At 63.5% G+C, this 53,814-nt stretch carries 60 protein-coding genes (2 of these 60 cut by a window edge); 24 read left to right on the top strand and 36 right to left on the bottom strand.

Annotated elements, in window-relative coordinates:
• The 5 genes in view from mrdA to PVA39_RS04865 are tightly spaced (at most 42 nt apart) and all read right to left on the bottom strand, a layout consistent with a single transcriptional unit that may run on beyond the window.
• Positions 1-1,889, bottom strand: the 5' portion of a protein-coding gene (gene mrdA / locus PVA39_RS04885) for a penicillin-binding protein 2 (protein ID WP_093504166.1). The gene continues 16 nt to the left of window position 1, outside the view; only the first 1,889 of its 1,905 coding nucleotides appear in the window; its start codon is at positions 1,887-1,889; the stop codon falls past the left edge of the window.
• 12 nt (positions 1,890-1,901) lie between these two features.
• The gene (gene rlmH, locus PVA39_RS04880) at positions 1,902-2,369 is read right to left on the bottom strand and encodes a 23S rRNA (pseudouridine(1915)-N(3))-methyltransferase RlmH (protein WP_013792712.1); all 468 of its coding nucleotides are present in this window, start codon (positions 2,367-2,369) and stop codon (positions 1,902-1,904) included.
• Positions 2,370-2,378: 9 nt separating this feature from the next.
• Positions 2,379-2,738 carry a ribosome silencing factor gene (rsfS, locus tag PVA39_RS04875; protein ID WP_027903646.1) on the bottom strand — a complete coding sequence of 120 codons (360 nt, stop codon included), beginning with the start codon at positions 2,736-2,738 and terminating at the stop codon, positions 2,379-2,381.
• A gap of 42 nt (positions 2,739-2,780) precedes the next feature.
• On the bottom strand, positions 2,781-3,425 hold the full coding sequence (gene nadD, locus PVA39_RS04870; RefSeq protein ID WP_274123062.1) for a nicotinate-nucleotide adenylyltransferase: 645 nt from the start codon (positions 3,423-3,425) through the stop codon (positions 2,781-2,783).
• Positions 3,425-4,690: a glutamate-5-semialdehyde dehydrogenase gene (locus PVA39_RS04865; protein ID WP_274123061.1), complete on the bottom strand. Its 1,266-nt coding sequence runs from the start codon at positions 4,688-4,690 to the stop codon at positions 3,425-3,427. Before PVA39_RS04865 ends, nadD begins: the two co-directional genes overlap by 1 nt.
• A 244-nt stretch (positions 4,691-4,934) precedes the next feature.
• Here PVA39_RS04865 and PVA39_RS04860 point away from each other — a divergent pair, with 244 nt between their 5' ends.
• Positions 4,935-6,251 (top strand): bifunctional DedA family/phosphatase PAP2 family protein, encoded by a 1,317-nt coding sequence (locus tag PVA39_RS04860; RefSeq protein WP_274123060.1) that lies wholly within the window; start codon positions 4,935-4,937, stop codon positions 6,249-6,251.
• Position 6,252: 1 nt separating this feature from the next.
• Here the strand turns inward: PVA39_RS04860 and PVA39_RS04855 are convergent, their stop codons facing one another.
• From PVA39_RS04855 to PVA39_RS04845, 3 genes are read right to left on the bottom strand one after another with little or no spacing between them, the layout of a single operon-like run.
• A complete protein-coding gene (locus PVA39_RS04855) occupies positions 6,253-6,843 on the bottom strand; it encodes an LON peptidase substrate-binding domain-containing protein (protein ID WP_274123058.1) in 591 nt (196 codons plus the stop codon).
• A gap of 7 nt (positions 6,844-6,850) precedes the next feature.
• The gene (locus tag PVA39_RS04850) at positions 6,851-7,567 is read right to left on the bottom strand and encodes an LrgB family protein (protein WP_093504171.1); all 717 of its coding nucleotides are present in this window, start codon (positions 7,565-7,567) and stop codon (positions 6,851-6,853) included.
• On the bottom strand, positions 7,564-7,926 hold the full coding sequence (locus PVA39_RS04845; protein WP_274123057.1) for a CidA/LrgA family protein: 363 nt from the start codon (positions 7,924-7,926) through the stop codon (positions 7,564-7,566). The genes PVA39_RS04850 and PVA39_RS04845 overlap by 4 nt, the downstream gene beginning before the upstream one ends.
• A gap of 167 nt (positions 7,927-8,093) precedes the next feature.
• Here PVA39_RS04845 and PVA39_RS04840 point away from each other — a divergent pair, with 167 nt between their 5' ends.
• Entirely contained in the window at positions 8,094-9,773 is a 1,680-nt protein-coding gene (locus PVA39_RS04840; RefSeq protein WP_274123056.1) for a C13 family peptidase, read from the top strand.
• A gap of 58 nt (positions 9,774-9,831) precedes the next feature.
• Entirely contained in the window at positions 9,832-10,473 is a 642-nt protein-coding gene (locus tag PVA39_RS04835) for an oxidoreductase (protein WP_147174829.1), read from the top strand.
• A gap of 54 nt (positions 10,474-10,527) precedes the next feature.
• Here the strand turns inward: PVA39_RS04835 and PVA39_RS04830 are convergent, their stop codons facing one another.
• On the bottom strand, positions 10,528-11,841 hold the full coding sequence (locus PVA39_RS04830) for a CitMHS family transporter (protein ID WP_274123055.1): 1,314 nt from the start codon (positions 11,839-11,841) through the stop codon (positions 10,528-10,530).
• 198 nt (positions 11,842-12,039) lie between these two features.
• On the opposite strand from PVA39_RS04830, the gene PVA39_RS04825 reads away from it, so the two are divergent.
• On the top strand, positions 12,040-12,726 hold the full coding sequence (locus PVA39_RS04825) for an SDR family oxidoreductase (RefSeq protein ID WP_274123054.1): 687 nt from the start codon (positions 12,040-12,042) through the stop codon (positions 12,724-12,726).
• Between the two features lie 116 nt (positions 12,727-12,842).
• Here the strand turns inward: PVA39_RS04825 and PVA39_RS04820 are convergent, their stop codons facing one another.
• On the bottom strand, positions 12,843-13,943 hold the full coding sequence (locus PVA39_RS04820) for a calcium:proton antiporter (protein WP_274123053.1): 1,101 nt from the start codon (positions 13,941-13,943) through the stop codon (positions 12,843-12,845).
• A 164-nt stretch (positions 13,944-14,107) separates the two neighbouring features.
• Here PVA39_RS04820 and PVA39_RS04815 point away from each other — a divergent pair, with 164 nt between their 5' ends.
• Positions 14,108-15,055, top strand: coding sequence for an adenosine deaminase (locus PVA39_RS04815; protein WP_274123052.1), 948 nt, complete (start codon positions 14,108-14,110; stop codon positions 15,053-15,055).
• A gap of 97 nt (positions 15,056-15,152) precedes the next feature.
• Here PVA39_RS04815 and PVA39_RS04810 read toward each other — a convergent pair whose 3' ends face one another.
• The 4 genes from PVA39_RS04810 to PVA39_RS04795 all read right to left on the bottom strand — a co-directional run bounded on the left by PVA39_RS04810 (position 15,153) and on the right by PVA39_RS04795 (position 18,494).
• Positions 15,153-15,632, bottom strand: a complete 480-nt coding sequence (locus tag PVA39_RS04810) for a copper chaperone PCu(A)C (RefSeq protein WP_274123051.1) — start codon at positions 15,630-15,632, stop codon at positions 15,153-15,155.
• Positions 15,633-15,686: 54 nt separating this feature from the next.
• Entirely contained in the window at positions 15,687-17,048 is a 1,362-nt protein-coding gene (locus PVA39_RS04805; RefSeq protein WP_274123050.1) for a PepSY-associated TM helix domain-containing protein, read from the bottom strand.
• Between the two features lie 74 nt (positions 17,049-17,122).
• Entirely contained in the window at positions 17,123-17,518 is a 396-nt protein-coding gene (locus PVA39_RS04800; RefSeq protein WP_274123049.1) for a DUF2946 domain-containing protein, read from the bottom strand.
• Positions 17,519-17,576: 58 nt separating this feature from the next.
• Positions 17,577-18,494 (bottom strand): LysR family transcriptional regulator, encoded by a 918-nt coding sequence (locus PVA39_RS04795; protein ID WP_274123048.1) that lies wholly within the window; start codon positions 18,492-18,494, stop codon positions 17,577-17,579.
• A gap of 111 nt (positions 18,495-18,605) precedes the next feature.
• On the opposite strand from PVA39_RS04795, the gene PVA39_RS04790 reads away from it, so the two are divergent.
• Entirely contained in the window at positions 18,606-19,622 is a 1,017-nt protein-coding gene (locus tag PVA39_RS04790) for a zinc-binding alcohol dehydrogenase family protein (RefSeq protein ID WP_274123047.1), read from the top strand.
• A gap of 77 nt (positions 19,623-19,699) precedes the next feature.
• Here PVA39_RS04790 and PVA39_RS04785 read toward each other — a convergent pair whose 3' ends face one another.
• The 5 genes from PVA39_RS04785 to PVA39_RS04765 all read right to left on the bottom strand — a co-directional run bounded on the left by PVA39_RS04785 (position 19,700) and on the right by PVA39_RS04765 (position 24,415).
• A complete protein-coding gene (locus PVA39_RS04785; protein WP_274123046.1) occupies positions 19,700-20,584 on the bottom strand; it encodes a ChaN family lipoprotein in 885 nt (294 codons plus the stop codon).
• A gap of 10 nt (positions 20,585-20,594) precedes the next feature.
• Positions 20,595-21,362 carry a heme ABC transporter ATP-binding protein gene (locus tag PVA39_RS04780; protein WP_274123045.1) on the bottom strand — a complete coding sequence of 256 codons (768 nt, stop codon included), beginning with the start codon at positions 21,360-21,362 and terminating at the stop codon, positions 20,595-20,597.
• Positions 21,362-22,399, bottom strand: a complete 1,038-nt coding sequence (locus PVA39_RS04775) for a FecCD family ABC transporter permease (RefSeq protein WP_274123044.1) — start codon at positions 22,397-22,399, stop codon at positions 21,362-21,364. Before PVA39_RS04775 ends, PVA39_RS04780 begins: the two co-directional genes overlap by 1 nt.
• The gene (locus tag PVA39_RS04770; protein WP_274123043.1) at positions 22,396-23,283 is read right to left on the bottom strand and encodes a heme/hemin ABC transporter substrate-binding protein; all 888 of its coding nucleotides are present in this window, start codon (positions 23,281-23,283) and stop codon (positions 22,396-22,398) included. Before PVA39_RS04770 ends, PVA39_RS04775 begins: the two co-directional genes overlap by 4 nt.
• Before the next feature lie 70 nt (positions 23,284-23,353).
• Positions 23,354-24,415, bottom strand: a complete 1,062-nt coding sequence (locus PVA39_RS04765; RefSeq protein WP_274123041.1) for a hemin-degrading factor — start codon at positions 24,413-24,415, stop codon at positions 23,354-23,356.
• Positions 24,416-24,614: 199 nt separating this feature from the next.
• Here PVA39_RS04765 and PVA39_RS04760 point away from each other — a divergent pair, with 199 nt between their 5' ends.
• Together PVA39_RS04760 and PVA39_RS04755 are read left to right on the top strand one after the other, a co-directional pair.
• Complete coding sequence (locus tag PVA39_RS04760) at positions 24,615-26,933, top strand: TonB-dependent hemoglobin/transferrin/lactoferrin family receptor (RefSeq protein ID WP_274123040.1); 2,319 nt, start codon at positions 24,615-24,617, stop codon at positions 26,931-26,933.
• A gap of 83 nt (positions 26,934-27,016) precedes the next feature.
• Positions 27,017-27,334, top strand: coding sequence for a Rieske (2Fe-2S) protein (locus PVA39_RS04755; protein ID WP_274123039.1), 318 nt, complete (start codon positions 27,017-27,019; stop codon positions 27,332-27,334).
• Between the two features lie 97 nt (positions 27,335-27,431).
• Here the strand turns inward: PVA39_RS04755 and sfsA are convergent, their stop codons facing one another.
• Both sfsA and PVA39_RS04745 read right to left on the bottom strand, forming a co-directional pair.
• The gene (sfsA, locus tag PVA39_RS04750) at positions 27,432-28,142 is read right to left on the bottom strand and encodes a DNA/RNA nuclease SfsA (RefSeq protein ID WP_274123038.1); all 711 of its coding nucleotides are present in this window, start codon (positions 28,140-28,142) and stop codon (positions 27,432-27,434) included.
• Positions 28,132-29,313 (bottom strand): pyridoxal phosphate-dependent aminotransferase, encoded by a 1,182-nt coding sequence (locus PVA39_RS04745; protein WP_274123037.1) that lies wholly within the window; start codon positions 29,311-29,313, stop codon positions 28,132-28,134. The genes sfsA and PVA39_RS04745 overlap by 11 nt, the downstream gene beginning before the upstream one ends.
• Before the next feature lie 316 nt (positions 29,314-29,629).
• Between PVA39_RS04745 and dksA the strand changes: the two genes are divergently transcribed.
• The 3 genes from dksA (at position 29,630) to PVA39_RS04730 (ending at position 31,607) form a co-directional block, all read left to right on the top strand.
• On the top strand, positions 29,630-30,073 hold the full coding sequence (gene dksA, locus PVA39_RS04740; RefSeq protein WP_013792734.1) for an RNA polymerase-binding protein DksA: 444 nt from the start codon (positions 29,630-29,632) through the stop codon (positions 30,071-30,073).
• A gap of 63 nt (positions 30,074-30,136) precedes the next feature.
• Positions 30,137-31,024 (top strand): tRNA glutamyl-Q(34) synthetase GluQRS, encoded by an 888-nt coding sequence (gene gluQRS / locus PVA39_RS04735; protein WP_274123036.1) that lies wholly within the window; start codon positions 30,137-30,139, stop codon positions 31,022-31,024.
• A gap of 52 nt (positions 31,025-31,076) precedes the next feature.
• Complete coding sequence (locus tag PVA39_RS04730; protein ID WP_274123035.1) at positions 31,077-31,607, top strand: hypothetical protein; 531 nt, start codon at positions 31,077-31,079, stop codon at positions 31,605-31,607.
• Positions 31,608-31,657: 50 nt separating this feature from the next.
• Here PVA39_RS04730 and PVA39_RS04725 read toward each other — a convergent pair whose 3' ends face one another.
• Entirely contained in the window at positions 31,658-32,560 is a 903-nt protein-coding gene (locus PVA39_RS04725; protein WP_274123034.1) for a lipase family alpha/beta hydrolase, read from the bottom strand.
• A 144-nt stretch (positions 32,561-32,704) separates the two neighbouring features.
• Between PVA39_RS04725 and PVA39_RS04720 the strand changes: the two genes are divergently transcribed.
• On the top strand, positions 32,705-32,839 hold the full coding sequence (locus tag PVA39_RS04720; protein ID WP_274123033.1) for a hypothetical protein: 135 nt from the start codon (positions 32,705-32,707) through the stop codon (positions 32,837-32,839).
• A gap of 106 nt (positions 32,840-32,945) precedes the next feature.
• Positions 32,946-33,299: an osmotically-inducible lipoprotein OsmE gene (gene osmE, locus PVA39_RS04715; protein ID WP_274123032.1), complete on the top strand. Its 354-nt coding sequence runs from the start codon at positions 32,946-32,948 to the stop codon at positions 33,297-33,299.
• 114 nt (positions 33,300-33,413) lie between these two features.
• On the opposite strand, the gene cysN is transcribed toward osmE, so the two are convergent.
• From cysN to PVA39_RS04700, 3 genes are all read right to left on the bottom strand, one after another.
• A complete protein-coding gene (cysN, locus tag PVA39_RS04710) occupies positions 33,414-35,303 on the bottom strand; it encodes a sulfate adenylyltransferase subunit CysN (protein WP_274123030.1) in 1,890 nt (629 codons plus the stop codon).
• Positions 35,304-35,315: 12 nt separating this feature from the next.
• Complete coding sequence (cysD, locus tag PVA39_RS04705; RefSeq protein WP_074881383.1) at positions 35,316-36,233, bottom strand: sulfate adenylyltransferase subunit CysD; 918 nt, start codon at positions 36,231-36,233, stop codon at positions 35,316-35,318.
• A gap of 144 nt (positions 36,234-36,377) precedes the next feature.
• Positions 36,378-37,136: a Nif3-like dinuclear metal center hexameric protein gene (locus PVA39_RS04700; protein ID WP_274123029.1), complete on the bottom strand. Its 759-nt coding sequence runs from the start codon at positions 37,134-37,136 to the stop codon at positions 36,378-36,380.
• A gap of 109 nt (positions 37,137-37,245) precedes the next feature.
• Here PVA39_RS04700 and algW point away from each other — a divergent pair, with 109 nt between their 5' ends.
• Positions 37,246-38,391, top strand: a complete 1,146-nt coding sequence (gene algW, locus PVA39_RS04695; RefSeq protein ID WP_093504197.1) for a Do family serine endopeptidase AlgW — start codon at positions 37,246-37,248, stop codon at positions 38,389-38,391.
• 69 nt (positions 38,392-38,460) lie between these two features.
• On the opposite strand, the gene hisC is transcribed toward algW, so the two are convergent.
• The 10 genes from hisC to PVA39_RS04645 all read right to left on the bottom strand — a co-directional run bounded on the left by hisC (position 38,461) and on the right by PVA39_RS04645 (position 46,395).
• A complete protein-coding gene (hisC, locus tag PVA39_RS04690) occupies positions 38,461-39,513 on the bottom strand; it encodes a histidinol-phosphate transaminase (RefSeq protein WP_274123028.1) in 1,053 nt (350 codons plus the stop codon).
• Positions 39,514-39,570: 57 nt separating this feature from the next.
• Complete coding sequence (hisD, locus tag PVA39_RS04685; RefSeq protein ID WP_274123027.1) at positions 39,571-40,881, bottom strand: histidinol dehydrogenase; 1,311 nt, start codon at positions 40,879-40,881, stop codon at positions 39,571-39,573.
• A 130-nt stretch (positions 40,882-41,011) separates the two neighbouring features.
• Positions 41,012-41,647 carry an ATP phosphoribosyltransferase gene (gene hisG / locus PVA39_RS04680; RefSeq protein ID WP_013792746.1) on the bottom strand — a complete coding sequence of 212 codons (636 nt, stop codon included), beginning with the start codon at positions 41,645-41,647 and terminating at the stop codon, positions 41,012-41,014.
• A 4-nt stretch (positions 41,648-41,651) separates the two neighbouring features.
• Entirely contained in the window at positions 41,652-42,917 is a 1,266-nt protein-coding gene (gene murA / locus PVA39_RS04675) for a UDP-N-acetylglucosamine 1-carboxyvinyltransferase (protein WP_027903674.1), read from the bottom strand.
• A 15-nt stretch (positions 42,918-42,932) separates the two neighbouring features.
• Complete coding sequence (locus PVA39_RS04670; RefSeq protein WP_013792748.1) at positions 42,933-43,172, bottom strand: BolA family protein; 240 nt, start codon at positions 43,170-43,172, stop codon at positions 42,933-42,935.
• A 194-nt stretch (positions 43,173-43,366) separates the two neighbouring features.
• Positions 43,367-43,675: an STAS domain-containing protein gene (locus tag PVA39_RS04665; RefSeq protein ID WP_274123026.1), complete on the bottom strand. Its 309-nt coding sequence runs from the start codon at positions 43,673-43,675 to the stop codon at positions 43,367-43,369.
• Entirely contained in the window at positions 43,672-44,304 is a 633-nt protein-coding gene (locus PVA39_RS04660) for an MlaC/ttg2D family ABC transporter substrate-binding protein (RefSeq protein ID WP_274123419.1), read from the bottom strand. The genes PVA39_RS04665 and PVA39_RS04660 overlap by 4 nt, the downstream gene beginning before the upstream one ends.
• An 11-nt stretch (positions 44,305-44,315) precedes the next feature.
• Positions 44,316-44,789 carry an outer membrane lipid asymmetry maintenance protein MlaD gene (mlaD, locus tag PVA39_RS04655; RefSeq protein WP_093504203.1) on the bottom strand — a complete coding sequence of 158 codons (474 nt, stop codon included), beginning with the start codon at positions 44,787-44,789 and terminating at the stop codon, positions 44,316-44,318.
• A complete protein-coding gene (mlaE, locus tag PVA39_RS04650; RefSeq protein ID WP_013792752.1) occupies positions 44,789-45,586 on the bottom strand; it encodes a lipid asymmetry maintenance ABC transporter permease subunit MlaE in 798 nt (265 codons plus the stop codon). Before mlaE ends, mlaD begins: the two co-directional genes overlap by 1 nt.
• Complete coding sequence (locus PVA39_RS04645) at positions 45,586-46,395, bottom strand: ATP-binding cassette domain-containing protein (RefSeq protein ID WP_274123025.1); 810 nt, start codon at positions 46,393-46,395, stop codon at positions 45,586-45,588. The genes mlaE and PVA39_RS04645 overlap by 1 nt, the downstream gene beginning before the upstream one ends.
• 240 nt (positions 46,396-46,635) lie before the next feature.
• Here PVA39_RS04645 and PVA39_RS04640 point away from each other — a divergent pair, with 240 nt between their 5' ends.
• From PVA39_RS04640 to PVA39_RS04595, 10 genes are all read left to right on the top strand, one after another.
• Positions 46,636-47,610 (top strand): KpsF/GutQ family sugar-phosphate isomerase, encoded by a 975-nt coding sequence (locus PVA39_RS04640; RefSeq protein ID WP_274123024.1) that lies wholly within the window; start codon positions 46,636-46,638, stop codon positions 47,608-47,610.
• Complete coding sequence (locus PVA39_RS04635) at positions 47,610-48,131, top strand: KdsC family phosphatase (RefSeq protein ID WP_274123023.1); 522 nt, start codon at positions 47,610-47,612, stop codon at positions 48,129-48,131. Before PVA39_RS04640 ends, PVA39_RS04635 begins: the two co-directional genes overlap by 1 nt.
• Positions 48,132-48,140: 9 nt before the next feature.
• Positions 48,141-48,710 (top strand): LPS export ABC transporter periplasmic protein LptC, encoded by a 570-nt coding sequence (gene lptC / locus PVA39_RS04630; protein WP_274123022.1) that lies wholly within the window; start codon positions 48,141-48,143, stop codon positions 48,708-48,710.
• A complete protein-coding gene (lptA, locus tag PVA39_RS04625) occupies positions 48,697-49,245 on the top strand; it encodes a lipopolysaccharide transport periplasmic protein LptA (RefSeq protein WP_274123021.1) in 549 nt (182 codons plus the stop codon). The genes lptC and lptA overlap by 14 nt, the downstream gene beginning before the upstream one ends.
• Positions 49,246-49,247: 2 nt before the next feature.
• Entirely contained in the window at positions 49,248-49,973 is a 726-nt protein-coding gene (lptB, locus tag PVA39_RS04620; protein ID WP_093504209.1) for an LPS export ABC transporter ATP-binding protein, read from the top strand.
• A gap of 163 nt (positions 49,974-50,136) precedes the next feature.
• Positions 50,137-51,645, top strand: a complete 1,509-nt coding sequence (locus PVA39_RS04615; RefSeq protein ID WP_147174809.1) for an RNA polymerase factor sigma-54 — start codon at positions 50,137-50,139, stop codon at positions 51,643-51,645.
• A gap of 88 nt (positions 51,646-51,733) precedes the next feature.
• On the top strand, positions 51,734-52,042 hold the full coding sequence (gene hpf / locus PVA39_RS04610; RefSeq protein WP_013792760.1) for a ribosome hibernation-promoting factor, HPF/YfiA family: 309 nt from the start codon (positions 51,734-51,736) through the stop codon (positions 52,040-52,042).
• Positions 52,043-52,057: 15 nt separating this feature from the next.
• Positions 52,058-52,522, top strand: a complete 465-nt coding sequence (ptsN, locus tag PVA39_RS04605; RefSeq protein WP_093504211.1) for a PTS IIA-like nitrogen regulatory protein PtsN — start codon at positions 52,058-52,060, stop codon at positions 52,520-52,522.
• 16 nt (positions 52,523-52,538) lie between these two features.
• Positions 52,539-53,396 (top strand): RNase adapter RapZ, encoded by an 858-nt coding sequence (gene rapZ, locus PVA39_RS04600; protein ID WP_274123020.1) that lies wholly within the window; start codon positions 52,539-52,541, stop codon positions 53,394-53,396.
• 12 nt (positions 53,397-53,408) lie between these two features.
• Positions 53,409-53,681 (top strand): HPr family phosphocarrier protein, encoded by a 273-nt coding sequence (locus PVA39_RS04595; protein WP_093504213.1) that lies wholly within the window; start codon positions 53,409-53,411, stop codon positions 53,679-53,681.
• A 25-nt stretch (positions 53,682-53,706) separates the two neighbouring features.
• Here PVA39_RS04595 and PVA39_RS04590 read toward each other — a convergent pair whose 3' ends face one another.
• Positions 53,707-53,814: the 3' portion of a hypothetical protein gene (locus PVA39_RS04590; protein WP_274123019.1), read on the bottom strand. The gene runs 27 nt beyond the window's last position; only the last 108 of its 135 coding nucleotides appear in the window; its start codon lies off the right edge, out of view — the gene reads right to left on this strand; its stop codon occupies positions 53,707-53,709.

The raw sequence follows: 53,814 nt of genomic DNA, 5'->3' as shown, positions 1-53,814 counted from the left end.
TCTGCGTTGAGTGGCGCCGCGGCACCAGGCTTGGCGTACTCGGCCTTGAGCTGGCCGTTTTCATCGAGAAGCCAGGCGTCCATTACCTGCTTGACCAGCGGTGCACCGACCCCAGAACCGGACTCGCCATTCTCGACCATCACCGACACCACGATCTGTGGATTGTCCGCCGGCGCGAAACCGACGAACAGGGCGTGGTCACGGTGGCGTTCCTGTACCTTGCTGCGGTCGTACTTCTCGCCCTGCTTGATCGCCACCACCTGGGCGGTACCGCTCTTGCCGGCGATCCGGTAGGCGGCGGTGTCGCCGACCTTGCGCGCCGTACCACGAGCGCCGTGCATCACCGACTCCATGCCCTGGCGTGCGTAATCCCAATATTTGGGATCGCGCAGCACGATATCCGGCATCGGATTCGGATCCTGGGGCGGGCTGCCGTCGATGGTGCGCGCCAGGTGCGGGCGAATCCACTTGCCCTTGTTGGCTACCAACGCGGTGGCCTGGGCCAACTGCAGCGGCGTGGCCTGCATGTAGCCTTGGCCAATGCCGAGAATCAGCGTCTCTCCCGGGTACCATCCCTGACGATAGCGGGCGCGCTTCCACTCCCGCGACGGCATCAGGCCGGCGGTTTCCTCGAACATGTCCAGGGACACGCGCTGGCCGATGCCGAAACGGCTCAGGTAGTCATGCAGGCGATCAATGCCCATCTTGTGGGCCAGATCGTAGAAGTAGGTGTCGTTGGACCGCATGATCGCCGTGTTCATGTCCACCCAGCCATCGCCGGTGCGATTCCAGTTACGGTACTTGTGGCTGTTGTTGGGCAACTGATAATAGCCGGGGTCGAACACCCGTGTACTCGGCGTTACCACGCCGGCATCCAGCCCCGATACGGCAACCATTGGCTTGATGGTCGAACCTGGCGGATACAGGCCGCGCAACACGCGGTTGTAGAGCGGTCGGTCGATGGAATCGCGCAGCTCAGCGTAAGCCTTGAAGCTGATACCGGTCACAAAGGGGTTGGGGTCGAAACTCGGCTGACTGACCATCGCCAGCACTTCACCGGTCTGCGGCTGGATCGCCACCACTGCACCACGGCGTCCGCCCAGGGCCTTCTCGGCGACTTCCTGCAGATGCACGTCGAGCGTCAGCGTCACGTCTCGACCGGGCAGTGGGTCGGTGCGGTTGAGCACCCGTAGCACACGACCACGGGCGTTGGTTTCGACTTCTTCGTAACCGACCTTGCCGTGCAGCTCGTCTTCGTAGAAGCGTTCGATACCGGTCTTGCCGATATGGTGAGTGCCGCTGTATTCGACCGGATCGAGCTCCTTGAGCTCTTTCTCGTTGATGCGCCCCACATAGCCGACCGAGTGGGCAAAGTGCTCGCGCTGCGGATAGTGGCGCACCAGCTGGGCGACCACCTCGACGCCGGGCAGACGGAACTGATTCACCGCCAGGCGGGCGATCTGCTCCTCGCTAAGCTCGAACAGCACCGGCACCGGCTCGAACGGCCGCCGCCCCTGCCTGACGCGGCGCTCGAACAGCTCGCGATCCTCGGGGGCAAGCTCCAGCACCTCGACGATCACGTCCAGCACCTTCTCCCAGTCGCCGGCGCGCTCGCGGGTCAGGGTCAGGCTGAAGCTGGGCCGGTTGTCGGCGATGATCACCCCGTTGCGGTCGTAGATCAGCCCACGGTTGGGCGGGATCGGCTGCACGTGGATGCGGTTGTTTTCCGCCAGAGTGGAGTGGTACTCGTACTGGATCACCTGCAGGTAATACATGCGAGCGATCAGCACCAGGGTCAGCACCAGAAATACCGAGCCGCCGACCAGCGCGCGCTTGCGAATCAGGCGCGCGTCCTTCTCGTGATCTTTTAGACGGATCGGCTGGGGCATCGGGACCGCTGACTACTTGTGATAAGGGTGACCGGACAACACCGTCCAGGCACGATAAATCTGTTCGCCGACCAGTATCCGTACCAGCGGGTGGGGCAAGGTCAGCGGCGACAGCGACCAGCGCTGCTCGCTACGCGCCATCACTTCCGGCGCCAGGCCTTCGGGGCCGCCGACCATCAGGTTGACCGTGCGCGAATCGAGCCGCCACTTGTCCAGCTCGACCGCCAACTGCTCTGTGCTCCAGGGTCGCCCTTCGACTTCCAGGGTGACGATGCGTTCCCCGGGCTGCACCTTCGCCAGCATGGCCTCACCCTCCTGACGGATCATCCGCGCCACGTCGGCATTCTTGCCACGCGTGGTCAGGGGAATTTCCACCAGTTCCAGGGACAGCTCGGACGGCATGCGCTTGGCATATTCCTGCCAGCCGTCCTCTACCCAGCGCGGCATGCGCGAGCCGACCGCGATCAGTTTGATACGCACGCGAATGCCTTACTCGCGCTCGCCGCCCTGCTGGGCACGGCTCTGCTCGGCGCCCTGCCACAGACGCTCCAGGTCGTAGAACTGGCGGGTGGTCGGCAGCATCACGTGAACGACGATGTCGCCCAGGTCGAGCAGGGCCCACTCGCCGCTGTCCAGGCCTTCGCTGCCGATCGGGCGCACGCCCTGCTCCTTGGTCTTTTCCAGTACGTTGTCGACCAGCGACTTGACGTGGCGGCTGGAGGTGCCGCTGGCGATCACCATGTAGTCGGTGATGCTGGTCTTCTCACGCACGTCGATGGTGGTGATGTCCTGGGCCTTGATTTCTTCCAGTGCTGCGATGGCCACTTTGACCAGGTCTTCACTGTGCATGGTTTTGTCCGTCATAACGTGCTCGTTTGCCTCGTGTTCGATTCACCCACGGTACAGTCCATGGGCGTTGATATAAGCCAGAACCGCATCGGGCACCAAAAAGCGCACCGAACGGCCGCTCGCCAACAGCGAACGAATCTGGGTGGCAGACACCGACAAAGGCGTCTGCCATATGAAAGAAATCTGTCCCGCCGGGCCCTTGAGCGCCAGCGGGTCTGCCACGTTGCGCGCGGCCATCAGGTCGCGCAGCGGCTCGCTCGCCTCACTGCCGGCGTCCGGGCGCTGCAGCACCAGAATGTGGCAGTGCTGCAGCAACTCGTCCCAGCGGTGCCAGACCGGCAAGCCGCAAAAGGCATCCCAGCCCAGAATCAGAAACAGCTGGTCATCGGCGGCCAGCTCGCCACGCAGCGACTCCAGGGTGTCGATGCTGTACGACGGTTTGTCGCGCTTGAGTTCGCGATCATCCACCTGCAGCGGCGAGAGCCCCACCACCGCCTGCTCGACCATCGCCAGGCGATCCTGCGCCCCGACCTGAGGGGTTTCACGGTGCGGCGGGCGCGCGCTGGGGATCAGCCGCAACTCGTCCAGCGCCATGAACTCGGCCACCTCCAACGCACCGCGCAAATGGCCAATATGCACCGGGTCGAACGTACCGCCGAGCAGCCCGATGCGCCTGGGATTTGCCATCAGGTGCGCACGTGCCCGTCGCCGAATACCACGTACTTCTCGCTGGTCAGCCCCTCGAGGCCGACCGGACCACGGGCGTGCAGCTTGTCGGTGGAAATGCCGATCTCCGCGCCCAGGCCGTACTCGAAACCATCGGCGAAGCGCGTCGAGGCATTGACCATCACCGAGCTGGAATCCACCTCGGTAAGGAAACGCCGGGCGTCGCTGAAGTTCTCGGTTATGATCGCGTCGGTGTGCTGCGAACCGTATTTATTGATGTGCTCGATGGCCGCTTCCAGCGAGTCGACCACGCGGATCGCCAGGATCGGCGCGTTGTACTCGGCGTACCAGTCGTCTTCACTGGCCTCCAGCACGTCACTGCCAAGCAGTGCGCGGGTCTGCGCATCGCCGCGCAGCTCGACGCCCTTGTCGCGGTAGATGGCGGCCAACGGCGGCAGCACGCGGGCGGCGATATCAGCATGCACCAACAGGGTCTCCATGGCGTTGCACGGCGAGTAGCGCTGGGTTTTCGAGTTGTCGCAAACACGGATGGCCTTGTCGAGATCGGCGGCGATATCCACGTAAACGTGGCAAACGCCGTCGAGATGTTTGATCACCGGCACCTTGGCGTCGCGGCTGATGCGCTCGATCAAGCCCTTGCCGCCACGCGGCACGATGACGTCGACGAATTCGGGCATGGTGATCAGCGCGCCCACGGCGGAGCGGTCGGTGGTTTCCACCACCTGCACCGCGCTGGCCGGCAGGCCAGCCTCGGCCAGGCCGGTCTGGATGCAGCGGGCGATGGCCTGGTTGGAATGAATGGCTTCCGAGCCGCCGCGCAGAATGGTGGCATTGCCGGATTTCAGGCACAGGCTGGCGGCATCGATGGTCACGTTGGGCCGCGACTCGTAGATGATGCCGATCACGCCCAGCGGCACACGCATCTTGCCGACCTGGATACCGGACGGCAGATAACGCATGCCCTGGATCTCGCCAATCGGGTCCGGCAGGGTGGCGACCTGACGCAAGCCTTCGATCATGCTGTCGATGACCTTCGGGGTCAGCGCCAGGCGGTCGACCATGGCCGGCTCCAGGCCACTGGCGCGGGCAGCGACCAGGTCCTTTTCGTTGGCGGCAGTCAGCTCGTCACGCGCGGCATCGAGGGCAGCGGCGGCGGCCTGCAGGGCCTGATTCTTCTGCGCAGTGCTGGCCCGCGCGAGCACGCGCGAAGCCTGGCGGGCGGCGCGGCCCAGGCGGGTCATGTAGTCAAGCACGGACTCGGTCATGGCAACTCAGGTCGGCAGTTGGAAAAAGTTGCTGATTATAGCGGTCATGCCGCCCCGCGCACAGCGGCGCCTGGCAGATGGTCATCAACGGCTTGTAACCGGGCGTTTGAACGCCCTTTCAATCACCTGTCGCGTTGCTATGATCGGCCGCTGTCGCCGCCTGGCCGCGTTCGCCCGCCAAAGGAACCGCTTTTCAGCTGGGCAGGTCGAAGCCTCGATTTCTCCTCTATGAAGGTGTCCATCCATGGGCCAATGGCTCGATAGTCTGACTACCTGGCTGGCGGCCAACCCGCAGTGGCTGGGTTTGGCGATCTTCGTGATCGCCTGCATCGAATGCCTGGCCATCGCCGGCATCATTGTTCCCGGCACCGTGCTGCTGTTCGCCGTTGGCGTAATGGCCGGCAACGGCGCCTTGAGCCTTTGGGAAACTTTGCTGTTGGCCTATTTCGGCGGCCTGCTCGGTGACGCCATCTCCTACGCTCTGGGCCGCTACTTCCATCAGGACATCCGCCGTCTGCCGGGCCTGCGCAGCCACCCGCAGTGGCTCAGTGGCGCGGAAACCTACTTCGAACGCTATGGCGTGGCCAGCCTGCTGGTGGGCCGCTACATCGGCCCGCTGCGACCCATGCTGCCGATGGTCGCCGGTATGCTGAGCATGCCGGTTGGCCGCTTCATTGCCGTGAGCATGCTGGCCGCCGCCGGCTGGGCGATCGCCTACCTAATGCCGGGCTGGGCCGCCGGAGCCGCGCTGCGCCTACCACTGCCCGATGGCTTCTGGCCGCAAGCGGCGGTGGTGGCCGGCGGACTGGCGCTGCTGCTGGTGCTGACCATCCAGAGCAGCCTGCGCGAACAGCGCCAAGCTGCGCTGATCGCTGCCGGGCTGGGCAGCGTCCTGCTGATCGCGCTGTTTATCGGCTGGCCACACCTGATCGCTCTGGACCAAGGTCTGATGAAGCTGATTCAGGAAGAACGCAATCCGCGCTTCGATCACATCGCCGTGCTGGTCACCCACTTTGGGGATTTCGGCGTGCAGTTCGCGGTCGCTGCGCTGCTGTGCATCCTGCTATTGCTGAATCGCCAATGGCAGGCGCTGCTGTTCGCCGGCGGCGCCATGCTCAGCACGGCGCTGGGCAATCGCCTGTTCAAGGGTTTGTTCGAGCGGGCGCGACCGGATGTACTGCTCGAGCCGCTCAATACCTACAGTTTTCCCAGCGGCCACAGCTCGGCGGCCTTCGCCTTCTTCCTGAGCGTTGCCATTCTGGCCGGCCGTGGTCAGCCGGCGCGCCTGCGCCTGACCTGGATTCTACTGGCCTGCCTGCCGGCGCTGTTCATCGCCCTGTCGCGGGTTTATCTGGGTGTGCATTGGCCGAGCGACATTATCGCCGGCGCCCTGTTGGCCAGCAGCCTATGCGCGCTGAGCTTGGCACTGATGCAGCGCTACGCGTCACTGCCGCCGCTGCCGGCGCGGGCGTGGTGGATGATAGTGCCGGCCTGCGTCCTGCTGCTCACCAGCATGGCGCTGATGCGCATGTCCGAAGGGGTGGAGATTTACCGCTACTAGGCTAAGCGGCGCCGTCGCCCTGCAGCTCCTCGACCCATGCTTGCAGCATGTCCAGCCGCACGCTGGCGTCGGACTCGGCCAGCAGGGCGACCTTTTGCTCGCCGCCAAACGGCAATAGATAGCCGAGTTTGTCGGCCAGCTCGGCCTGGCTGCCGGCGTCTGCGCCCATGTCCAGGCTGGCGACCATCGGATGCTCGGCCAGGGCGGCGAGCAGCGCCAGCAAATCCTCATGTTCCTCACCCAGCGGCGCATCAGGTTGCTCGTCAAGCCATTGCACCTGAGCGACGGTCAGCTTGTCGGGCAGCACCTGAGCCTGCTTGACGCGAAAACGCCGACCGCCCTCTACGCGAATGCCCAGCAGGCCATTGGGACGCTGCTGGAAATCGGTGATCCGCGCTTCGCAACCGATTTGCGCGACGCGCTCGGCGGCCTCGCCGACCTCGGCGCCTTCGACGATGCACACCACACCAAAACCTTCGCCCTGCTTCATGCAGCGGCTGATCATGTCCAGGTAGCGCGCCTCGAAGATCTGCAGATCCAGCGTGCAGCCGGGAAACAGAACAGTGTGCAGCGGGAATAGAGATAGGGTCATAAGGCTCTCAACTCAGCAAGACGATGGCGAGCGGCAGCAGGATCGCCGTGAACACGCCCATCAGGCTCATGGCCAGAGCCGCAAACGCACCGCACTCCTCGCTCTCCTGCATCGCGCGTGATGTACCGACTGCGTGGGCGGTGATGCCCAGCGCCATGCCCATGGCGGCATGATTGCGCACGCCACACCAACGCAGCAACGACGGCCCGATGATCGCACCTAGTACTCCGGTAATCATCACGAACACCGCGGCAAGTGCCGCCAGGCCGCCAATCTGCGTGGCAACTAGCATCGCGATCGGCGAGGTGACGGACTTGGGCGCCATGCTCATCAGCATGTTGTGCTCGGCACCCAGCAACCAGGCCAGGGCGACGCCAAGCACCGTGGCGACCACGCCGGCGACCAGCAGGGTGAGCACCGTAGGCCAGAAGACCTGGCGGATGCGCCGCAGGTTGAGGTACAGCGGCACCGCCAGGGCGACGGTGGCCGGGCCGAGGAATAGGGTCAGTGTGTCGGCGCTGGCCTTGTACTCGGTAAAAGTCAGGCCACACAGCAGCAGGATAGCGATCACCAGGCTGGTCGACACCAACACCGGCTGCAGAAATACCAGGCGAGTCCTTTCATAGAGAGCAATCGCCAATTGATAGGCGCCAAGGGTGACGCCCGCGCCAAACAGCGGGTGATGGGTAACGGCCATCCAGGCGCCGTGCCAGTCGAGCATCATGGCTGCTCCCGACGGCGCGCCTGGCGCTCAATCAGTTTCTGCATCATCCAGCCGGCGAACATCAGGGACAGAATCAGCGACAGCACCAGCGCGCCGATCACCGCCCAGAAGTCGGCGGCGATGGCCTCGGCATAGGCCATCACGCCCACTGCCGGCGGTACCAGCAATAGCGGCAGGTATTTGAGCAGTCCGCTGGCTGCCTGCTGGATCGGCTCATCGACCTGGCCGCGGCAGAGCAGAAATCCCACCAGCAGCAGCATGCCGAGAATCGGCCCCGGCAGCATAGGCAGCAACAGCGCATTGAGCGCCGTGCCCAGCAGTTGGCACAACACCAACCAGAACAGGCCACGAAGCAGCATGATTGTCTCCCGCAAACTCGACGGGCGCGCCCGTCAACAAGACGGCCATTATAGGCCGCGAATGCTGGTGCCTTAACACCCTTGGCTGCGAGCGAATCAGCCGGGCAGCGCGCGGCAGAGAGTTTGCGGCATACTGCGGCATCTCCTCGCTGACAGGGACGTACCGCATGCTTCGCCTCGCGCCTTTGGCCCTCACCCTTGCCCTCACGGCCTGCGGCCCGAGCACGCAGCTGCTGCCACCTGACGCTATCCTGCCCGACGGCTCGCGCTACCAAGGCGATGTGGTCGACGGCCTGCTGCAGGGCAAAGGCCGCCTCGACTATCCCGACGGCAGCCGCTACGTCGGCCACTTCGTCGATGGCCAGCGCCAGGGCGCCGGGGAGTGGCAAGGCGCCAATGGCGAGCACTACGTCGGTGAATTCGCTGCCGGCCGTTACAACGGCCAGGGTACGCTGAAAAAAGCTGATGGCAGCCATTACAGCGGCGGCTTCCGCCAGGGCCAGTTCGAGGGCGAAGGCGTGCTGGAAGAAGCCGGGCAAACCTATCGCGGGCAGTTTCGTGCTGGCCGCTTTCACGGCTTCGGCATTCTCGAACAGGCCGATGGCAGCCGCTTCCAGGGCTTATTCGTCAAAGGTCTGCCGGACGGCCAGGGCATGCGCGAAGACGAAGAGGGCAACCAGCTTTCCGGGCACTTCGCAGGCGGCCAGCTCAAGGGGGCCGGCAGCTACCGCGGCAGCGAAGGCGACAGCTACGACGGCGACTTCAAAGACAACCTGTTCCATGGCAAGGGCCGCTACCAGAGCGCAGCCGGCGATGCATGGAGCGGCACCTTCGCCGAGGGCGCACTCAACAGCAAGGGCGAATACCGCGGCAGCGATGGCAGCCGTTATACCGGGCAATTTCGCGACTGGCGCTACCAGGGGGAAGGCCATCTGCAACAGCCCGACGGCAGCCGTTATGACGGCCAGTTCGCCCATGGCCAGTTCAACGGCGTGGGCACTCGGCTCAATGCCGATGGCAGCAAGCAGCAAGGCACCTGGCGTCGCGGCATCCGCGTGCGTGACGAAAACGGCCAGGCGCTGCCTGATCCACTGGAAATCGGCCTGCTGAAACAGGGCGAGCTGCTCGACCAGGCCATCGCTGCCCTGCCCGCCTCAACCCCGCGCCGCGAGCTCTATGCGCTGACCCTGGCCGGCGACGGCAAGCAGAGCGTGTTCCTGCGTGAGGCCGACTACGTGGCCGACTTGCTTAGCAAACGTTTTGCCGCCTACGGCCGCATCACCCTGGCCAACCACCGTGATCATCTGGCCGACCGCCCCGTGGCGACCCGCGAGAACCTGCGCCGTGCGGTACAGGCCATCGCCGAGCGCAGCGGCCCGGAAGACCTGGTATTCATCTACCTGACCAGCCACGGTTCGCGCACTCACGAGCTGAACCTGGACCAGCCGCGCCTGCAACTCGCTGATCTGCCCGCCAGTGATCTGGCCGATCTGCTCAAGCCCCTGGCTGGGCGCGACAAGGTGGTGGTGATTTCCGCCTGCTATTCCGGTGGGTTCATCCCGGCCCTGAAAGATGACAAGACCCTGGTAATGACTGCCGCCCGCGCCGACCGGGTGTCATTTGGCTGCTCCGAGGAGGCCGACTTCACCTACTTTGGCCGCGCCCTGTTCGCCGAAGCGCTGCAGCAGACCGATGACCTGCAAGAGGCTTTCAAGCTGGCCCGCCAGGCGGTCGCCGAGCGCGAGCAGGCCGACGGTTTCGAGCCGTCCGAGCCGCAAATCTGGGCGCCTGCCGCAGTGCTCGATCACTGGAATGCCCTGCGCCAAGCACACAGCGAAGCGCCTTGAACGATAAATCGGCGATTGCCCTCTAAACTCCATAATGAATAGCAGTCGAGGATCGACCATGTATTTGACTCCCCAGCACATTCTTCTGGCAGGCGCCTCGGGCATGACCGGTGAACACCTGCTGGACCGCCTGCTCAACGAACCTACCGTCGAGCGCGTGCTGGCACCGAGTCGCAAGCCTCTGGCCGAACATCCTCATCTGGAAAACCCGGTCGGCGAACTGCTCGACCTGCTGCCAGCCCTGGATGGCTCGGTGCATACTGCCTTCTGCTGTTTGGGCAGCACCATCAAGCAGGCTGGCTCGCAGGACGCTTTTCGCGCCGTCGATCATGATCTGGTCGTGGCTTTCGCGGCCCGCGCCCGGGAACTGGGGGCGCGGCATCTCCTGGTGGTAAGTGCCATCGGCGCCGATCCGCAATCCTCGGTGTTCTACAACCGCACCAAGGGCCAGGCCGAGGAAGCGCTCAAGGCTCAGGGCTGGCCGCAACTGACCATCGCCCGCCCCTCTCTGCTGCTTGGCCCGCGCAACGAGTTCCGCCTCGGTGAGCGACTGGCCGCGCCCTTCCTGCGCTGGCTGCCGGGCAAGCACCGCGCCATCGACGTTACCGCCCTTGCTCGTGCATTATGGCGCCTGGCGCTGGAAGAAGGTGAAGGCTTGCGCATCGTCGAATCCGACGAGTTGCGGCGCCTGGGCCGCTAAAAAACCAAAAAGGCGCCGTTTTCACGGCGCCTTTTTATTCAGCACAGGGTTTGCTCAGAACAGGCCGATGGCCCAGGCGGTGGCGAACAGCGCCAGCGAGAAGCCCCACATCCACCAGAACGAATAGCGGATGTGCTGCCCCATCTCCAAGCGCGCCAGGCCGAGCGCCAGCCACAGTGCTGGGGAGAACGGGCTGATGAAGGTGCCGATGATGTTGCCGATCATCAGCGCGTAGACCACGCTAGGCGCAGCTACACCATGGTTCTCGACCACTTCCATCACCACCGGCAACAGGCCGAAGTAATAGGCGTCGGTGTTGAGCAGAAACTCCATGGGGAAGCCGAACACGCCAAGAATGATGTGCAACTGACCGACCATGCCGGAAGGCAGCACCTTGACCAGATCCTGGGCGATGGAGGTCAGCATGCCGGTGCCGGACAGAATGCCGAGCATCGAGCCGGCGGCCAGAATGATCATGCCCATGCCCAGGGCCGCCGAAGAATGCGCGGCGATGCGCTGCATCTGCATCTTGCCGTTGGGGTAGTTGATCAGCAGCGCCAGGCTCAGGCCGATCATGAACACGTAGCCGGCCGGCAGCACGCCAGTGAACAGCGCCACCAGCACCAGCACGAACAGGCCGAAGTTGATCCACATGCGGCCTGGGCGTTCCAGCGCACGCTCTTCGTCGCTGATCTGGCCGGGCGCGCCAATGTGATCCACGGAACCATCGTCCACTACGGTGCCGCCGGTCGCGGCGATGCGACGCTGCTCGCGCCAGCCGAGAAAGGCTGCCAGCGCCACCAGCAGGACAACACCGGTGCCCTGAATGGCCAGCAAGGGTCGCCACAGTTCGGTTACTTCCAGCCCGGTGACTGCGGCCGAGCGGCCCAGTGGGCCTGCCCACGGCACCATGTTGAGGATGCCGGCGCCAGTGGCCAGCAGCATCAGCATCAGGTACGGGCTCATGCGCAGCTGCTTGTACAGCGGCAACAGCGCGGGAATGGTCAGCAGGAAAGTAGTCGCACCGGCGCCATCGAGGTGGGCCAGCATGCCGATGATCGCGGTGGCGACCGCAACGGCGATGACATTGCCGCGGGTCAGCTTGACCAGAAAACCGATGATCGGGCGGAACAGGCCGGTGTCCTGCAGCACGCCGAAGAAGGTGATGGCGAAAATGAACATGGTGGCGATGGACACCACTTTGCCAACGCCGTCGGTGAAGAACCCGGAAATCTCATCCGCGCCGAAACCTGCACACAATGCGCCCAGCAAGGGCACCACGATCAGCGGTAATACGGGTGACATGCGCCCGCTGAGCAACATCACCACCAGACAGAAAATGGTCAACAAGCCAATCAGGGTCAACAAACCGGGTTCTCCTCTTTTTCTTGTTCAAGTCGGTGCGGACACAGACACGAGGCGCGGACTCTAGACCACCAACCTTTCACGAACCTTTATGGCCTGAAGTGCTAAGCCAATGATTTGTCAGTGAATATGTGGTAACCACAGGTAACGATTGCGCAGCCTTGCTAAGCTGATGGGCCTTGCCATTAGCGGAGTTTCGTCATGCCTTCGAACAGAACTGCCTTGATCATCGGCGCCTCGCGCGGCATCGGCCTGGGCCTGGTGCGCCAGTTGCACGCAGACGGCTGGCAAGTGACCGCCACCGTGCGCGACCCGGCCCGCGCCAGCCACTTGCAGGCCCTAAGCGGGGTGCAGATCGAGTCACTGGATATCGACAATGTCGCGGCCTTGGATGCTCTGGTGCAGCGCCTGCAGGGCCAGGTATTTGACCTGCTTTTCGTCAACGCCGGCATCATCGGTCCGAGCCATCAGTCGGCCGCCAAGGCTACTGCAGAGGAACTCGGCCAGCTGTTCATGACCAACGTGACCGCACCGATTCGTCTCGCTGAGCGCCTGGTCGGGCAGGTGCGCCCGAAGACTGGCGTGCTAGCGTTCATGAGCTCGTGGCTGGGCAGCGTGGCCAACCCCGAGGGCAACAACCTGGCGCTTTACAAGGCCAGCAAGGCGGCGCTCAACTCGCTGACCAACAGCTTCGTCTGCGAACTGCCCGAGCCATGCCCGACCGTGCTGTCGCTGCATCCGGGCTGGGTGAAAACCGACATGGGTGGCGAAGGCGCCATGGTCGAAGTCGCCGACAGCTGCCGCGGCCTGATCGCCCAGGTCGAGCGCTTCGCCGGCCAGGGCGGCCATCACTTCGTCGACTACCTGGGCCGGAAGATCGATTGGTAAGCGCGATTCAGGCTACAGCTTGATGGGCTATCGCCCATCCTACGGTTCTGGCCCCCTAAAGACCGTAGGATGGACCGGGCCGCGTAGGCGCAGCCCATCAATTACCGAAACAACGCCTAAAGCCCCAGCATCGCCAACATGATGAAGGTTGCAAACAGCACGAAGTGAGTCATGCCCTCGATGGCGTTGGTTTCGCCGTCGTTGAGGTTGATGGCGCAGACGATCAGGGTGATGAACACCATCACCGTCTGCACCGGGGTCATGGCCATCTGGAACGGCTGGCCGCTGTACAGCGCCATGGCCTCCATTACCGGCACAGTAAGGATCACCGTCGACAGCGAGGCGCCCAAGGCGATGTTGACCACCGACTGCATACGGTTGGCCAGCGCCGCCCGCAATGCGGTGAGGATCTCTGGCGCAGCGGATATGCCGGCCACCACGATGGCAGTCAGCACGGGCGGCGCGCCGGTGCCTTCCAGACCGACGTCCAGCGCCAGGGACATTACCTCGGCCAGCACGCCGATGACGATCACCCCGAACACCAGCACGCCGATCGACCAGGCCACGTTGACCTCCGAGCCCTGCTCACCGTGGCCATGCCCGTCGCCGCCGCGGTGCTTCTTTTCCGGGTAGCTGTAGCTGAAGAAGTAGCTGTGCGGGCCGACCTGCATGCGCAGGAACACCGCGTAGAGAACCAGCATGGCGCCGATGGTGAACATCGAATACGCCTTCCAGTCCGACTCGGGAATGAACTCGGGCACCACCATGGAAATGCCCATGGCGGTGAGGATCATCACGCTGTAGCTACGGGCCGAGTCGTCGTTGTAGGGCTGCTCACCATGCTTGAGGCCACCCATCAGCGCGGCCAGGCCGAGAATGCCGTTGATGTCGAGCATCACCGCTGAATAGATGGTGTCGCGTACCAGGGTCGGCGACGCCTGGTTGCTCATCATGATCGCCAGGATCACCACCTCGACCAGCACAGCCGACAGTGTGAGGATCATGGTGCCGTAGGGGTCGCCGACCCGCTCGGCCAGTTGCTCGGCATGGTGGGCGACACGCAGCGAGGCGCAGACGATGGCGGCGATTAGCGCCACGGCACCGGCCAGCGCGATGGCCTGGCCATGGCCGAGCAGCGCATGTTCCATCGGCAGGGCGATCAGGGCGGCGAGCACGGCCAGCAGCAGCCAGTATTCCTGCTTGATGGCATTGAACATGGGGTGATTCCTTTCTATGGGTCTGTGACGGCGGACGATCCTGCTCCGACTGCAACATTCTGTAAATGATTCAACCCAACTACCGCTCGGCAAGGCCGATGCCGCACGAGCGACCCCAGGCAGGTAAACTCCGCGCCACGTTTTCAAGCTGATGAGATTTGCCCATGTACGACTGGCTCAACGCCCTGCCCAAGGCCGAACTGCACTTGCACCTCGAAGGTTCGCTGGAGCCCGAGCTGCTGTTCGCCCTGGCCGAGCGCAACCGTATCGCCCTGCCTTGGAGCGATGTCGAGGCGCTGCGCGCGGCTTACGCCTTCAACAACCTGCAGGAATTCCTCGACCTGTATTACCGCGGCGCCGATGTACTGCGCACCGAGCAGGACTTCTACGACCTGACCTGGGCCTACCTGCTCAAGTGCAAGGCGCAGAACGTGGTGCACGTCGAGCCGTTCTTCGATCCGCAGACCCACACCGACCGTGGCATTCCCTTCGAAGTGGTGATGCGCGGCATCAAGGGCGCCCTGGTCGATGGCGAGAAGCAACTGGGCATCAGCCACGGCCTGATCCTCGCGTTCCTGCGCCACCTGCCCGAAGAGCAGGCCTTCCAGACCCTTGAGCAGGCCATGCCATTCCGCGATGCTTTTATCGGCGTTGGCCTCGACAGCTCGGAGAAAGGCTTTCCACCGCGCCTGTTCGAGCGCGTGTTCGCCAAGGCCCGCAGCGAAGGTCTGCACGCCGTGGCCCATGCCGGCGAGGAAGGCCCACCCGAGTACATCTGGGAAGCCCTGGACCTGCTGAAGATCGTGCGCATCGACCATGGCGTACGGGCCAGCGAGGACGAGCGGCTGATGCAGCGCATCATTGACGAGCAGATTCCGCTGACCGTCTGCCCACTGTCGAACACCAAACTCTGCGTGTTCGAGCACATGGGCCAGCACAACCTCCTCGACATGCTCGAGCGCGGCGTGAAGGTCACCGTCAACTCCGACGACCCGGCCTACTTCGGCGGCTACGTCACCGAGAACTTCATGGCCCTGCACGAAGGCCTGGGCATGAGCGAAGCGCAAGCCAAGCGCCTGGCGCAGAACAGCCTGGATGCCAGGCTGGTGTGAAAAGCCGGTAGCCCGGCGTTGAACGAAGCGATACCCGGGGCAGCCGATTCCTGGGTATCACTGCGCTCAAAAGCAGCCTACGGGTGGCGAGCCGGGATCAATGCCCCTTATGCTCATGCCCACCTTCCGCCGCCGGCTCATCCTTCTGCACCGCCACTTCGACCGTCACCGGCCCGGCCTTTTCGAAGGTCAGGGTCATCGGAAAGCGATCACCGGCCTGGGCCTGCTGCTTCAGTTTGAACAGCATCACGTGATAGCCCATGGGCGCGAACTTCACTTCGCCGCCAGCCGGAATCACCACGTTCTGTACCTGCTGCATCTTCATCATGCCGTTCACGTGGGCGTGCTCATGGATCTCCGCCTTGCCGGCAACCGGCGTTTCGACGGTGAGCAGACGGTCATCGGCATCGCCCTTGTTGTGCACCACGAAGTAGGCAGCGGCAGTCGGCGCCACCGGCGGCATTTCACGCGACCAGGGGTGGTCGATGTGCAGTTGGCCGACTTCATATTCGTGAGCATTGGCCAGCAGGCTAGTGGCGAGCAGTGCGGCGGTCAGAGCCAGTTTCTTCAAGATCATGGTGTTTCTCCTTCAAATGAATTCGGGTCGGCCGCTGCGAGGCGGCCGACAGGTTCAGGCCAGACGGCGCGCGCCGAGGCGTGACAGCAGCAGAAAATCGAGTGCCCAAATCGCCAACAGCGAAGCGCCGACCAGGGGGAACAGCACGCCGAGGCCGATCATGATCGCCACGCCGATCTTCCAGCGCGGCAGGTCATGGCGCAGCGGCGGCACGCCCAGGCCTCCGGCGGGGCGGCGTTTCCACCACATGATCAGGCCACTGACCGAGCTGAGCAGAATCATCAGACACACGAACAGCATGAACAGCTGATGTGGCAGGCCGTAGAATTTGCCCATGTGCAGCATCACGCCACCTTCCACTGCACGCGCCGCCAGGCCGTAGTCGGCCCAGCGCACGTCAGCCAACACCGCGCCGCTGTATTGATCGACATGCAGGGTGGCGTCGTTACGCGGATCGTCGGCGAACACCGCGATGGTGTAGACGCCGGTCGGCGTAGTCGGAAAGGTGATGCTGTAGCCTGGGTGCACGTTTCGCTCGCTGGCGATGTCCACCACCTGCTGCAGGCCCACGGTCGGGTTGGCGGTGGATGCCGGGGTGGCGCCGCCATTGTGCGCCGCATGGGGGTCGGATTCGGGCAGCGGGGTGTTCTCCAGCGCCCAGGGCACGGTCTGCTTGTGGCTCTGATTGAGCTCGCCGGCCTGGCGGTCGGAGGTCGGCACCTGATCCCACATGGCGGCCGGAAACTGGTTCCAGGCGCCAGCGAACTGCTTGCCCCAGAAGCCGGTCCAGGTCATGCCGGTGAGCAGCATGAACAGCAGTAGCAAAGCGCCCCAGAAGCCGGTGACGGCATGCAGATCACGCCAGAACACGCGGCCACGAGCCGACAGCCTTGGCCATAGCACACCTGCGCCGCGCCCACGCGGCCACCACAGGTACAGCCCGGACACCACCAGCACCACGCCCCAGCCGGCAGCCAGTTCGATCAGCCGATCGCCCGGCGTGCCGATCAACAGGTCGGCGTGCACGGCGCGGGCCAGGGCCTGCAGGTTGTCGTGGGCGTCCTGGGTACCGAGGATCGCGCCCCCGTAGGGGTCGACGAACACGTTGCGGGTGCGCTCGCCGACCTTCACCACGAACTGGGCGCTGTGGTTGGCGTCCACCGGCGGCAGGTACTTGCCGATGCTGCCCTGGGGATAGACGGCCTGCACGCGGCCGAACATCTCGTCAGCGGTCAGTTGCTGCCCCGAAGGCTCGACCTGCAGCAGGTCGGCGTACATCAACTGGTCCAGCTGCGGTTTGAAAAGGTAGATGATGCCGGTCAGCGACAGCATGATCATGAACGGAATGACGAACAGCCCGGCGTAGAAGTGCCAGCGCCAGGCGAGGTTATAGAAGGACGGTGTCGCGTTTTTCATGTGAAGCCCGATCGTGTGCATAAGCGAACGGCCCGCAACGCAAGGCGCGCAGCAGGCCACGACAAATCAGCGAATCAGGCGATCAGGGGCGAAGCGCGAGGGTTGGCCGAGGGCCACAGATAACGGACAGCACCGCCGGGTTCGGCGCTGGGGCCTGGAGTGATCCGGCGCAGCCTGGGCAGCAGGCCGAGCAGGCCGAAGAAAGCGGCCAGCGCCAGAGCCACAAAGGTGGAGCACAGCAGACAGCTGCTGCCCATCAGCGGCATCGGCATGTTCGTGCCTGCAGCGCCCATGTCCATGGCGGCTCCGTGGCCCGCGCCGGCATCCAGGCCGCAGTAGCCGCCATCCATGCCGCTGAGCTGCAGACCGGTCATCTGCCCATGACCGACCGCACAGGCGAGCGCGCTGAACAGGACGCTGAAATACAGCACCCAGGCGAGCAATGAGCGGTTGGAGCGGGACAGGTTCATGGCTGGCGATTTTAGGGGCAGTGGCGGCAAACGGGCTGTGGTGGATTGCCGCAGCAGCTTAGCGGCGCCACGGCGCCTGCGCCAGCAACTCACTGCAACGCGCCTGCACGAACTCGCGCAGCAGGTGCACCGGCTTGCTCAGTTGCTCGCGGTGGGTACAGATCAGGTTGAGCGGCGTCGGTTCGCCGAGCACCTCTGGTAGCAGCACTTTCAGGCGCCCGGCGTGCACGTCGCCGGCCACGTCCAGCCAGGATTTGTACACCACCCCGGCGCCAGCCACGGCCCAGCGCCGCACCACATCGGCGTCGTCGCTGAGGCGATCACCGGCCACCTGCAGGCTGTGCGCCCGCTCGCCGTCGTGAAACCGCCAGCGCTCGTAGGCGCGGCCGCCGAGCATGTAGACCAGGCAGTTGTGCTGGCGCAGATCAGCGATCTGCCGCGGCTCGCCATGGCGCTGCAGGTAGGTAGGCGCGGCGCACAGCACCCGGCGGTTGCCCGGCGCCACCGGCAGCGCCACCAGGCTCGAGTCCTCTGGCTCGCCGTAGCGCAGGGCGATGTCGACGGGCTCGCGAAACAGATCGGTGATCCGATCGCCAAGCAGCAGGCGCAATTGCACCTGGGGATGGGTCTGCATGAAGGTATCGAGCCAGGGCAGCAGCGTGTTGCGGCCGAAGTCCGAAGGCGCCGCGAGCTGCAGCGGCCCGCTGATCGCCGACTTGCTGCCGGCCAGTTGCTGGCGCCCGGCTTCCAGGCTCTGTAGCGCCTGGCGAGCGTGCAGCAGAAAGGCCTCGCCGTCGGCGGTCAGCCGCAAGCTGCGGGTCGAGCGCACGAACAGGCGCGCCTGCAACTGCTGCTCCAGGCGTTTGAGGCCGGCGCTGGCCACGGCCGGCGATATGTCCAGCTGGCGCGCGGCCGCCGACAGGCTGCCCTCCCCGGCGATGCGCACGAACAGTTGCAGGTCATCGAAACGCAGCATGGCGATCATCTTCAAAAAAATATTGAAAGAGACTCTAGCTGCCTATGGTTTTTCCTGGCAATGGATTGGCGCAAGCTGCCTTCCATCTCAAATCCGCTACAGGACGCCCCCATGAAAGCCGTTGCCTATCACCAGTCGCTGCCCATCGATAATCCACAGGCCCTGCAAGACGTCACGCTCGACGCGCCGACGCCCGGCCCGCGCGACCTGCTCGTCGAGGTTAGAGCCATCTCCGTGAACCCGGTGGACACCAAGATCCGCCGTAACGTAGCGCCCGACGCCGGCCAGCCCAAGGTGCTGGGCTGGGACGCGACCGGCGTGGTCAAGGCAATCGGCAGCGAGGTAACGCTGTTCAAGGTCGGTGATGAAGTCGCCTACGCCGGCGCCATCAACCGTGCCGGGGCCAACAGCGAGCTGCATGTGGTCGACGAACGCATCGTCGGTCGCAAGCCGACCAGCCTGCCGTTCGCCGAAGCCGCTGCCCTGCCGCTGACCGCCATCACCGCCTGGGAGCTGCTGTTCGACCGTCTGCAGGTCGCCGATGGCACGGCCGACCAGGGCCAGAGCCTGTTGGTCATCGGCGCTGCCGGTGGCGTGGGTTCGATCCTCGTGCAACTGGCCCGCCAGCTCACCGGGCTGACCGTGATCGGCACCGCCTCGCGCCCGGAAACCCAGGCCTGGGTTCGCGAACTGGGCGCCCACCACGTGATCGACCACAGCAAGCCGCTGAACGAGGAGTTGGCACGGATCGGCATCGCCCAGGTCACCCACGTGGCCAGCCTGACCCAGACCGACCAGCACTATGACGCCATCGTCGAAGCCCTGGCCCCGCAAGGCCGCCTGGCGCTGATCGACGACCCGCTGCAGCCGCTGGACGTGATGAAGCTCAAGCGCAAGAGCATCTCCCTGCATTGGGAACTGATGTTCACCCGCTCACTGTTCGAGACCGCCGACATGATCGAACAACACCGCCTGCTCGACCGCGTGGCCGAGCTGGTGGATGCCGGCACCCTGAAAACCACCCTGGGCGAGCACTTCGGCACCATCAATGCCGAAAACCTGCGCCGCGCCCATGCCCTGCTGGAAAGCGGCAAGGCCAAGGGCAAGATCGTGCTGGAAGGATTCTGATGCGGCCAGAGAGGCACCGATAACCGGAGCGCCTCGCCCCGAGACAGGCGCTTGACCTGCCCTACGAGGATCTTGCGCTAGCGAAACCGTGCGCAATGATCCTCGGGCGGCAAGGCGGCGGTGTACCACACGTAATCCGCCTGCTCGGCGGTCACCGGTTTACCCGCTTCGGAAAGGATCAGCACCTGGGCGCCATCTGGCTCGCCCAGGTCGCTCAGGTGCAGCGGCACGCCCAGATCGCGGCGCACGTGAAAGGCGCCAGCGAACAGCATCGCCGGCTGCGGCGCTTTCAACAGTTGCTCGGCCATGCGCCGGTCGCGTTGCTGCTGCACGGCGAGCATCGCGGGCAGCTGGCTGATCGGCAGCTTGTCGCAATGGGACTCGCGAATCTGAGCCAGTAGCGGCTCCTGCACGGCCGCCGCAGTCGAGGCCTCTCCTTTCAGCAGCGGTTGCTGGCGGTAGATCGTCATGATCTCGGCACGGTCGAGATTCGCTGCACGCAGCGGATAATCCTGCACCAGCGCATGACGCACGATGGGCCCGTACAGCGCCCACGGCCAACCGTTGCTCCACTCCAGCGCCTTGGGCAGATCGGCGATCTGCAGGCCTTCATGCAGCTGCTGCTTCACATCTTCGACCTGCGGCTGCTGGCTGTTCGCGAGCATTTCCAGCAACAGGCTGCCCTGCCCTCGCCGCGCCTCCAGGGCGCGCAGCAACCACAGCTGCAGGGCATGGTGATCCGGATTGTCATGCTGCTCGCCGACCAGCACCCGGGGCGCCTTCGCCAGGTGAGCGACGAGCTGCTCGGGCGTCAGCCGTGCGCCGCTGCGCAGGTCGATGATCTGCCCCAGGTTGGCGTGCCCACGCCCCTCCGGGCTTTGCCACACGGGCACGGGCGCCAGGGCGGGCGGGCTTTGGCAGGCAGTGAGCAGCAACAGCAGGGCGAAAAACAGCGTACGCATCGGGCTTCCTTCAACGGGCGACGATCAACGGGTGCCCGCGTTCGGGGTGGCGTTGCACCAGCACTTCCAGGCCGAACACCGCGTGCAGCGGCTCGGCACGCAGCACCTCGGCAGGCAGTCCGATAGCATGGGCACGACCGTCGTTGAGCAACAGCAGGCGGTCGCAATAACGCGCCGCCAGGTTCAGGTCATGGAGAATGACCATCACCGCGGCGCCCTGTTCGGCGAAGCGGCGCACGGCCTGCAAGGTGGTGTGCTGATGCAACGGGTCGAGCATGGAGGTCGGCTCGTCGAGCAGCAGCGTCTGCTCGGCACCGCCCGGCCATAGCTGCGCCAGCACCCGCGCCAGGTGCACACGCTGACGCTCGCCGCCGGACAGCTGCAGGTAGCTGCGTTCGGCCAGGTGCTCGGCATCGGCGGCCTGCAGCGCCTCGCGGACGATCTGTTCATCACGCTCGCGGCCGGTGTCGTGGGGCATGCGGCCCATCATCACCACATCGCCGACCACGAAACCGAAGCTCAGCGACGAGCTTTGCGGCAGCACCGCCAGGCGCCGCGCGCGTGCCGTGCCCGGCCAACCCTGCAGCGGACGATCGTCCAGAACGACCTCGCCCGCTGCAGGGCTCAACTCGCCGCACAGGGCGCCCAGCAAGGTGCTCTTGCCAGCGCCATTGGGGCCGAGCACGCCCAGCACTTCACCAGGCTGCAGCTGCAGGTCGATATCGGCAAGCACGGTCTTGTCGCCACGCTGGATCGACAGCTTGCGGGCACTGAGCATCAGGTGCGTCCTCGCAGCAGCAGGTAGAGAAAGAACGGCGCGCCGATCAGGGCGGTGACGATGCCGATGGGCAGCTCGGCGGGGGACAGGATCAGCCGCGCGAACAGGTCGGCGAGCAGCAGCAAACTGGCGCCCGCCAGCGCCGAGGCCGGCAGCAGCACGCGGTGATCGGGGCCGACCAGCAGCCGCACCAGGTGCGGCACCACCAGGCCGATGAAACCGATCATCCCCGCAGCAGCCACGGCGGCACCGACGCCCAGCGCGGTACAGAACACCAGCTCGCGCTTGAGGCGCTCCACCGCAACGCCCAGATGGCGCGCCTCGGACTCGCCGAGCAGCAGGGCGTTCAGCGCCTGGGCGCGGCGCGGCAGCCACAGCGCCACCGCCAGGGTGACCAGCAGCAGCGGCCACAGCCGGGCATAGCAGGCGCCGTTGAGGCTGCCCAGGTTCCAGAAGGTCAGGGTGCGCAAGGTGGCATCGTCGGCCAGGTAGGTGAACAGGCCGATGCAGGCGAACGCCAGGGCATTGAGGGCGATGCCGGCAAGCAGCATGGTGGTCACGCTGGTTTGCCCGTTGCGGCGCCCCAGGCGATAGACCAGCGCGGTCACCACCAGGCCGCCGAGAAAGGCGCACAGCGATAGCAGGTAAGGCGCGAACAGCTCCGGCATCCCGCCCATGGCGGCGCCCCCGACGATGGCGATGGCTGCGCCGAGTGCCGCACCGCTGGAAACGCCGATCAGGCCGGGGTCGGCCAGCGGGTTGCGAAACAGCCCTTGCATGGCCACGCCGCACAGCGCCAGCACGGCGCCGACCGCCAGACCCAGCAGGGTGCGCGGCATGCGGATCTGGCCAAGAATCAGCTCGGCTTGCTGCAGGCCATCGTCCGCCAGTGGTAAGCCGGCCAGGCGCAGGGCGGCCCGCAGGGTATCGCCCAGTGGCAGGCTCACCGGCCCGAGGGCCAGGGACAGCCACAGGGCGAGCGCCAGCAGCAGGCCCAGCGCGATGAACAGTGAGCTCGGGGCGATCACCGGTTTCATGGCGTGGCGGGTGCCAGCGGTGTAAGCCCGGGATAGAAGGCGGCGGAAAGCTCGGCGAGGCCGGCGGGAATGCGCGGGCCGAGCCCACCGACCAGCAGGGTCGGGTCGATGGCCACCAGGCGCCCTTGCTTGCCGGCCTTGGTCGAGGCCAGGGCCGGGTTCTGCTTGAGCAGCGCCTGGCGGGCCTCGTCGCCGCTCAGGCGGCGGTCGGCGAAAACCACCACCTCAGGATCCAGCGCCAGCAGCGCCTCGGTGGACAGCGCCTTGTAGCCTTGGTGGGTGGTCAGGTTCTTGCCGCCAGCCTGCTCGATCATCCAGGCCGCCGCCGTATCCTTGCCGCCGGCCATGGGGCTGCTGCCGGCATGGCCGAGCAGCAGCAGAACGGTCGGTGCCGGGCTTTGCGCCTGGGCCTTGGCGACCCAATCAGCCTGTTCGCTCAGACGCGCCTGATAAGCGGCGAACACGCTCTCGGCCCGCGCCTCGTCACCCAGCAGTGCCCCGATGCGCTTGAGATTGCCATGCAGCACCTGCAGGTCGGCATCGGCAGGCAGCGCCTCGACCTTCACGCCGGCGGCAGCCAGCTGCGCCAGTACCGGCGGCGGGCCCATCTCCTCGGTACCGAGCAGCACCTCGGGGCGCAAGGCCAGAATGCCCTCGGCGGCCAGTTGGCGCTGGTACCCGACGCTGGGCAGCTTCTGCAACGAGGCCGGGTGCTGGCTGGTGGTGTCCACGCCGACCAGTTTGGCCTCACCGCCGAGCTCGACCACCCACTCGCTCAGGGAGCCCCCGGCGCTGACCCAGCGTTGCGGCAGGTTGTCGGCGCTTGCCGCCAGTGGCACCAGCAGGCAGGCGAGCAGGGTGAATGCAGCCAGGGGACGGATCATGGAACAACTCCGGAAGCGGGTTAGTAGCGGCCGCCCGAACGCAGGGGCGGCCGAGGCTGGCAGTGTAGCGTCAGGCCTGCAGAGCAGGTGTCTGCTCGGCCAGAAGACGCCAATCCTCGCGCTCCGGCACGCCGGGCTTGCGCGCGCCGAACAACTGCACGATCAGCTCACCGTTGGCATCGAACGCCTCCCAACTGGTGATCACGCCGTCGCTGCTCGGTTTGCGGACGCGCCACAGCTCATGGATGTCGCCGGTCTTGAGGTGCAGGTTGAACTGCGGGTCGAGCACGTTGAACCAGGTGTCCATCCACTTCAGGTTGCTGACCGGCCCGGTATGGATCTGGATGCAGTGACGGTTGCCGACGAACACCATGATCGGCACTTCGCCGGCTGCCGCGCGCTCGAACAACCCCGCAAGCGCCTCGGGCGCCAGCGGTTCGGCCCATTCACGACCGGCCAGGCGCAACGCCTGGGTGCGTGCCGCGCCGTGGTTCTTCAGCAGGGCGAAGAAATGGTGGGTGTCCTTCAGCGCTGCCCAGCCGGCGCGCAAGGCGTCGCCGTCGATGGCGGCGTCCGGCTGAACGGTCGCAGGAGCCGGCATCGGCTTGAGCGCCAGTTCGCTGCTTTGCTGCTCATCGCGAAAACGCGCGAGCAGCGGCTCCCAGGCTTCCAGCTCGCTGCGTTCGGTAAGGTAGACCTTGTGAACCGCGGTGCCCTGGTGATCAAACACCTGCACGCTGCGCAGCACGCCGCGCGGCGTCTGCTCGGCCACGGCGAAGACGCTGGCCCAGCCGCCGAGGAACAGACGCAGGTCGATATCCGGCGACACCACCAGGCCCATCTGGCCATTACCGGCGATCGTCACCTCGCGGTAAACGCCCTTGCGCTCGTGCACGCAGGATTCGTTGCGGGTCAGCGCCATCACGTGGCCGAGTTCACCCAGCGCGGGCAGCAGCGTTGCCCAGTCGGGGCGCAGGCGCACGGTATCCACAGCCAGGCGGCTGGCGGTCAGCTCGGCCTCACTGACGCCCAGCTTCGCCGCCGCATCCCGGGCCCGCAGGTGCGGCTGCTCGGCACGCAGGTTCTGCCAGGCGGCATAGAGGCCTGCCCCGGCCACGGACTGATCGCTCATCACTTCAACTCCCTTGCAAGGCCCGCTGAGCAGGCGAGGAAAAACCATAGACCGGAAGGGTAAACGGCTGGGTTGGAGAGTAAAACCCAGCAAACACTAAATAATCTTAACCGCCAGTCAATCTTATTTACAAACGATAATCACTACCATCTAATGCGACATCCTTTTCCCATGTATCTCGACATGACAGGAGAATCGCATGTCGCCTACCCCGCCCTTCCCACTTCGCTCCTGCCTGGCCTTTTTGTTGTTCAGTCCTGCATTGGCCGTAGCCCAACAGGCGCCAGGCACAGTGACCGAACTTGAAAGCACGCGCGTGATCAGCACCGCTGTCGAGCAGCCATTACCCACCACCACCTCGACCGATGCCAAGACAATGGATCAGCGTCTGATTCGAAGCTTCGACGATCTGGGGCGGCGTGCGGAACCAGGGGTCAACTTCAATCGCAGCAATGAAAGTATCAATATCCGCGGGCTCGACCGTGATCGGGTACTGACGACAATCGATGGTATTCGCGTTCCCTGGCTGACCGATGGCGCACGCAGTCAAGGCCCATCCGGCGGTGCTCAAGGCGGACTCGACAGCGTGGACTTCAATGGGCTTTCTGCCGTGGATATCGTGCGGGGTTCGAACTCCAGCCAGGTAGGCTCTGGCGCGCTGGGCGGCGCCGTCCAGCTAAGGACGCTGAACCCGCAGGATCTGCTCGGGAACGGCAAGACTTTCGGTAGCCTGATCAAAACCGACTATGACAGTGCCGACGATAGTTGGGGTCTGAATGCTGCACTGGCGGGACGCTACCAAAACACCAGTTGGTTGTTGCAGGGAGGTCAGCGACAGGGACATGAGCTGGAAAATGCTGGCACGTCGAACAGCTTCGGCGCCACACGTACCAGTGCCAACCCGGCCGATACCGACCAGCAAAGCCTGCTGTTCAAGCTCCAGCAGGACTTCGAAGGCGGCCACAAGCTGGGGTTCACAGCCGAGCACTTTGATCGCGACTACGATATCGACAGCCGCAGCAACCAGGGCGGCAACTATCTGATCGGCGACAACAGCACGATCAAGCACGTACGGCGCGAGCGCCTGTCAGTCGATTACGGCTTCGTGGCGGACATTGCCGATGGACTGCTGGATCACGCCAATGTCATCGCCTACTGGCAGAAATTGCGCCGTAACGATGACCAGGCTGGCACCCGCGTAGTAAACGATGCGCGCGCCAATATTCCGGATGCAGTGTTCCAGATGGTAGGTGGCCTGCCAGGCAATCCATATCGCTATCCGAGCGGAGCATTCGGGCGCGACAACCAGATAGAGAAGGAGCTATACGGCGTGTCTGGCGAGGCCGGAAAAACGCTCCGGCTGACCGATAAATCTCACCACCTGGTAGCGGGTGCCGAGTTCTACCGGATCGATACGCAGCAAGTCTCCGAAGGCTACGACAATTGCCCGGCGTTCAGTATCGATCCAAGTAACCCGATGTACATGGGTCCTACCGCCTGCGACTTCCTGCACACCAACCAGGCGGATATGCCCAAGGCTGAGGGTAGCCAATGGGCAATCTACGCACGTGATGAAATCGGCTTCGCCGACAACACCATCACGCTGACACCTGGCATTCGCTATGACGCCTATCGGCAGCAACCCAAAGCTGGTGGCGACTTCGCCAACAACGTCAACCCCAGCAACGAGCAGACACTACGCAGCAGCAGCGACCATAAGCTCTCCGGCAGCCTGCTCGCCACCTGGCAAGCAGATGATGATCTATTGCTCTACGCCCAGTGGGCACAAGGCTTCAAGGCACCGGATGCGACTCAGCTATATATGAACTATGGCGCCGAAGGCAGCTATCTGCGCCTCGGCAACGTTGACCTCAAGCCAGAGGAAAGCAACGGCTTCGAAGTTGGCGCACAACTCGGCGATCAGCGCCTCGGCGGCTCGCTCGCACTGTTCGACAATCGCTACAAGAACTTCATCGACGAAGATGTCGCCGTGGACGCTGCAACGCTCGCGTCCATCGGGCTCGATAATGGCGACTACCCGCTAGGCGTGACCCGCACGCAGAACCGCTCAAAGGTTCACATCTACGGTGCAGAGGCCACAGCTCACTGGGAGTTCCTCACCCAATGGAAACTCTGGGGTTCGGTAGCCTGGGCGGTAGGCAAGGATCGTCAGACCAATCAGCACTTGAGTTCGGTGGCGCCACTGAGCGGCTTGATCGGGCTCGGATATGAAACCGATCACTACGGCGCCGACTTGATGTTGCGTGCAGCGGCAGCACGCAACAAGGTTGAAAACGCGGGTGACTTCAAGGCGCCTGGTTACGGCGTGGTCGACCTGACTGGCTACTGGCAGCCCGTGATGCTTGACGGTGTAAAACTGCAGGCCGGGCTGTTCAACGCGCTAGACAAGAAATACTGGAACGCCCTTAACGTTCCGACCGGCGCCCTGGTTCAGCCTGACGACTATTACAGCGAAGTGGGGCGCAACTTCCGGGTCTCGGCATCCTGGCAGTTCTAGGCACTTCATCCACACACGGACGCGCGCCCCTTCCATCCCCAGGCCGATGCGGGATAATCCCCCGCCCAGGCCTGGAGAATTCGATGATCCGTCTATGCGCCCCCGATGAGCTGCCGGAAGCTCAGAGCCGGGGCTTCGATGTTGAAGACGTGCAGCTGCTCGCCGTGCGCAAGGGCGGCGAGGTGTTCGTGTACCGCAACCGTTGCCCGCACCGGGGCGTGCCGCTGGAATGGCAGGCCGACCAGTTTCTCGATCCCAGCGCCAGCCTGATCCAGTGTGCACGGCATGGCGCGCTGTTTCTGATCGAATCCGGTGAGTGCGTGGCGGGGCCTTGCGAGGGGCAAACGCTGCGGCCTATCGACAGCCGCGAGGATGGCGAGGGGATCTGGGTCGATCTGTAGCGCCAATAACCCTGGGTATCGCTTCGCTCAACGCCAGGCTACAAGAGCGACGCCGCCCCGTAGCCCGAGTCGAGCGCAGCTATACCCGGGAACGCGCTCAACCCAGCAGCACATCCAGCCGTCGCACCACCTCAATCCCCTGAGGCGAAATATCCACCCCATAGGCCAGCACCTCGACGCCCGCCTGCACCGCCTCGCGCAGCGCAGCGGCGTAAGCCGGATCGATTTCCTCGGCTGGCCGCAAGGCCTCGATGCCCGACAGGTTCACGCAATACAGCTGCACGGCACGGATACCACTGCGCGCCAGGGCCGCCAGCTCGCGCAGGTGCTTGGCACCGCGCTCGGTGCGCGCGTCGGGAAAGGCGGCCACGGCGCTGTCGGCGAAACCCAGGGTCACGCTCTTCACTTCGACGAAGGCCACGCCGCTGGCGTATTCGAGGCAGAAATCCACCCGGCTGCGCTCCGCGCCGTAAGGCACTTCACGGCGCAAGGCGCCGAAACCCGCGAGCTCAGGAATTCGCCCGGCACGTAGCGCTTCTTCCACCAGGCCATTGGCCCGTGCCGTGTTGATGCAGGCCAGGCGCCCATGGGGCGTCTCGCCAACTTCCCAGGTACCCGGCAACTTGCGTTTCGGGTCGTTGGAGCGGCTGAACCACACCCGGCAACCCTCGCTCATGCAGTTGAGCATCGAGCCGGTGTTCGGACAGTGGATGGTCAGCAATTCACCGCCGGCGGTTTCGATATCGGCGAGAAAACGCTTGTATCGGCGCAGCAACCGGGCCTCTTCCAGGGGCGGATCAAACTGCATTGGGCCTCCAGCTCGTCAGGCCACGGGCGATCCGCTCAACCGCTTCTTCGAGGCGCGGCAGGCTTTGGGTATAGGCGAAGCGTACATGGTGGCTGGCCTGGTAGCGCCCGAAGTCCAACCCTGGGGTAAAGGCCACGTGCTCGGTCTCCAGAAAGTATTGGCAGAAGGCGTAGGCATCACCACCAAAGGCGCTGACGTCGGCATACAGATAGAAGGCGCCCTCGGGCTCGACGGCAATGCCGAAGCCGAGCTCGCGCAACGCCGGCAGCAGAAAGTCGCGGCGCTCGGCAAAGGCGGCGCGGCGCTCCTCGAAGATGGCCATCGACTCCGGCTGGAAGCAGGCCAGCGCGGCATGCTGGGCCATGCTCGGCGCGCTGATGTAGAGGTTCTGCGCGAGCTTTTCCAGGTCTGCAACCGCTTCTTCCGGCGCTACCAGCCAACCCAGGCGCCAACCGGTCATGCCGAAATACTTGGAGAAGCTGTTGAGCACGAAGGCGTCGTTATCCACCTCCAGCACGCTGCTGGCGTCCACGCCGTAGGTCAGGCCGTGGTAGATCTCGTCGACCACCATATGGCCGCCCCGCGCTTTCAGCGCTGCGGACAGTGCTGCCAGCTCGGCGGCGCTGAGCAGCGTGCCGGTCGGGTTGGCGGGCGATGCGAGCAATGCGCCGACGCTGTCGTCGTTCCAGTACTCGGCGACGCTTTCCGGGGTGAGCTGATAACGCTGCTCGGGGCCGACCGGCACCAACTGCGCCGCCCCTTCGACCAGGCGCAGAAAATGCCGGTTGCAGGGGTAGCCCGGGTCGGCCAGCAGCCAGTGCTTGCCGGGGTCGACCAGCAGGCTCGCCGCCAGCAGCAGTGCACCCGAGCCGCCCGGCGTGATGAGAATGCGCTGGGGGTCTATGCTCAGCCGATAGCGCTGCTGGTAGAAGCCGGCAATCGCCTCGCGCAACGCCGGCAAACCCCGCGCGGAGGTATAGCGGGTATGGCCGGCCGCCAACGCGGCCTGCCCGGCGGCGACGATGGGCGCAGCGGTGGTGAAGTCTGGTTCGCCGATTTCCAGATGAATGACGTCATGGCCCTCGGCCTGCAACTGATTGGCGCGGGCCAGCAGGGCCATCACGTGAAAGGGTTCGATCGCGCGGCTGCGGGCGCTGTAAGGCTGTGCCATGGGTCTGCCTTGTTAAAAGATAAAGGTGGAATTGTATCAGCGCCGCTCTGTCATACCGTGCCAACGCACCACTGAAATACGTGTTTACATTGCGATTGCAGGCATCTGGAAGCGGGTGTGCGGTGGCTCTTCGGGGTCACTGCAAAGCCCTGACAGGGCCGGCTCGAAACCAGATGCACAACCGCGACATCCGGGAGTGGCGCGGCCGGAGTCGATCTGGTAAGTTCGCCGGCTTGCAGTCGCAGGGCCGTTATTGTAAACGGCAACGGACACATTCCCTGCGCAGTGGATTAGAGAGAGTGAGAGGCGGTCATCCATGCCCACCAAAGCAAAAGCAACAAACGGCCAATTGATTCGTGGCTTCGAACCCTACAAGGAAACCAAGGGCGAGGAGTACATGAGCGAGGCGATGCGCGCCCACTTCACCAGTATCCTGAACAAATGGAAGCTGGAGCTGATGCAGGAAGTCGACCGTACCGTGCATCACATGCAGGACGAAGCGGCCAATTTCCCGGATCCAGCCGACCGCGCCAGCCAGGAAGAGGAATTCAGCCTGGAACTGCGTGCCCGTGATCGCGAGCGCAAGCTGATCAAGAAGATCGACGAGACGCTGCAGCTGATCGAAGACGAAGATTACGGCTGGTGCGACTCCTGCGGTGTCGAGATCGGCATCCGTCGCCTGGAAGCGCGCCCTACTGCCACCCTGTGCATCGATTGCAAGACCCTGGCGGAAATCAAGGAAAAACAGGTCGGCTCCTGAGTCGATCCACAGACGGGGCGCTCAGGCGCTCCGTTTCGTTTCGCCCCGCACAAACGTCCCGCCATGCATAAACCCGCCTATATCGGTCGCTTCGCGCCCACACCCAGTGGCTATCTGCACTTCGGCTCGCTGGTCGCCGCCCTCGCCTCCTATCTCGATGCCCGCTCCGTCGGCGGCCGCTGGCTGCTGCGCATGGAAGACCTCGACCCGCCCCGAGAAGTGCCTGGTGCCCAGGCCGCCATCCTGCAGACCCTGGAGCGCTATGGCCTGCACTGGGACGGCGAGCTGGTGCGCCAGAGCGATCGCCACGGCGAATACGAAGCGCTGGTGCAGCGCCTGTTCGACCAGGGCCTGGCCTACGCCTGCACCTGTTCGCGCAAGCAGCTCGAAGGCAGCGGTGGCATTTACCCGGGCCATTGCCGCAACGCCGGGCACGCCTGCCATGACGCGGCCATCCGCCTGCGCGTGCCCGAGCTGACCTACCGTTTCACCGATCGCGTGCAAGGTGAATACAGCCAGCACCTGGGCCGCGAGGTCGGCGACTTCGTGATCCGCCGCCGCGACGGCCTGTACGCCTATCAGCTCGCCGTGGTGCTGGACGATGCCTGGCAGGGTATCAACAGCGTGGTACGCGGCGCCGACCTGCTCGACTCCACGCCGCGCCAGCTCTACCTACAGGAACTGCTCGACTTCTCCCAACCGCGTTACCTGCATGTGCCGCTGATCATCCAGCCCGACGGCCACAAGCTCGGCAAGTCCTACCGCTCGCCGCCCCTGCCCGGCGACCAGGCCACGCATTTGCTGATCCGCGCATTACGTGCCCTGGGTCAGCCCGCGCCCGACGAGTTGGTCGATGCCAGCGTCGAAGAGCTGCTGCAGTGGAGCGCCAGGCACTGGGATGCCGGCCTCATTCCCCGTACCCGCAATCTGGCCGAAAGCCAGTTGCGCTGAACGCGGCTAACGGGCAGCCTTGCGCACCCAACGTCATCATCAGGAAATCGCCATGCGCGCCCAGCTCGAAGAACTCATCGGCAAAATCAGCTCGGGCTGCCTGCCACAGAACGAAATCAGCCGCATCGCCGACGAAGCGGCCCAGGCCTACGCCGATCCGGCCGCCTTCCTGGCGGCCAATCCGGACATCAATTACGACGACAGCTTCCCCATTCACCTGGGCGAGTGGATGGTGGTCGGCAACCTGCCGGACACCGTGCTGTTCCAGGCCGACAGCTACGAAGATCTGTTCGGTCAGATCACCGAGTCGTTCGGCCCCGAAGTGAGCTTCGTGCTGACTGCCAAGCAGTTGAAGAAGGTCGAGCCGCTCAAGGCCCTGAACCGCATCCAGGTGCAGCTCGGCAGCCTGTCGAAGGAAACCCAGGGCTACACGCTGGTCGACTTCAGCGAGCCGCTGGATGACGCGCTGCAGGCCGTGCTGGTGTACACCAGCGATCTGCCACGAGTGCTGGAGCTGGCGGTCGAGATCGGCATTTACGCGGCGCCGGCTTACGAAGCGCTGAAGGCTGCGCAGGCGCAATAAAGACGACTGGGCACCTGGGTGTCGCTTCGCTCGACCCAGGCTACGTCGCTTTACAGCCCCGCGTCGTGCAGCCGACGCAGGTGCTCGATATACAGGCCGACCGGATCGACACCCTCGCCGACCCGGCCGAAGTGCTGGTTGACGATATCCAGGTGATCGAGCGGGTAATCGTCGCGGATCACCTTGCCCAGATGCGAACTGACCCGCCCGACCATGCCGTCGCATTGACCGGCCTCGCGCACGAAGGTGCGGGCGAAACGGCGACAGAACCAGTTCGACGGATCACGTCGGTTGCCACCCTGGTCGGTGATGCCCGGCTGCAGGGTGCCGGACCAGGAGTAATAGCGCACGCCATTGACCTCCTCGGGCCCGTCTTCGCCCCAAGCCGAGGGCAAACCCTGCGGGTACTGGTGGTTGAAGATGCCCACGCCCTCGGTGGTCAGCGAGCGGTGGGCGGCGGTGGCGTTGATCGGCAGGCTCGCCCCGCGTAGCCCGCCGTCGAGCAGGGTAAATAGCCGCGCCAGCATATGGGTGCTGGTGCGCATCAGCAGGCGGCGCAGACTTTTCGAGGCGTACTTGCGTTCTAGGTGATCGGCCAGCTCGGAACCCTGGTTGGGCCCGGCCACGGAGGTTACCGAGGCGACCCATTCCGGGCGGTGGGCGGCGGCGTAACGGCAAACCAGTGCGCCCTGGCTGTGGCCGATCAGGTGCACCTTCTGCGCGCCGCTGCGTCGCCGCGCCTCGGCAATCTGCAGCAGCAGCTGCTCACCACGCAGTTCGGTGGCATGCACCGGCGACAGACGCGCCGGGTATACCTCAACACCCTGATTGCGCAGCGCAGCGGTGATGCCATACCAGTAGTCCATCCCGCACAGTTTTACGAAGCCCAGCATGCCGGGCACCAGCACCAGTGGATACCGGGGAACTGCGCGATGATCCTTTTCAGCTTCCATTGGAGCGTTACCTCGTGAGCGACTGGTCACGTGCAACGCGCATCATGACAGTCGATGGCCACTATCGAGCCGTTCGACTTCATCCAAGACTGCCTCGCCCCTAGCATGGTTCCGTGAAACACCGAATGCGAAACGAGGTACACCATGAAAGCCCTGACAATTACCCTGCTGCTGAGCCTGCTCAGCACCCAAGTGATGGCCCTGCCAAGCCGCAACCCGTCGCCGATCCTCGGTGAAGCCGTGGACAGCAGCCAGATGCAGATGCGGACCGAGCAGTGAGGCGCCCACCGCAAGGCCTGTGCGAAAGGCACCTGATTTAAGCCGAACTTAATTCCCTGGCCCAGGCTCAGAAAAATGGTCTGGTTCATCACAAGGGAAATTAACCATGTTCAAGCAAAGCCTGGGTGCCGCCTGCGTACTGGTCGTTCTGACCGGTTGTGCCGGCAAGCCGGAAAATCCGGTCGACCACTTCACCTTCCGTAACGAACCGCTGGTCAAGCAGGTCGAGAAGGACATGAGCAAGTCCACCGTTCTCGAACTGGGCGGCCCACCTTCCACGGAAATCAACCGCACCGTCGTGCCGGGCACCTGCAACAACTACATCCTCAACAAGGATGGCAAGCAGCAGCCCTACTACGTCGCGTTCAACTCGGCTGAGCGCGTGGAAAGCAAAGGCTTCCTGACCTGCGAACAGATGGAGATCAACGAGCGTGAGCGCGCCCGTGGTCACGGCATCTGATTGCTGACGCTGAAATTAAAAATGCCCGCCTCGTGAGAGAGCGGGCATTTTTAATTTCAGCAAAACCTGCTTCTAACGCAGCTGCGCCGAAGCGCAGCTGACCATAAGCAGGTTTTAGATGGCGCCGCGGGCACGCAGTACGGCTAGCACCTGCTTGACGCCGTCCTCCACCGACACGCTTTGGGTGTCGATGACCAGGTCGGCATTGAGCGGTACATCATACGGGAAGGACTCGCCCGGGATGTTGTCGCCACCGGCCGCGTACAGCCCCTGCGGATCGCGCTCGGCGCACACCTGCGGCGAAGCCTGCACGTAGACGGTGACCAGTCGCTCGGCGCCGATCAGCGCCCTGGCCTGCTCGCGGCCTTCGGCATCCGGCGCCACGAACGCAGCGAGAGCAATCAGCCCTGCTTCGTTGAACTGACGCGCCACATGGGCGGCACGACGCCAGTTCTCGGCACGGCCGGCACGATCCTGCGGCAGTCCCTTGTTCAGGTCATGGCGCAGATTCTGGCCGTCGAGCACGTACACCGCACGCCCCATGTCGAACAGCTTGCGCTCCACGGCATAAGCCAGTGTGCTCTTGCCGGCGCCGGACAGGCCGCTGAACAGCACGGTGGCCGGCTGCTGACCGAGTCGCGCAGCACGCTCGCTGGTGGAAACGTGGCCGCTGTCGGCATGGTGCGCACCGTTGCTGGCATCGGCGATGATCATGCCGGCGCCCACAGTGCCGTTGGTCAGGCGGTCGATGACGATGAACGCACCGGTGGTGCGGTTATGCTCGTAGCCGTCCAGGGCGATGGGCGCATCCAGCGCGACCTTGACCTTGCCGATCTCGTTGAGCTGCAGGCTGCTCGCCGCCCCCTGCTCCAGAGTGTTCACGTCGACCCGGTGGGTGATGCTGGCGATCGAGCCCGGCACATAGCTGGTAGCACGCTTGATGTCGTATTTCTTGCCCGGCAGCATCGGCTCTTCGGCCATCCACACCAGCATGGCGTCAAAGCTGTCGGTCACCTGCGGACGGTTGTCGGCGTGCACCAGCATGTCGCCGCGCGACACGTCGATTTCGTCTTCCAGGGTCAGGGTGATGGCCTGGCCCGGGCCGGCCTGCTCCAGCTCACCTTCATAGGTGACGATGGACTTGACCTTGCTGCCCTTGCCCGACGGCAGCGCGATGACTTCATCGCCCTTGCGCACGATGCCGCTGGCCAGGGTGCCGGCGAAACCGCGGAAATTGAGGTTCGGGCGGTTGACGTACTGCACCGGGAAGCGCAGGTCGTCGAAGTTGCGATCGCCCGCCACTTCCACGCTCTCGAGGATTTCCATCAGCGACTGACCGGTGTACCAGGGCGAGCGCTCGGACTTGTTGACCACGTTGTCGCCCTTGAGCGCCGACATGGGTACAAACTCCAAGGTGGTCGGGCGCAGGTCGATCTTCTCGGCAAAGGCCAGGTAATCGGCCTTGATCTGCTCGAACACGCCCTGGTCGAAGTCCTTGAGGTCCATCTTGTTGACGGCGACGACGATGTGCTTGATGCCCAGCAAGGACGCGATAAAGCTGTGCCGTTTGGTCTGGGTCTGCACGCCGTAACGGGCGTCGATCAGGATGATGGCCAGGTCGCAGGTCGAAGCGCCGGTGGCCATGTTGCGCGTGTACTGCTCATGGCCGGGGGTGTCGGCGATGATGAACTTGCGCTTGGCGGTTGAGAAATAGCGGTAGGCGACATCGATGGTGATGCCCTGCTCGCGCTCGGCCTGCAGGCCGTCGACCAGCAGCGCCAGGTCGACCTCCTCACCAGTGGTGCCGCTCTTCTTCGAATCGCGGGTGATGGCTTCCAGGTGATCTTCGTAGATCATCTTGGAGTCGTGCAGCAGGCGCCCGATCAGGGTGCTCTTGCCGTCATCGACGTTACCGCAGGTGAGGAAGCGCAGCAGTTCCTTGCGCTCGTGCTGAGCCAGGTAGGCGTGAATGTCCTGGCTGATCAAATCGGATTGGTGACTCATGGTGCGTGATCCTCAGAAATAGCCCTGACGTTTCTTTTCTTCCATCGAGCCGGCGGCGTCATGATCGATCACGCGGCCCTGGCGTTCGGAAGTCCGGGTCAGGAGCATTTCCTGGATGATGTCGGTCAGGCTTTCGGCCTCGGACTCCACCGCGCCGGTCAGCGGGTAGCAGCCCAGGGTGCGGAAACGCACCTTCTTCTTCTGGATACGTGCCTTCTCCTCGTCGCTCAGGTGCTCGAGGATACGCTCGTCATCGATCATGATCAGCGTGCCGTTCTTCTCGATCACTTCACGCTCGGCGGCGAAGTACAGCGGCACGATCGGGATCTGTTCCAGATAGATGTACTGCCAGATATCCAGCTCGGTCCAGTTGGAGAGCGGGAACACGCGGATCGACTCGCCCTTCTTGACGTTGCCGTTATACACGTTCCACAGCTCGGGACGCTGGTTCTTCGGGTCCCAGCGGTGCTTGCTGTCGCGGAACGAGTAGACACGCTCCTTGGCACGGGACTTCTCTTCGTCGCGGCGCGCGCCACCGAAGGCGGCATCGAAGCCGTACTTGTCCAGCGCCTGCTTGAGGCCTTCGGTCTTCATCACATCGGTATGCTTGGCACTGCCGTAGGTGAAGGGGTTCATGTCCTGCGCCACACCGTCGGGATTGATGTGGGTGATCAGGTCCAGGCCCATCTCGCTGACCATCTTGTCGCGGAAGCGATACATCTCCTGGAATTTCCAGCGCGTGTCGACGTGCATCACCGGAAACGGCAGCTTGCCGGGAAAGAACGCCTTGCGCGCCAGATGCAGCATCACGGCGGAATCCTTGCCGATGGAATAGAGCATCACCGGGTTGTCGAATTCGGCGGCCACTTCACGAATGATGTGGATACTTTCCGCCTCGAGCTGTTTCAAGTGCGTCAGTTTGTCGAGCATGGCTACTCACGAGGTCACGGTATTTATTCAGGCCAAACGGGCCTTGGATGAGGGCGCACTCTAGCACAGCGCCTACTTCTAATCAGGGCGCCGCTTAGATCGAAACGCTCTAGCTTTATGCCCGGGAATTTGGACGTCTGGCGCTCAAATCGGATTCGGGCAATCGATAAACAGGTGCTCGATGGCGAAGCGTCGGCTCAGGTATTCGCCCAGCGCCTGCACGCCGTAGCGCTCGGTAGCATGATGGCCAGCAGCGATGAAGCTGACGCCGTTTTCCCGGGCGCTGTGGTAGGTCTGCTCGGAGGCTTCCCCGGTGAGGTACAGATCGACGCCAGCAGCGATGGCCTGGTCGATATAGCCCTGGCCGCCGCCGGTACACCAGCCGATACGGCTGACCATTCGGTCTTCCTCCACCAGCAGTGGTTCGCGGCCCAGCACTTCGTGCACACGGCGAGCGAAGTCGCGGGCGCTCATTGGCTGCGTCAGCGAGCCGACCAGGCCAACGGTGCGAGGATTGTCGGGCTCCAGCGGCCCCTCTACGGTGATATCGAGCTGCCGCGCCAGCTGCACGTTGTTGCCGACTTCCGGGTGCACGTCCAGCGGCAGGTGATAAGCCAGCAGGCTGATGTCGTTGGCCAGCAGGGTTTTCAGACGGCGTTGCTTCATGCCGGTGAGGCAGGGATTCTCACCCTTCCAGAAGTACCCGTGGTGCACCAGCAGCACATCGGCGCGCGCTTCGACGGCAGCCTCGATCATCGCCAGGCTGGCGGTCACGCCGCTGACGATGCGCTGCACCTGCGGCCGCCCCTCGACCTGCAGGCCATTGGGGCAGTAATCGCTGATGCGCGAGGCGCCAAGGTAGCGTTCGGCTTCCTCTACCAGAGTGGTCAGGGCAATGGCCATACAGAATTCCTCACGAACGGTTGCGAACCGCTGCTTTCTTGGCACGGTTCTCTATAATGGCGCACCTTAAGGGCCCGCTAGGGGCCTCGCAACCCTCAGGACTGGATCGATGCTCAAGGCCCTGCGTTTCTTCGGCTGGCCACTACTGGTTGGCGTTCTGGTGTCGCTGCTGATCATGCAGCAGTACCCGCAGCTGGTCGGTTTGCCCATGCATGACGTACAGCTGCGTCAGGCGCCGATCTACACGCGCTTCGAGGAGGGCCCTGCCTCCTACGCCACCGCCGTCAGTGTCGCCTCGCCCGCGGTGGCCAACCTGTACACCACCAAGTACGTGGGCAAATCCAACCACCCGCTGCTCGATGACCCGCAGTTCCGCAAGTTCTATGGCGAGAACCTGCCCGGCCAGCGCCGCATGGAATCCAGCCTCGGCTCGGCGGTGATCATGAGTCCGGAAGGCTACCTACTGACCAACAACCACGTGACCGCCAACGCCGACCAGATCGTGGTGGCCCTCAAGGATGGCCGCGAGACTCTGGCTCGAGTGATCGGCAGTGACCCGGAGACCGATCTGGCGGTACTGAAGATCGACCTCAAGGATCTACCGGCCATCACCCTCGGCCGCTCCGACAACATCCGCATCGGCGACGTCACCCTGGCCATCGGCAACCCCTTCGGCGTCGGCCAGACCGTGACCATGGGCATCATCAGCGCCACCGGCCGCAACCAGCTGGGCCTCAACACCTACGAAGACTTCATCCAGACCGACGCGGCGATCAACCCAGGCAATTCCGGCGGCGCCCTGGTCGACGCCTACGGCAACCTGGTGGGCATCAACACGGCGATCTTCTCCAAGTCCGGCGGCTCTCAGGGCATCGGCTTCGCCATCCCGGTGAAGCTAGCGATGGATGTCATGCAGGCGATCATCGAGCACGGCAAGGTGATTCGCGGCTGGCTGGGCCTGGAAGTGCAGCCGCTGACCCCGGAGCTGGCCGAATCCTTTGGCCTGGAAGGCCGCAAGGGCATCATTGTCGCCGGCATCTACCGCAACGGCCCGGCGCAGAAGGCTGGCCTGCAGCCAAACGATCTGATCCTCAAGATCGACGGCGAACCAGCCGGCGACGCCCGCCGTTCGATGAACCAGGTGGCTCGCGCCAAGCCCGGCGAGACTATCCGCATCGAAGTGATGCGCAACGGCAAGCCGCTGGAGCTCAAGGCCGAGGTCGGCATCCGCCCGCCGGTGGCCACCAGCAACTGATACCTAAAGCTGTCGCGGATACGAAAAAGCCAGGGCCTGTGCCCTGGCTTTTTTCTTTGAGGTTATCGATCAGAGCGCGGCGAGTGCATCGAGCAGCGCCTGGTTCTGCTCCGGCGAGCCGATGCTGATGCGCAGGAACTGGGCGATACGCTCCTGCTTGAAGTGGCGCACGATAACGCCCTGTTCACGCAGCGAGGCGGCGATACCGGCCGCGTCACGCTGTGGATGGCGGGCGAAGATGAAGTTGGCGGCCGAAGGCAGCACCTCGAAGCCCAGAGCCTGCAAACCGGCAACGACCTGCTCGCGACTTTCGATCACCGCAGCGCAGGTCTGCTCGAAATAGGCACGATCCTCGAACGCGGCCGCGGCGCCAGCGATGGCGATGCGATCCAGCGGGTAGGAGTTGAAGCTGTTCTTGATTCGCTCCAACGCCTCGATCAGATCCTCGTGCCCAACCGCCAAGCCGACGCGCAAACCGGCCAACGAGCGCGACTTGGACAACGTCTGGGTGACCAGCAGGTTGGGGTACTTGCTCACCAGGCTGATTGCCGACTCACCGCCGAAGTCGATATAGGCCTCGTCCACCAGCACCACGCTGTCAGGGTTGGCCTGCAGCAGACGCTCCACCGCCTCAAGCGCCAGCAGGCAGCCGGTCGGCGCATTGGGATTGGGGAAGATGATGCCGCCGTTGGGCCGCGCATAGTCCTCGACGCGAATCTGGAATTGCTCGTCCAGAGCGATCGGCTCGGCCTGGATGCCGTACAGCCCGCAGTAGACTGGATAAAAGCTGTAGCTGATATCCGGGAACAGCAGCGGCTTGCCGTGCTGGAACAGGCCGTGGAAGGCATGGGCCAGTACTTCGTCCGAGCCGTTACCGACGAATACCTGGCTGGTCGGCACACCGTAATAAGTAGCGACCGCCTGCTTGAGGCTATCGCCATTAGGGTCGGGATACAGGCGCAGGTCGTCGTTGAGCTCCGCCTGCATGGCGGCGATCGCCTTTGGCGACGGACCGTAAGGGTTCTCGTTGGTGTTGAGCTTGACCAGCTTGGTCAGCTTCGGCTGTTCACCTGGCACATAGGGCACCAGGCTCTTGACGAAGGGGCTCCAGAATTTGCTCATCTGCCCTTCTCTCCTCGAATTCGATGGTGATCGTGGCGCGGATACCCGCGCCGGCTGTCAATTCTTGATGCGATATTCGGCGCTGCGCGCGTGGGCGGTCAGCGACTCGCCGCGGGCCAGCACCGAGGCGACCTTGCCAAGCTCGGAGGCAGCGGCGGCCGAGCAATGAATGATCGACGAGCGCTTCTGGAAGTCGTATACGCCCAGTGGAGAGGAGAAGCGCGCGGTGCCCGAGGTCGGCAATACGTGGTTGGGGCCAGCGCAGTAATCGCCCAGCGCCTCGGCGGTGTAGCGGCCCATGAAGATCGCGCCAGCATGGCGAATCTGCGGCAGGTACTGCTCCGGGTTCTCCACCGACAGCTCCAGATGCTCGGGGGCGATGCGGTTGGCCACTTCGATGGCCTGGGCCATGTCTTCGACCAGAATCAGCGCGCCGCGGCCTTCGATGGAGGTGCGGGCAATGGTCTCGCGCTCCAGGCTCGGCAGCAGCTTGGCGATGCTTGCGGCGACCTTGTCGAGGAAGGCGGCGTCCGGGCTGACCAGAATCGCCTGCGCATCCTCGTCGTGCTCGGCCTGGGAAAACAGGTCCATGGCGATCCAGTCCGGGTCGGTCTGGCCGTCGCAGACCACGAGGATTTCCGACGGCCCGGCGATCATGTCGATGCCGACCTTGCCGAACACGTGACGCTTGGCGGTGGCCACATAGATGTTGCCCGGGCCGACGATCTTGTCCACCGGCGGCACGCTCTCGGTGCCGTAGGCCAGCGCGGCGACAGCCTGGGCACCACCGATGGTGAACACCCGGTCGACGCCGGCAATGGCGGCGGCGGCCAATACGATCTCGTTGATCTCACCACGCGGCGTCGGAACCACCATGACCACCTCAGGCACGCCGGCGACCTTGGCGGGAATGGCGTTCATCAATACCGAGGATGGGTACGAAGCCTTGCCGCCAGGCACGTACAGGCCGGCACGATCGAGCGGCGTGACCTTCTGCCCCAGCACCGTTCCGTCGGCCTCGGTGTAGGTCCAGGAATCCTGCTTCTGCTTTTCGTGGTAACTGCGCACCCGCGCGGCTGCAGTTTCCAGGGCCTGGCGCTGCTCGGCTGTGATGCGGGTGAGCGCCAGTTCCAGACGCTCGCGCGGCAGGATCAGGTCGGTCATCGAGGCCACGTCGAGCGCATCGAAACGCTGGGTGAACTCGACCACGGCGGCGTCACCGCGCTCGCGCACGGCCTTGATGATGTCCAGCACGCGCCCATTGACGCCGTCGTCGGAGACGCTTTCCCAGCTCAGCAGATGATCCAGATGCTGGGCGAAATCCGCGTCGGCAGCGTTGAGTCGGCGAATGGCAACTGGAGCGGTCATAGCTGAAGCCTCATCTGGATGGCGGTATTCTCAGGCGCCGCTAGAGTAGCAAGCCCACCGTGCGGGCACCTGAGAATTTGGCTATGACACGGATAGGCAGTGCGCGGCTGTTAGGCCACGCGAGAGAAGGTCAATGCGGATGATGGCTCTCGACCGCTTCACGCAGCGTGTCGATAAGGGCCTGCAGGCGGCCGTGCTGCATTTTCATGGAGGCCTTGTTGACGATCAGCCGCGAGCTGATGTGAGCGATCAGCTCCTGGGCTTCCAGGCCGTTGGCCTTGAGGGTGTTGCCGGTGTCGACCACGTCGATGATCTTGTCGGCCAGGCCTACCAGCGGCGCCAGCTCCATGGAGCCGTACAGCTTGATGATGTCGACCTGACGGCCCTGCTCGGCATAGTAGCGCTTGGCGACGTTGACGAACTTGGTGGCCACACGCAGGCGGCCCTTTGGCTCGGGCGCGCCTACGGCACCGGCGGTCATCAGCTTGCAGCGGGCGATACGCAGGTCCAGCGGCTCGTAGAGCCCCTGGCCGCCGTACTCGAGCAACACGTCCTTGCCGGCCACGCCGAGATCGGCGGCGCCGTGCTCGACGTAGGTCGGCACATCGGTGGCGCGCACGATCAGCAGGCGCACATCGTCTTGGGTAGTTGGGATGATCAGCTTGCGGCTCTTGTCCGGATTCTCGGTCGGCACGATGCCTGCCGCCGCGAGCAGCGGCAGGGTGTCATCGAGAATACGGCCTTTGGACAGGGCAATGGTCAGCATGTTGTCAGCCCGGCACGCGGCGAATCTTCGCCCCCAGCAATTGCAGTTTTTCCTCGATGCATTCGTAACCACGGTCGATGTGGTAGATGCGATCGATCACCGTATCGCCCTGGGCGACCAGCGCGGCGATGACCAGGCTCGCCGACGCGCGCAGGTCGGTGGCCATTACCGGAGCGCCCTTGAGCTGCGGCGCGCCGGTGACGATGGCCGTGTTGCCCTCGACCTGGATATGCGCGCCCATGCGGCTCATTTCGTATACATGCATGAAGCGGTTTTCGAAGATGGTTTCGATGACCGTGCCAGTGCCTTCGGCAATGGCGTTGAGGGCGATGAACTGCGCCTGCATGTCGGTCGGGAAAGCCGGGTACGGTGCGGTACGCAGGCTCACGGCCTTAGGACGCTTGCCCTTCATGTCCAGCTCGATCCAGTCGGCGCCGGTAGTGATCTCGGCACCTGCTTCCTGCAGCTTCGCCAGCACCGCTTCCAGCGTGCTCGGATCGGCGTCCTTGACCTTGACACGACCACCGGTGGCGGCAGCGGCAACCAGGTAGGTGCCGGTTTCGATACGGTCGGGCATCACGTTGAAACGTGCGCCATGCAGCCGCTCGACGCCATCGATGGTAATGGTATCGGTGCCAGCGCCCTGAATCTTCGCGCCCATGGCGATCAGGCAGTTGGCCAGATCCACCACTTCCGGTTCGCGCGCGGCGTTTTCCAGAACGGTGCGGCCCTTGGCCAGAGTAGCGGCCATCAGGATGTTCTCGGTGCCGGTCACGCTGACCATGTCGAAGAAGAAGTGCGCACCGCGCAGGCCGCCTTCGGGCGCCTTGGCCTTGATATAGCCGCCTTCGACGTCGATGATCGCGCCCATGGCTTCGAGGCCACGGATGTGCAGGTCGACCGGACGCGAACCAATGGCGCAACCACCCGGCAGCGCCACCTCGGCCTCACCGAAACGCGCGACCATGGGGCCGAGCACCAGGATCGAGGCGCGCATGGTTTTCACCAGCTCGTAGGGCGCGACCAGCGTCTTCATGGTGCGCGCGTCGACTTCGACGCTGAGTTTCTCATCGATGATCGGCTCGATGCCCATGCGGCCGAACAGTTCGATCATCGTGGTGATGTCGTGCAGGTGCGGCAGGTTGCAGATGGTCACCGGCGCGTCACCCAGCAGGGTGGCGGCGAGGATCGGCAGTGCGGAGTTCTTCGCACCGGAAATGCGGATTTCGCCGTCAAGACGGACGCCGCCGGTAATGCTCAATTTATCCATAGCTAATTCGTCGTCTCAGGAGCGCGCGGCCCAGTCGGCACGGCTGAAGAATTTCATGCTCACGGCGTGGATGCTGCCATCGGCGATCCACGGGTTGAGGTGAGCGTAGATCTGTTGCTGACGCTTGACCGGGCTGAGGCCGGCCAACTCGTCGCTGATCAGGTTGAGCTGGAAATTGCAGCCTTCGCCCTCGACCTCTACCTGGACATCCGGCAGTTTGGTCTCCAAGAAACTTTTTACCTCAAGGGCCTGCATGCTCAACCTCGATCAACGTGTTCAATAGGCATGGAAGTCGCCAGGCGACATCTGTGTAAAGCGTGAGCCGGTACCCAGGCAGCCGGTGATCATTGGCCTGGAGGCATGGGGCCGGCATCATACCAAAAAATTGCCAGCGGCGATTTACCGCTGCAGTTCGACTTCACAGGCTAAGACAAGTGCCCGATTGCTGCTCAGGCGGGAATCGGCAATACGTGCTGCAACTCGCAGACCTTGGCGATGCCACTCATGTCATGAGGCAGCCCGCGTACGCTCAGCTGCTTGCCGGCTGCGCGCGCATCACGCATGTAGCAGAGCAGCAGTGAAAGGCCGACGCTACTGGATTTCTCCACCGCCGAGCAATCGATCACGCACTCGGGGCCCTGCAGGTTGCGAATCAGCCGCCCGCCCTGCTCGCGCAAGGCCGGGCCGCTCTGATAATCGAGTACGCCACTGAGGGCGAGCACGCCCGGCGCCTGCTCGATGATGGCTGCCGAACTCACTGCGTACCCCGGGCCTGGCGGGCCTTGGCAACGGTGTCGGCCCAGCTGTCGATGACCTTGTCGAGGTCATTGCGATTGTTCTGCATCGACTGGGCGAACTGGTCGCGGAACAGCTTGCCGACGTTGATGCCGTTGATCACCACATTACGCAGCTTCCAGGTGCCGTCCATCGCGACCATGGTGTACGACAGCGGGTATACGGTGCCCTTGCCGTCACGAATTTCCATGTTCACCGAGGTGCGTTGCGGGTCCTGCTTGCCGGAAGCGGGAATCACGCGAATATCTTGGTTGTTATACTCCAGCAGCGCGTTGCCATAGAACTGCATCAGGCTGCGCTTGAAGTTTTCCTGGAAGCGGGTCATCTGCTCGGGCGTGGCTTCACGGGAATAACGCACGGTCATCACACTGCGCGCAACGCCGTCGACATCCACCACAGGGCCGAGAATCTCGTTGAGCGACTTGTAGAAGGCGTCCGGGTTCTTGCGGTACTCATCCTTGTTGGCTTTCAGGTCAGCCAGCAGGGTGTCGGTGGTCTTCTGCACCACTTCATGGGCAGCAGGCGCGGCCACGGCCAGCAAAGGCAGAGCGGCCAGCAGAGCGACAAGGCTGTTGCGCAGGGTCTTGATCATCATCGGGTACCTCATTGGCTTTGCTGATCCTTGTTGACCGAATTGAGCAGGAACTTGCCAATCAGGTCTTCAAGCACCAGGGAAGACTGGGTGTCGTGGATGGTTCCTCCATCGGCCAGCAACTGTTCATCGCCACCGACGCTGATCCCCACATACTTCTCGCCAAGCAGACCAGCGGTCAGGATCGACGCGGTGGAGTCCACCGGAAGATTGTCGACAGCGTGGTCGAGTTCCATCGTTACGCGTCCGGTGTAGCTGTCGCGATCCAGATCGATGGCCGTGACGCGACCGATATTGACGCCCGCCATGGTCACCTTGGCGCGCACGGTCAAGCCAGCAATGTTGTCGAAATACGCGTACACCTTGTAGGTATCGACGCTGCTACCCGGCGCCAGACCACTGACGCGCAAAGCCAGCAGCAACAGGGCCAGCAAGCCGGCGAGCAGGAACATGCCGACACCGATTTCCATCGTGCGGTTTTGCATCAGAAATCTCCAAACATCAACGCGGTCAGAATGAAGTCCAGGCCCAGTACGGCCAGCGAGGCATACACCACGGTGCGAGTGGTCGCACGGCTGATGCCTTCGGAAGTAGCTTCACAGTCGTAACCCTGGAACACGGCGATCCAGGTCACCACAAAGGCGAATACGATGCTCTTGATCACACCGTTGAGCACGTCTTCGCGGAAAGAAACGCTGTTTTGCATGTTGGCCCAGAACGAGCCTTCGTAAACGCCCAGCCAGTCCACGGCGACCATCGCGCCGCCCCAGATGCCGACCACGCTGAAAATCATCGCAAGCAGCGGCATGGAAATGAAGCCGGCCCACAAGCGTGGCGCGACGATGTGCTTGAGCGGGTCGACACCGATCATCGCCAGGCTGGACAGCTGCTCGGTGGACTTCATGTTGCCGATCTCGGCAGTTAGCGCCGAACCGGCACGCCCGGCGAACAGCAGCGCGGTCACCACCGGCCCCAGCTCACGCAACAGAGTCAAGGCGACCATCTGTCCCACCGCCTGTTCGGAGCCGTACTTGGCCAAAATGCTGAAGCCCTGCAGCGACAGCACCATGCCGATGAACACACCCGAGACGATGATGATCGCCAGCGACAGCACGCCCACCGAATACAGCTGCTTGATCAACAGCTGCAGGCCATTACCCGAGGTGCCGCGGCCGAACAGCGCGCGCAGCAGAAAGATCGTCGAACGCCCCAGCGCGGCGACCACATCGATACCCGCCCGCCCGAACAGGCGCACGCGTTCGAGTGAAGATGTCCTGCGCATCAGCGCCCTCCCAGTAGATCGTCGTGGTAATTCGGCGCTTGGAAATGGAAGGGAACCGGGCCATCCGGCGTTCCCTGCATGAATTGACGCACTCGCGGATTATCCGAGTCACGCAGCTCAGCCGGCGTCCCCTGGCCCAGCACCTGGCTGTCACCTACCACGTAGATGTAGTCGGCGATGCTGGCCGTCTCGGCCAAGTCATGGGAAACCACGATGCTGGTGATGCCCAGCGCATCGTTGAGCAGGCGGATCAAGCGCACCAAAACGCCCATAGCGATCGGGTCCTGACCGACGAACGGCTCGTCATACATGAGAATCTGCGGATCCAGGGCGATTGCCCGCGCCAGCGCCACGCGACGCTTCATGCCACCGGAGAGTTCATCAGGCATCAGCTCGATGGCGCCACGCAAGCCAACGGCCTGCAGCTTCATCAGAACAATGTCACGAATCATTTCTTCAGGCAGCTGGGTGTGCACACGCAGCGGAAACGCCACGTTCTCGAATACGTCGAGGTCTGTGAACAGCGCGCCGCTCTGGAACAGCACGCCCATCTGCTTGCGCATGTCGAACAGCTCGCTGCGCGACAAGTCGGGCAGGTTCAAGCCATTGACCCGAATCTCGCCGGCGCTGAGACGAAGCTCGGCGGCGATGAGACGCAGCAGCGTGGTCTTGCCACAGCCGGACGGCCCCATGATCCCGGTGACCTTACCCCGCGGGATACAGATATCGACGTTCTTGAAGATGTGTCGCTCGCCGCGCTGAAAACTTACGTTCTTAAGCTCGACCGCGTACTGATTTTCCGCGCTCATCGGAACTCCATTGCGTACTGCCTTCCTAATCAGACGCCCGGGATCGGGACAAGGGCACTCCATGCGCCCCTCAAAACGGCTGGGGACTATAGCATTTGCATATTTGCCCGCCAAAGCTAGGCGGTATCCGTGTTCAGGGTTGTGACAGCATTGCCATTTAGGGACTGCGTATGAATGATGAGGCGCCAAGGCTTTCCCGCTATAATCCTTGTCTTTTTCTCAGAGCAGTCCAAGCCGAGCATGAACCAGACCCGCGACCTGATTGATTCCGCACAACGCACCATTCGCCTTGAAATCGAGGCGGTGCAAGAGCTGTTGCCTCGTATCGACGCCAATTTCGTCAAAGCCTGCGAGCTGATTCTGGCCAGCAAGGGCCGCGTGGTCGTGGTGGGTATGGGCAAGTCCGGACATATCGGCAACAAGATCGCCGCGACTCTGGCAAGCACCGGCACCACCGCGTTCTTCGTACACCCGGCCGAAGCCAGCCACGGCGACATGGGCATGATCACCCGTGATGACGTGGTGCTGGCGCTCTCCAATTCGGGTTCCACCGCGGAAATCGTCACTCTGCTCCCACTGATCAAGCGCCTGGGCATAACCCTGATCAGCATGACCGGCAACCCCGAGTCGCCGCTGTCCAAGGCCGCCGAAGTTAATCTGGATACCCGAGTAACCAAGGAAGCCTGCCCGCTTAACTTGGCACCGACCTCTTCCACGACTGCCTCACTGGTGCTTGGCGATGCCCTGGCCATCGCCCTGCTCGAAGCCCGTGGATTTACTGCCGAAGACTTCGCCTTCTCGCATCCTGGCGGAGCTCTGGGCCGCCGCCTGCTGCTCAAGGTCGAGAACATCATGCATGCCGGAGACAGCCTCCCGCAGGTCGAGCGCGGTACCAGCATGCGTGACGCCCTGCTGGAGATGACCCAAAAGGGCTTAGGCATGACCGCGGTGCTCGAGAACGATGGAAAGCTGGCAGGGATATTCACCGACGGCGACCTGCGCCGGGCGCTGGATAAGGGCATCGACGTGCGTGACGCGCGCATCGACGAGGTAATGACCCTCCACGGCAAGACCGCCCGGGCCGAGATGCTCGCCGCCGAGGCGCTGAAGATCATGGAGGATAACAAGATCAGCGCCCTCATCGTGGTCGACGGAGAAGACCGCCCGATCGGCGCCTTCAACCTCGGTGACCTGCTGCGCGCGGGGGTCATGTGATGAGCGACCTACTGAAACGTACCCAGGCGATCAAACTGGCGATCTTCGATGTCGATGGCGTGCTGACCGACGGCAGACTGTACTTCTTGGTCGACGGCAGCGAATTCAAGACCTTCAATACGCTCGATGGCCAGGGCATCAAGATGCTCATCAACTCCGGCGTGCGCACCGCGATCATCAGCGGCCGCAAGACCCCGGTGGTGGAGCGCCGCGCACAGAACCTCGGCATCCAGCACCTGTATCAGGGCCGCGAGGACAAGCTCGACGTACTCGACGAGCTGCTCGCCGAACTGGGCCTGAGCTACGAGCAGGTCGCCTACCTGGGCGATGATCTGCCGGACCTGCCAGTGATTCGCCGCGTCGGCCTGGGTATGGCTGTGGCCAACGCCAACGAATTCGTTCGCGAGCATGCCCACGGCGTGACAAGCGCACGAGGCGGCGAAGGCGCTGCCCGTGAATTCTGTGAACTGATCATGCGCGGACAGGGCACGCTCGATGCCGCCCAGTCTGCCTACCTCTAGGGCCTGCCGATGCTGCGCAAACTCCTCACTCCCGCTCTGCTGACCTTCGGCGCCCTGCTGGTGGTCGCGGCTGGCTACTGGAACATCAACCCGGACAGCTTTTCCGGCGCCCCGCAACACACGGGGCCGGAAAACCCGATCGATTTCTATGCGGTCAATGCGCGCAGCATTCAGTACCTGCCAGACGGCCGGGTACAGAACGACATGACCAGTGAAAAGCTCGAACACGTAAAGAGCACCGACACCACCCTGCTGACCGAACCGCGCATGAACCTGTTTCGCGGCACCGAGTTGCCGTGGAAGGTACGCAGCGCCCGTGGCGAAGTCGGCCCTGACGGCAACCAGGTCGAGCTGATCGATCAGGTACGCGTCGAGCGCACCGACGAAAAGGGCCGCCCCACTATACTCACCACCAGCCGCCTGACCGTATTCCCACAGAAGGAATATGCGCAGACCCAGCAAGCCGTTAGAATCGACGCGGCCAATGGGGTGACCACGGCACAAGGAATGAAAGCGTACTTGAATGACGGCAGGATGATCCTGCAGTCCAACGTAAGAGGCCAGCATGAGGTTCGTTAAAACCCTCCCCCTACTTCTCAGCCTCGGCGCCACGCTTGGAAGCGCATGCGCCTGGGCTCTGCCGAGTGACCGCGATCAGCCGATCCGCGTGCAGGCCGACAGCGCTGAACTGGACGATAAACAAGGCGTCGCGGTGTACCGCGGCGACGTGGTCATCACCCAGGGCACCATGAAGATCACCGGCGATACGGTGACCATCACCCAGAATGCCCAGGGCGATGTCAACGTGTTCACCTCGGTGGGCAAACCAGCCTATTACGAGCAGAAGCCGGCGGTCGACAAGCAGATCGTTAAGGCATACGGCCTGACCATCCAGTACTTCGCGGCCAATGAGCGCATCGTGCTGATCGACCAGGCCAAGGTCGTACAGGAAGGCAACACCTTTGAAGGCGAGAAGATCGTCTATGACACGCGCCGTCAGATCGTCAACGCTGGTCGCGCCACCGGCACCAACGTGTCGAGCCCGCGCCCACGCATCGACATGGTGATTCAGCCGCAGAAAAAGGCAGCCCCGGCTGCCGAGCAGGGCCAATAACCATGGCAACTTTGAAAGCCCAGCACCTGGCCAAGAGCTACAAGGGTCGCCAGGTTGTGCGCGACGTCAGTCTGAGCATCGACAGCGGCCAGATCGTCGGTCTGCTCGGTCCTAACGGCGCCGGCAAGACCACCTGCTTCTACATGATCGTCGGCCTGGTTCAGGCAGATCAGGGCCGCGTACTGATCGACGATCTGGACGTCAGCCATCAGCCGATGCACGGCCGCGCGCGCGCAGGGATCGGCTACCTGCCCCAGGAAGCCTCGATCTTTCGCAAACTCAGCGTCGCCGACAACATCATGGCGATCCTGGAAACCCGCAAGGACCTGAACCGCGAGCAACGGTTGCAGGAGCTCGAAGGCCTGCTGCAGGAATTCCACATCACCCACATTCGCGACAACCTGGGCATGAGCCTCTCCGGCGGTGAACGTCGCCGGGTGGAAATCGCTCGCGCCCTGGCCACCTCGCCAAAATTCATCCTGCTGGACGAACCCTTCGCTGGCGTGGATCCGATTTCCGTCGGTGATATCAAGCAGATCATTCACCACCTCAAGGCCAAAGGCATTGGCGTGCTGATCACCGATCACAACGTGCGCGAAACCCTGGACATTTGCGAAACCGCCTACATCGTCAATGATGGTCAACTAATCGCCGAAGGCGATTCAGAGGCGATTCTCGCCAACCAGGTGGTCAAGGAAGTCTATCTGGGCCACGAATTCCGCCTCTAGCGGACAGTTCCTCATGATCCTTTGCAAAGGCCCGTTACCAGCGCGGCAACGAAATGGTAACAGGGCCTAGGCAAAGCGCTCGGACTCAGGCATATAATTTGCTTCCTAGTGGCGCTTCGTCGCCCTGTCGTGGATTACGTACAGACGCCGGATAAGGTCTGCAATGAAACCATCGCTAGTCCTGAAAATGGGCCAGCAGCTGACGATGACACCGCAGCTGCAACAAGCCATTCGCCTGCTCCAACTGTCGACCCTGGACCTTCAACAGGAAATCCAGGAAGCGCTGGAATCCAACCCGATGCTGGAGCGTCAGGAAGAAGGCGAAGACTTCGACAATTCCGACCCGATGGCCGATGGCGCCGAAAGCGCCACCGCGACTGCTGCTCAGGAAGAAACCTTTCAGGAGCCGAGCTTCCAGGAAGCCCCACAAACCGTCGACAACCTGGAAGACGGCGAATGGGGCGAGCGCATTCCTAACGAGCTGCCGGTCGACACGGCGTGGGAAGACATCTATCAGACCAGCGCCAGCAGCCTGCCCAGCAACGACGATGACGAATGGGACTTCACTACCCGTACGTCCTCAGGTGAGAGCCTGCAGAGCCACATGCTCTGGCAACTCAACCTCGCGCCCATGTCCGACAAGGACCGCCTGATCGCCGTCACGATCATCGACTGCATCAACGACCAGGGCTACCTGGAAGAAACCCTCGAGGAAATCGTCGACTCCTTCGATCCGGAGCTGGACGTCGAGCTGGATGAAGTCGAAGCCGTGCTGCGCCGCATCCAGCAGTTTGAGCCCTCGGGAATCGGTGCGCGGGATCTGCGCGAATGCCTGCTCCTGCAACTGCGCCAGCTGCCTGCCTCCACCCCCTGGCTCAAGGAAGCACAGCGCCTGACCAGTGATTACCTGGATCTGCTCGGCAACCGTGACTACAGTCAGCTGATGCGCCGCATGAAGCTCAAGGAAGATGAGCTGCGCCCGGTCATTGAGCTGATCCAAAGCCTCAACCCCCGCCCAGGCTCGCAGATCGAATCAAGCGAGCCGGAATACGTGGTGCCGGACGTGATCGTGCGCAAGCACAACGACCGCTGGCTGGTCGAGCTCAATCAGGAAGCCATGCCACGCCTGCGCGTCAACGCCCAGTACGCCGGCTTCGTGAAGCGCGCCGACTCCAGTGCCGACAACACTTTCATGCGCAATCAGTTGCAGGAAGCACGCTGGTTCATCAAGAGCCTGCAGAGCCGCAACGAAACCCTGATGAAGGTTGCCACGCAGATCGTCGAACACCAGCGCGGTTTCCTCGACTACGGGGACGAAGCAATGAAGCCTCTCGTGCTGCACGACATCGCCGAGGCGGTGGGCATGCACGAGTCGACCATCTCCCGCGTCACCACCCAGAAATACATGCATACCCCGCGTGGCATTTACGAGCTGAAATACTTCTTCTCCAGCCACGTCAGCACCTCCGAAGGCGGCGAATGTTCGTCGACCGCGATCCGCGCGATCATCAAAAAACTGGTCGCAGCGGAAAATGCGAAAAAGCCATTGAGCGACAGCAAGATCGCTGGTTTACTGGAAGCACAGGGCATTCAAGTGGCGCGCCGCACAGTCGCCAAGTACCGTGAATCGCTCGGTATAGCGCCTTCGAGCGAACGCAAGCGACTGATGTAAGGGAGCCCTTGTAGCGAAAGCGACGCCCCAGTGTTCCTGCGGTGGGTTCGATACCCGCCACTCACACACGGCAACAAGGAGAAGCGGTATGCAAGTCAACATCAGTGGACACCAGCTGGATGTGACAGACGCACTACGCAGCTACATCGAAGAGAAGCTCGAGCGCCTCGAGCGGCACTTCGACAAGATCACCAATGTGCAGGTCATCCTGGAGGTCGAGAAACTCAAGCAGAAAGTCGAAGCCACCTTGCACATCGCAGGAGGCGAAGTGGTGGCCAATGCCGAGCACGACGACATGTACGCAGCCATCGATCTACTCACCGACAAACTCGATCGCCAACTTATCAAGCACAAGGAAAAACAGCTCGATCGCCAGCAGGGCGCAATGGCCCGCTGAGTTCGTCCTTCTCCTATGATCCGACTTGAAACCATCCTGACCCCCGGCCGTTCCCTGGTGAACGTGCCGGGCGGCAGCAAGAAGCGTGTCCTCGAACAGATAGCCAGCGTGATCGCGCGTGACCTGCCCGATCTCGACGGCCAGATCATTTATGAAAGCCTGATTGCCCGCGAGAAGCTTGGCTCCACCGGCTTCGGCAATGGCATCGCCATTCCCCACTGCCGCCTGCCCGGCTGCAGTACGCCGATCAGCGCGCTGCTCAAGCTGAGCACTGCCGTCGACTTCGATGCCATCGACGGCGCCCCTGTCGACCTGCTTTTCGTGCTGCTGGTACCCGAAGCGGCCACCGACGAGCACCTCGAGCTGCTGCGCCAGATCGCCAGCATGTTCGACCGCGAGGATGTCCGCGAACGGCTTCGCCAGGCTCAAGACAGCGAGTCCCTATACCAGACCGTCGTCGACGTCCAGAACGGCCAATAGCCTGCGAGGGTGAGCCATGCGCCTGATCATCGTCAGTGGTCGCTCCGGTTCGGGCAAGAGCACGGCGCTCGACGTGCTCGAAGACAACGGTTTCTATTGCATCGACAACCTGCCGGCCGGCCTGCTACCCGAGCTGGCAGAGCGCGCACTGCCCCATTCCGAACTTCTGCATCCGCAAGTGGCCGTGTCCATCGATGCGCGCAACCTGCCCAGCCAGCTCAGGCGCTTCTCCGAACTGCTCGACGAGGTCCGCTCGCGCAATATCCAGTGCGACGTGCTGTACCTCGACGCCAGCGAAGAAACCCTGCTCAAGCGTTTCTCAGAGACGCGTCGCCGGCACCCGCTGACCAATGACCAGCGCTCGCTGGCCGAGGCCATGGTGGCCGAGGTCAAGCTGCTCAGCCCGATCATCGACCGGGCCGACCTGAAGATCGACACCACGCACCTGAATCTCTACCAGCTCCGCGATACGCTCAAGCTGCGCCTGCTCAACCAGTCGGAGCCTGGCACCGCGTATCTGATCGAGTCGTTCGGCTTCAAACGCGGTATGCCGGTGGATGCCGATCTGGTGTTCGACGTGCGCTGCCTGCCAAACCCCTACTGGAAACCCGAGCTGCGTGACTTCACCGGCCTCGAACAGCCCGTGGAGGAATACCTGTCGGCCCAGGCGGACGTCGAGGAGATGTACCAGGACATCTACACCTACCTGCACAAATGGCTACCGCGTTTTGCCGCCAGCAATCGCTCCTACGTGACCGTGGGTATCGGCTGCACGGGTGGCCATCACCGCTCCGTCTATCTGACCAATCGCCTGGGCCAGGCCCTCAAGCCGCTGCTGAAGAACGTTCAGATTCGCCACCGCGACCTCAGTTAAGGAATTGCCGCGATGCCCGCCCGTGAAATCACCATCATCAACAAGCTCGGCCTGCACGCCCGGGCAGCTGCCAAGTTCGTCGGCGTCGCGGGGCGCTTTCCGTGCCAGATCAAGATTGGTCGTAGCGCCGAATCGATGGTCGACGGCAAGAGCATCATGGCGGTGATGATGCTGGCCGCTGGCAAGGGCACCAATGTGCACCTGCTGACCGACGGTGAACGGGAAGACGAAGCGATGCAGGCGCTGGTCGATCTGATCAACAATTACTTCGACGAAGGCGAGTAACCACCTCGCCCCTCGACGTGGGCGCTCAGAAGAACCAGGCCATGGCGCCGTCGAGGATCTTGACGGCGATGATCAGCCCGCCCGCAAACACCAGCATGAAGCCCAGCGCATAACGCAGCGAGCGGCGGTTGGC

The organism is Pseudomonas sp. CNPSo 3701 (genome assembly GCF_028674975.1).
In the GTDB taxonomy this organism is placed as follows: domain Bacteria; phylum Pseudomonadota; class Gammaproteobacteria; order Pseudomonadales; family Pseudomonadaceae; genus Aquipseudomonas; species Aquipseudomonas straminea.
The sequence above is the reverse complement of the archived record's forward strand: the minus strand, read 5'-3'. Positions and strand labels throughout refer to the sequence as shown.

Excerpts from the sequence above, each read along its gene's own strand:
- rsfS (WP_027903646.1), bottom strand. The coding sequence starts at position 2,738 with ATGCACAGTGAAGACCTGGTCAAAGTGGCCATCGCAGCACTGGAAGAA.
- nadD (WP_274123062.1), bottom strand. The coding sequence starts at position 3,425 with ATGGCAAATCCCAGGCGCATCGGGCTGCTCGGCGGTACGTTCGACCCG.
- PVA39_RS04865 (WP_274123061.1), bottom strand. The coding sequence starts at position 4,690 with ATGACCGAGTCCGTGCTTGACTACATGACCCGCCTGGGCCGCGCCGCC.
- PVA39_RS04860 (WP_274123060.1), top strand. The coding sequence starts at position 4,935 with ATGGGCCAATGGCTCGATAGTCTGACTACCTGGCTGGCGGCCAACCCG.
- PVA39_RS04855 (WP_274123058.1), bottom strand. The coding sequence starts at position 6,843 with ATGACCCTATCTCTATTCCCGCTGCACACTGTTCTGTTTCCCGGCTGC.
- PVA39_RS04850 (WP_093504171.1), bottom strand. The coding sequence starts at position 7,567 with ATGATGCTCGACTGGCACGGCGCCTGGATGGCCGTTACCCATCACCCG.
- PVA39_RS04845 (WP_274123057.1), bottom strand. The coding sequence starts at position 7,926 with ATGCTGCTTCGTGGCCTGTTCTGGTTGGTGTTGTGCCAACTGCTGGGC.
- PVA39_RS04840 (WP_274123056.1), top strand. The coding sequence starts at position 8,094 with ATGCTTCGCCTCGCGCCTTTGGCCCTCACCCTTGCCCTCACGGCCTGC.
- PVA39_RS04835 (WP_147174829.1), top strand. The coding sequence starts at position 9,832 with ATGTATTTGACTCCCCAGCACATTCTTCTGGCAGGCGCCTCGGGCATG.
- PVA39_RS04825 (WP_274123054.1), top strand. The coding sequence starts at position 12,040 with ATGCCTTCGAACAGAACTGCCTTGATCATCGGCGCCTCGCGCGGCATC.
- PVA39_RS04820 (WP_274123053.1), bottom strand. The coding sequence starts at position 13,943 with ATGTTCAATGCCATCAAGCAGGAATACTGGCTGCTGCTGGCCGTGCTC.
- PVA39_RS04815 (WP_274123052.1), top strand. The coding sequence starts at position 14,108 with ATGTACGACTGGCTCAACGCCCTGCCCAAGGCCGAACTGCACTTGCAC.
- PVA39_RS04810 (WP_274123051.1), bottom strand. The coding sequence starts at position 15,632 with ATGATCTTGAAGAAACTGGCTCTGACCGCCGCACTGCTCGCCACTAGC.
- PVA39_RS04805 (WP_274123050.1), bottom strand. The coding sequence starts at position 17,048 with ATGAAAAACGCGACACCGTCCTTCTATAACCTCGCCTGGCGCTGGCAC.
- PVA39_RS04800 (WP_274123049.1), bottom strand. The coding sequence starts at position 17,518 with ATGAACCTGTCCCGCTCCAACCGCTCATTGCTCGCCTGGGTGCTGTAT.
- PVA39_RS04795 (WP_274123048.1), bottom strand. The coding sequence starts at position 18,494 with ATGCTGCGTTTCGATGACCTGCAACTGTTCGTGCGCATCGCCGGGGAG.
- PVA39_RS04790 (WP_274123047.1), top strand. The coding sequence starts at position 18,606 with ATGAAAGCCGTTGCCTATCACCAGTCGCTGCCCATCGATAATCCACAG.
- PVA39_RS04785 (WP_274123046.1), bottom strand. The coding sequence starts at position 20,584 with ATGCGTACGCTGTTTTTCGCCCTGCTGTTGCTGCTCACTGCCTGCCAA.
- PVA39_RS04780 (WP_274123045.1), bottom strand. The coding sequence starts at position 21,362 with ATGCTCAGTGCCCGCAAGCTGTCGATCCAGCGTGGCGACAAGACCGTG.
- PVA39_RS04775 (WP_274123044.1), bottom strand. The coding sequence starts at position 22,399 with ATGAAACCGGTGATCGCCCCGAGCTCACTGTTCATCGCGCTGGGCCTG.
- PVA39_RS04770 (WP_274123043.1), bottom strand. The coding sequence starts at position 23,283 with ATGATCCGTCCCCTGGCTGCATTCACCCTGCTCGCCTGCCTGCTGGTG.
- PVA39_RS04765 (WP_274123041.1), bottom strand. The coding sequence starts at position 24,415 with ATGAGCGATCAGTCCGTGGCCGGGGCAGGCCTCTATGCCGCCTGGCAG.
- PVA39_RS04760 (WP_274123040.1), top strand. The coding sequence starts at position 24,615 with ATGTCGCCTACCCCGCCCTTCCCACTTCGCTCCTGCCTGGCCTTTTTG.
- PVA39_RS04755 (WP_274123039.1), top strand. The coding sequence starts at position 27,017 with ATGATCCGTCTATGCGCCCCCGATGAGCTGCCGGAAGCTCAGAGCCGG.
- sfsA (WP_274123038.1), bottom strand. The coding sequence starts at position 28,142 with ATGCAGTTTGATCCGCCCCTGGAAGAGGCCCGGTTGCTGCGCCGATAC.
- PVA39_RS04745 (WP_274123037.1), bottom strand. The coding sequence starts at position 29,313 with ATGGCACAGCCTTACAGCGCCCGCAGCCGCGCGATCGAACCCTTTCAC.
- dksA (WP_013792734.1), top strand. The coding sequence starts at position 29,630 with ATGCCCACCAAAGCAAAAGCAACAAACGGCCAATTGATTCGTGGCTTC.
- gluQRS (WP_274123036.1), top strand. The coding sequence starts at position 30,137 with ATGCATAAACCCGCCTATATCGGTCGCTTCGCGCCCACACCCAGTGGC.
- PVA39_RS04730 (WP_274123035.1), top strand. The coding sequence starts at position 31,077 with ATGCGCGCCCAGCTCGAAGAACTCATCGGCAAAATCAGCTCGGGCTGC.
- PVA39_RS04725 (WP_274123034.1), bottom strand. The coding sequence starts at position 32,560 with ATGGAAGCTGAAAAGGATCATCGCGCAGTTCCCCGGTATCCACTGGTG.
- PVA39_RS04720 (WP_274123033.1), top strand. The coding sequence starts at position 32,705 with ATGAAAGCCCTGACAATTACCCTGCTGCTGAGCCTGCTCAGCACCCAA.
- osmE (WP_274123032.1), top strand. The coding sequence starts at position 32,946 with ATGTTCAAGCAAAGCCTGGGTGCCGCCTGCGTACTGGTCGTTCTGACC.
- cysN (WP_274123030.1), bottom strand. The coding sequence starts at position 35,303 with ATGAGTCACCAATCCGATTTGATCAGCCAGGACATTCACGCCTACCTG.
- cysD (WP_074881383.1), bottom strand. The coding sequence starts at position 36,233 with ATGCTCGACAAACTGACGCACTTGAAACAGCTCGAGGCGGAAAGTATC.
- PVA39_RS04700 (WP_274123029.1), bottom strand. The coding sequence starts at position 37,136 with ATGGCCATTGCCCTGACCACTCTGGTAGAGGAAGCCGAACGCTACCTT.
- algW (WP_093504197.1), top strand. The coding sequence starts at position 37,246 with ATGCTCAAGGCCCTGCGTTTCTTCGGCTGGCCACTACTGGTTGGCGTT.
- hisC (WP_274123028.1), bottom strand. The coding sequence starts at position 39,513 with ATGAGCAAATTCTGGAGCCCCTTCGTCAAGAGCCTGGTGCCCTATGTG.
- hisD (WP_274123027.1), bottom strand. The coding sequence starts at position 40,881 with ATGACCGCTCCAGTTGCCATTCGCCGACTCAACGCTGCCGACGCGGAT.
- hisG (WP_013792746.1), bottom strand. The coding sequence starts at position 41,647 with ATGCTGACCATTGCCCTGTCCAAAGGCCGTATTCTCGATGACACCCTG.
- murA (WP_027903674.1), bottom strand. The coding sequence starts at position 42,917 with ATGGATAAATTGAGCATTACCGGCGGCGTCCGTCTTGACGGCGAAATC.
- PVA39_RS04670 (WP_013792748.1), bottom strand. The coding sequence starts at position 43,172 with ATGCAGGCCCTTGAGGTAAAAAGTTTCTTGGAGACCAAACTGCCGGAT.
- PVA39_RS04660 (WP_274123419.1), bottom strand. The coding sequence starts at position 44,304 with ATGATCAAGACCCTGCGCAACAGCCTTGTCGCTCTGCTGGCCGCTCTG.
- mlaD (WP_093504203.1), bottom strand. The coding sequence starts at position 44,789 with ATGCAAAACCGCACGATGGAAATCGGTGTCGGCATGTTCCTGCTCGCC.
- mlaE (WP_013792752.1), bottom strand. The coding sequence starts at position 45,586 with ATGCGCAGGACATCTTCACTCGAACGCGTGCGCCTGTTCGGGCGGGCG.
- PVA39_RS04645 (WP_274123025.1), bottom strand. The coding sequence starts at position 46,395 with ATGAGCGCGGAAAATCAGTACGCGGTCGAGCTTAAGAACGTAAGTTTT.
- PVA39_RS04640 (WP_274123024.1), top strand. The coding sequence starts at position 46,636 with ATGAACCAGACCCGCGACCTGATTGATTCCGCACAACGCACCATTCGC.
- PVA39_RS04635 (WP_274123023.1), top strand. The coding sequence starts at position 47,610 with ATGAGCGACCTACTGAAACGTACCCAGGCGATCAAACTGGCGATCTTC.
- lptC (WP_274123022.1), top strand. The coding sequence starts at position 48,141 with ATGCTGCGCAAACTCCTCACTCCCGCTCTGCTGACCTTCGGCGCCCTG.
- lptA (WP_274123021.1), top strand. The coding sequence starts at position 48,697 with ATGAGGTTCGTTAAAACCCTCCCCCTACTTCTCAGCCTCGGCGCCACG.
- lptB (WP_093504209.1), top strand. The coding sequence starts at position 49,248 with ATGGCAACTTTGAAAGCCCAGCACCTGGCCAAGAGCTACAAGGGTCGC.
- PVA39_RS04615 (WP_147174809.1), top strand. The coding sequence starts at position 50,137 with ATGAAACCATCGCTAGTCCTGAAAATGGGCCAGCAGCTGACGATGACA.
- hpf (WP_013792760.1), top strand. The coding sequence starts at position 51,734 with ATGCAAGTCAACATCAGTGGACACCAGCTGGATGTGACAGACGCACTA.
- ptsN (WP_093504211.1), top strand. The coding sequence starts at position 52,058 with ATGATCCGACTTGAAACCATCCTGACCCCCGGCCGTTCCCTGGTGAAC.
- rapZ (WP_274123020.1), top strand. The coding sequence starts at position 52,539 with ATGCGCCTGATCATCGTCAGTGGTCGCTCCGGTTCGGGCAAGAGCACG.
- PVA39_RS04595 (WP_093504213.1), top strand. The coding sequence starts at position 53,409 with ATGCCCGCCCGTGAAATCACCATCATCAACAAGCTCGGCCTGCACGCC.